The organism is Fulvivirga sp. M361 (genome assembly GCF_007097395.1).
Lineage (GTDB): Bacteria > Bacteroidota > Bacteroidia > Cytophagales > Cyclobacteriaceae > Fulvivirga.
The window spans coordinates 57,672-115,342 of the sequence record NZ_VKDC01000024.1 but is presented as its reverse complement, the minus strand read 5'-3'; the positions used below and the strand labels follow the sequence as shown (position 1 = coordinate 115,342).

The window sequence follows — 57,671 nt, the reverse complement described above, 5'->3', positions numbered from 1 at the left end:
TGGTCAGTTAATAGATGGGTTAATGCATGATGGCCTGTGGGAAACTTATCACAAATTTCCGATGGGTAACTGCGCCGATAATACGGCAAAAGAAATGAACATCTCTCGTGAGGCACAAGACGAATACGCTATACAATCTTACAAAAGATCAGCATCTGCGTGGGAAGCAGGTAAATTTGAGGAAGAAATTATTCCTGTTGAAATCCCTCAACGCAAGGGAGACCCTGTAATTTTCAAAGAAGATGAGGAATATAAAAGTGTCAACTTCGACAAGATACCTTCATTGAGACCCGTTTTTTCAAAAGAAGGAACAGTTACGGCGGCTAACGCTTCTACCATCAATGATGGAGCATCATGCCTGATACTGGTAAGTGAAGAAAAGCTTAAAGCATTAGGATTAAAACCATTAGCCAAGGTCAGGGGTTTTGCTGATGCTGCACAGGAACCTATATGGTTTACCACCTCTCCTTCTTTAGCTATACCAAAGGCCATCAAACATGCAGGTTTAGATGCATCGGATATTGACTATTATGAGATAAATGAGGCATTTTCTGCAGTTGCTCTTGCCAATAATAAAGAACTGGGACTGGACAATGATAAAGTAAATGTAAACGGCGGTGCTGTAGCATTAGGTCATCCGCTAGGTGCTTCAGGCGCCAGAATCGTAACCACCTTGAACAGTGTATTACATCAACAAGATGCTAAAATAGGTGTTGCAGGTATTTGCAATGGCGGTGGTGGCGCATCTGCTATTGTTCTTGAAAAAGTTTAGTGAAGATCAAAACTTCATGTACTACCATTTTATGATTTGCGTTAGTACTCATAAAACCAAAGCCGTTGGGATAAGAAACCAACGGCTTTTTGAATAAAAAACTACCTTTACATCATGAGATACACTCTTTTTCTTTTCTTTTCACTTTTTCATCTACCGCTAATAGGTCAGCAAGAAGTACGTACATATTATGATGAAGGAAGAGAAGTAGTAAAGGAAATCTACTATGTCAGTGAAGCAGACCTCAGTACTATTGAAGGAAAATATATAAAGTATCACCCTAATGCAATAGTGGCTACGGAAGGGGCTTTTCAAAATGGAGTAAAACATGGGCCGTTTAAACAGTATTATGAAACAGGCAGACTTCAAAGAACGATCTCATACCTAAATGGTCTGCGTGAAGGACCGGTAGGCATTTATGATGAACAAGGAAACATTATTCAAAAAGCCATCTTCAAAAACGGTGAGCTCACCGACAGCTTGTTTTTCTATCATAGTAATGGACAGCTAAAAAGTGAAGGTCGTTTTATAGATGGTAAACCTGAAGGTCTATTGATCGATTATTATGAATCAGGTACAAAACGACGAGAGATTACTTACAAAGGTGGTGAACAAACCGGGCGAACCGTTACGTATTACCCAAATGGTAAGAAACATACGGAAGGAGAATATGAAAAAGGTATAGTTAACGGAAATTACAGGACATATTACCCGTCAGGTCAATTAGAGACTATGAGTGAACTGGTAGCAGGAGAAAAGACCGGCATGTTCAAAAACTACAGCGAGACAGGTCAACTGGTATTGGAAGGACATTATAAAAATGGGCAGCTGCATGGACAAAATAAAGCCTACTATTCCGATGGATCACTGAAGCATGAATTCCGTTATGAAGAAGGCAAACTGGTTGGCATTAATAACACATATTTCCCCAACACCCGGCTAAGCTCATCCATAGAAGTAGACAAAGATGGAGTAACTAAAACCATCACACGTTATGACTCATCCGGTTACATGGAGATCATTGAAAAATACAATAATGACAAACGTCATGGCGAGTGGCAGGCATTCTACTCATCAGGGCAGCTTAAATGGACTGAGCCCTATAACCTGGATCGTATGAATGGTAATCGAACGGAATATCATATTAATGGCAATAAAGCCAAAGAAGAACCTTTCAAATTTGGAGCACGTTACGGCCTGGCAAAAACTTATTACGCTTCCGGAAACCTTTTGGAGGAAATCCCTTACCACTCCAATAAGCTACATGGCACCTATATAAAGTACTATGAAAACGGGACAAAAAAAGAATGGGGTAAATATGCAGGAAACCGTAAAGTTGGAGAATGGCAATTCCTGGAAGAGAATGGTTCAATTGAAAGAACTGAAATCTATAAGGTTGGAAAGTTAGTCAGTCAATAGTTATACCTTCTATGAGACCTCTGCAACGTAGTGTTTACCTGTATTACCCTGCTCAATAGACAGAAATAAAAACGGGATTACTTCCAAAAGTTACTTTACTCCCTAAATTTGTGGTCTTTCCATGCAAGCATTAAATCAAACAAACTACAATTTCCCAAAACAGAGCCGGTTCTACTCTGGTAAGGTAAGGGACATCTATTATTTCTCTAATACACTGGCCATGGTGGCTACCGACAGAATATCTGCATTCGATGTAGTACTACCTAAGGCTATACCTTATAAAGGTCAGGTGCTGAATCAAATAGCAGCTGAAAACCTGGAGGCTACAAGGGATATATGCCCAAATTGGCTTATAAATACTCCTGATCCTAATGTAGCCGTTGGCCTTTTATGTGAGCCTTACCCGGTTGAAATGGTCATTAGAGGCTACCTGGCCGGACACGCCTGGAGGGAATACAGCAATGGGAAAAGGCAGGTCTGTGGCGTCGCATTGCCTGAAGGACTAAAAGAAAACGATAAGTTACCCCAGCCGATCATTACCCCCACTACAAAAGCCCATGAGGGGCATGATGAGGATATCTCGCGTGATGAGATCATCCGGCAAAATCTGGTACATGAGGAAGAGTACCAGCTACTGGAAAAATATACCTACGCACTTTTTGAAAGAGGAACAGAAAGGGCTAAGAAACAAGGTCTTATTTTGGTAGACACCAAGTATGAATTTGGCAAATCGGATGCTACCATTTACCTTATAGATGAAATACATACCCCTGACTCTTCGCGCTATTTTTATGCCGAAGGATACGAGAAACGACAGAAAAACGACCAACCCCAAAAACAACTTTCCAAGGAATTCGTTAGACAATGGTTAATATCCAATGGCTTTCAGGGAAAGGATGAGCAGCAGGTACCTGAGATGACGGATGAAATTGTAAAATCTATATCGGACCGGTACCTGGAGCTATACGAAAAAGTTACCGGTAAGTCTTTTATCAAACAGGACTATACCAATATTGAAGAGAGGATAAAAAATAGTATTATTGATACGATCAATTAGATTCAAATGAAATACACAATAGACAAACAGGAAAAATATAGCTTACTAAAATTGCACGAAGAAAAACTGGATTCCAGTATCGCTCCCAGCCTGAAGTCGGAGTTGATTACGATCCATGCCGAAGGAATTCACAATATCATTCTTGACCTTTGTGAAGTAAAATATACGGATTCATCCGGGCTTAGCGCTTTACTGGTGGGGAATAGAGTAGTGCAGGAAGATGGTGGAATATTCGTATTGGCGTGCCTTTCCGATCACACCACCAAATTGATCAAGATCTCACAATTGGATAGTGTTCTTAACATTCTTCCTACAGTAGAAGAAGCTATAGATGCAGTACTTATGCATGAAATTGAAAAGGGTTTGGAAGATGAAGAATAGGCGTATATTGCTCGCTTAACGTTGGCTTGTCAATCAGATTAAAAATATTAGGAGCTAATTCTGCTACTCCGGCTTATGGAAGGCACCATACAGCTCAGCTACTTTCTACACAAAACCAGCATTTTCTGATAGACTGTGGAGAAGGTACACAGGAACGTTTGGCAAAATTTGGCGTAAGCGTACTTAGGGTCAATCATATCTTTATCAGCCATCTGCATGGTGATCACTATCTCGGACTTATGGGAATATTGTTCACTATGCACCTTTTGCGGCGCACAGCAGATCTGTATGTATACGGCCAACGTGGATTAGAAGACATCATTACCACACAACTCAGATATTCCAACAGTGTATTGAACTACAATCTTCACTTTAGAGAGCTGGATCCTGCCACCCCACAAAAAATCTTTGAAAACAAAACCATAGAAGTCACTTCTTTTCCACTGGAACATAGAATACCTTGCTGTGGGTTCCTATTTAAGGAAAAGCTTAAACCAGTTCGACTGAACAAAGAAAAACTACCTGAAAACCTACCTTTAGCATCCATCGGACAATTGTTAAAGGGAGAAGATGTAACGGATGAGGATGGGGCTATTATCTATCAAAATGAAGACCTGACGTTACCTCCAAAAAAATCATGCAGCTATGCCTTTTGTTCTGACACCCGCTATACTGAAAAGATATTACCCTATATTAAAAATGTAGACTTACTTTACCATGAGGCTACATTTTTGGAAGAAAAAAGACCATGGGCAGAGACTACTTTTCATAGTACTACTACCGATGCAGCCACTATAGCACATAAAGCAGAAGTGAATCAATTGGTCATTGGCCATTTTTCAGCTCGTTACCGCGACCTTTCCCCTTTTCTTGAAGAGACAAAAAAGGTTTTTTCCAATACATTATTAGCCTATGAAGGTGAAGAAATCAAAATTGACGATGATTTATAATGCAAATCGATAAGCGAACGAATTTATTTATCATTTTAAGTGGAATATTTCTCACCAACGCTCTTTTAGCCGAACTGGTAGGGATCAAAATATTTTCATTAGAAGCTTCACTGGGATTCGCTCCTGCTCAAATTCCAATGCTGGGCGACTGGGTGTTAGACTTTAACCTTACGGCAGGAGTAGTATTGTGGCCAGCTGTGTTTATTACCACCGATATCATTAATGAATATTTTGGCAAAGAAGGTGTTAAAAAGATCACTTTTCTCACCATCTTTTTCATCATTTTTGCCTTCATCATTATCGCTGCTGTGACCTGGCTTGAACCTGCACAGTTTTGGTTGGACATAAATAAAGAAGATGAGAACGGAAATCCCTTCAATATGGATTATGCGTTCAACAAGGTATTTCTTCAGGGTGCCAAAATCATTATTGGTTCGTTAGCAGCATTCTTAACCGGTCAGTTGCTGGATGTTTTTGTCTTTCACAAATTGAGAAAAATAACAGGAAGCCGGTTGTTGTGGCTTCGCGCTACCGGTTCAACACTGGTATCACAATTGGTGGATAGTTTTGTCGTATTGTCGGTCGCTTTCTACTTTTTACAGCCAGAAGAAACCAGATGGACTATCACACAAGTGATATCTGTCGGTACTATCAATTATATATATAAGTTTTTCATAGCCCTAGCCCTTACTCCTACCTTGTATTTTGCCCATTATCTTATTGATAGATACCTGGGTAAGGAAAAAGCACAAAAAATGATGGAATCTGCGGCTGACAATAGCGAAGGTTTCTTCTAGGCAGTATTGTTATCTTTAAAACTCTCCACACCCTGGTTATTTTCAGATTCATTGTCTGTTGAACACGGGTAATCAAAAAGGCATTTTGCCTTAATGGCAGCTGATACTTTACGAGGCACCATATGCTCCCAGCCCTGCTGCCCTGATTTTATCATTGCCAGTACATTATCAGAAATAATCCGTAAATGGCTGATGTCAGCTCCCTTCACATCCATTAATTTCGAATTATCCAATAAATAATGTAACAAGCCTTTTAAGTTTTCAGGTAGTTCAAAATTCTGCAGTGTGTATAAATCATTTGAATCAGGCTTATAGGAAGGATAAACATAGATAGTAATGTTATTGCCAAACAAAGTACCAAAAGCCTCAAGTACCCCACCTCTCAGGTCTGTATAATAACTTTCATCAAACACACGTTGCAAATTGTAGATACCAAGAATAATCCCAATTTTTTTGCCTCGCGTAATTCCTGACAAGTAATCCACTAACCTGTAATAGCGTTGGTAGTTGGATATCATCACATTCTGGCCCAAAGAGCAAATAATATCTACACGGTTTAAGAAATCCTCTTCGTCTATTTCACCATCGGATCTAAGATCTGCAAGTGTCAATTCCGTAAGTACAACGATTTTATCACGGTCTACATCCGGTTCTTTTTTAAACTGCCTTCTGGCAGTCAAAAGCATATCCACATTTACATGCGTCACCGGCCTGAATCTTCCTCTAAGCATGAGGACATTCTTCTTATATAGTGCTTCTGAAGGTTGTAATACATTGCCGTCAGAACCGAACATCGCTGCACTGGTCATACCATTTTTAACCAACTTCAAAGACATCAATCGGTTATCTGCATGCTCAAAGTCCGGGCCTGAGATCTTAAACATATCTATTTCTATTCTCCCCTGAGCTAACTCGTCTAACAGCGAACCTAGAAATTCGTCCACATCATGAATAAAGAAACATGCAAAGATGAGGTTAACCCCTACCACCCCAAGAGCATGTTGCTGTAAGATGGCATCATTATCATGCATTTTTACATGAATAATACATTCATTATATGCTCCGCCAGGTCGATTTTGAAAACGAACTCCGATCCATCCATGGGGTTGGTTAGTACGTTCATAGTTTAACGCCTCTACTGTGTTGGCAAATGCAAAGAATTTGGTATTCTCTGCTCTATGTGGCAATCGCTCTAACAGCAGTCTATATTCTTTCTGCACCATTTTCATAAGCCTGGGCTCACTAACGTATCTTTCAGAAAATCCGTAGATGGCATCACTAAAGCTCATATCATAGGCCGACATGGTCTTGGCAATCGTTCCTGATGCTCCACCTGCCTTAAAAAAATTAGCTGCTACTTCCTGCCCTGCTCCAATTTCAGCAAAAGAACCATAAATATCCTCAGTCAGGTTTATCTGTAATGCTTTTTCCTTTGTAGACAGCTTTCTTAGCTCGTTCATGATATATTAATTTCAATAGCTCAAACTAATATATAAAGTTACCGGATACTACGCCATCATTCACTAACTTACTATGATTTTGAAAACAATAAATCCATTTTTTTATATTGAAGTGGTTTTATAACTTAAGATGTTCTGATCTGTTAATCAAAGAGATACAAGCTATTTTATGGAAGTTCTTGATTTTATTACCTTATTAATTATAATGGCCGCCTTCTTCACATTGATCAATGTGAAGTTCCTTAAACTTCCCTCTACTATCGGTCTGATGCTATTGGCCCTGGGATTATCATTATTCATTATAGTTGGCGAATGGGTTTTTAAGGTATTGCATGACCTGGCGACCAATCTCATGACAGAATATGATTTTTCCAAAGTACTATTCCAGGTAATGTTGAGTTTTTTACTTTTTGCAGGTGCACTGGAGTTGGACCTGAGAAAATTGGGTGAAGAAAAATGGCCCATATTCGCGTTGGCTACTGTAGGTGTACTCATATCTACACTTATTACAGGTACCGTAATGTATTATGTACTCCCTTTAGTAAGCCTGCCATTAGACTATATCTATTGCTTGCTATTTGGTGCACTAATCGCACCTACAGATCCTATATCCGTGCTGGCGATGATGAAAAAAACTACCGTTTCCAAAAACCTGGAATCGCAAATCGCCGGAGAATCCCTTTTCAATGATGGTGTTGGAGTAGTCGTATTTCTCACTATTTTATCCATAGCATCTAAAGGAGTAGATAATTTTCATGCCTGGGGGGCTCTAGAACTTTTTGGTGTAGAAGTAATAGGCGGTTTGGCTCTTGGCGCATTTATAGGCTATACAGGACTGTATTTATTGAAAATAATAGACAATGAACATACTGAAATTGAGGTCTTAGTCACTTTAAGTATGGTGCTGGGTGGTGCCAGTATAGCTGAAATAATCCATGTTTCAGGGCCCTTAGCCATGGTGGTCATGGGGCTTTTTGTTGGACGTAAAGGAAGGAATAAGGCATTAGAGACTGCCGCCGGTGATTATGTTTATAAATTTTGGCACCTTATGGACGAAGCTATGAATGCAATCTTGTTCATATTAATAGGTCTTCAGGTAATCGTGATCAAGTATGAAATAGACTATTTCTATGCAGCAGGTTTTGCCATACTGGCGGTACTCTTTTCCCGGTTCATTGGAGTGGGTCTACCTATTTCCATAATGAGACTGAGGAGATACTTTCCAACGTATACTATCAGGATACTCACATGGAGTGGTCTGCGTGGTGGTATTTCTGTAGCATTGGCCTTATCACTATATGAGACTACCGACTTCGATCGGAAAATCGTAGATATTATCATTACTATGACGTATTGTGTGGTCCTATTTTCTATTGTTGGTCAAGGGCTTACGGTCAAAAAACTCTTTGATAAATTCAATGAGGTAAACGATACGAAAACATCGGCTAAAGCTGCAAATACTACTAATTAGTAATATTATAGGCCATTGGCCTGCCGTAACCCTCAAAAACCAAGGAAACGTCTTAAAAAAGATGTTTTTTGATTAGTCAAAATTTGTCGATAAATTCGGCGATTTAAAATATAAAACTTTATGGCTAACAGAGGTGGTTTTTCCAGTAAACTAGGATTCATTATGGCAGCGGCAGGTTCGGCTGTTGGCTTAGGTAATATCTGGGGTTTCCCCTATGAAGTAGGCCAGGGAGGTGGAGCAGCTTTTGTTGTAGTTTACTTGATCTTCTGTTTTATACTCTGTTACCCGGTAATGGTTACCGAAATTGCCATAGGCCGTAAAACTCAAAAAAATGCTGTAGGCGCTTTCAACGATCTGGGGTATAAAAAGTGGAACATTGTTGGCAAAATGGGCATTTTAAGTGGTGTGCTCATTCTTTCATTTTATAACGTGATTGCCGGCTGGGCATTTGGGTATATTTTTGAAATGGCAGCTGGCAACTTTGGGATAGCAGAGCAATTTGGTGATTACATTGTAGACATCTTTACCGTAGGAGCCTATGGCCTGGCATTTATGGCCACCACAGCTTTCGTAGTATCCAGAGGTGTATCGGGGGGGATCGAAAAAGCAGCAAAATTACTCATGCCTACGTTGATCATAATGATACTGTCTTTGGTCATTTACTCACTAACACTGGAAAATTCCTTCGCAGGACTCCAGTTTTATCTTGTTCCCGACTTTTCAGAACTCACAGGTTCAGTAATTTATAATGCTATGGGACAAGCCTTCTTCTCATTATCATTAGGCATGGGAGCTTTGATCACTTATGGTAGTTACGTAGGTAAAAATGACAATATTATCAGTTCAGCAGCTTTTATTACACTGGCAGATGTAGGCATAGCCCTGATAGCCGGGCTCATGATATTTCCACTAATAGGTTTCATGACAGACGGGACCATGACGGAAGTAGGCCGTGGCCCGGGCCTTATATTCGTAACTCTACCTCAAATATTCGGAAGTATAGGAGGTACATTGGGAGCAATTGTCGGTACAACTTTCTTTGTTCTTTTGTGTTTTGCTGCATTAACATCAACAGTATCCCTTTTGGAAGTACCTGTAGCTTATGTTGTAGACGAAATGAGCATACGACGAAGCAGGGCTGTATGGTTAGTAGCAACCCTTATTTTCATCACCGGTATTCCATCTTTAGTAGGTAACGGGTATTCTGAATTTTTTACCAACTTCATTGTCTATGTAGGCGCAGACAAAGCCACAGACTTTCTATCTTTCATGAATCACCTGGCCAATGACACGCTACTACCATTGGGCGGATGTTTAATTGTATTTTTTGCTGCACATGTTTGGAAAAAACATAACCTTGACGAAGAATTATCAAACGGAGCACCGGGTTATAAAGGGTCTTTCGTACAGAAGTATCTGAACTTTGCTATCTCTTATTTGGCTCCAACAGTACTGGGCGTACTATTCGTTTTCACTGTACTAAGTACATTTTTCGGAATTAAGATAATCTAAAATAAGGTACCTTGTCCCCGGTTTAAGTAATAGAGTAGTAGCCGTCTACAGACAGTCTCTATGCTTCCTAATGCTAATCGACAAACCTCTCCAGCGCTTCCTTCTTCAAGTCATCCCAGATTTCAGGAGTAGGTGGGTTCCCTTTATCAAAATTATCAATGAGCCAGTGGATGATCTCTTTTTTAAACTGAAACTGAGGCATTAACTCTTCACAAAAAGTAATTTCGCTGTCTTCTACCACGCCATCAGCATATACCATCTGAACCAGATCATACAGCTGATCCATCTTCGGACCATGGTCTTTAGGTATCTTTAATTCCAGAGGTTCATCACTTTGAATAAGTTTTGCTATTTGCCGGTCCTTCAAACCATACTTCTCACCCATTTTGTATAGCATCTTTTCTTCTTCTAAGTGCAAATGCCCATCTGACTTTGCCAGCGCTATCAGGTTTCGAAGGTGAGTCTTTTTAAATGATAAATATTGATGTTCAAAAAAACCGATCATATTGAAAGAATTAAAGTAAAAACATATCTTGTTATTGTTAAAATAACAAAAAACACCTACTGTTTGGTGACAAAACTCTTGAAAATCACTCTTTAAAAAAATAAATATTCAATATGTCTTCAAAAAGTCATACATATCAGTGTTTCTCATCTATCAGCCTGTAAATCAGCGCCACTTTATCACGGTGTCTTCGCGGATTCAGCACTCTCCTGTTTTCCGCGCTGGGTCAGTCAGTTTTGATATTGAACAATTGAAGTAGCTGTTGCTGTTTTTGATCGTCGCAAAAGATGATGTTACGGTTTCTATTGGATTTGGGTAGCTGTATTTTGAGCGAGTAAATAGTTTTCATTAATTCAATGGCCTTTTCAGGGGTAAGGTCAGAATGACGTTCTTTTAATTGTCTTTCCAGCTCCTTGTATACTTTATAGGCACAAAAAGCAATAATGAGGTGGGCTTCTATTCTTTGAGGGAGGCGATGATAGATTGGACGTATTCTCAAGTCTGTTTTGGATATTCTAAAAGCCTTTTCTATTTGCCAAAGCTCATTGTATTGATCAATAATTTGGGGAGTGGGTAACTTTGCATTGGTTAGATAGCCTTTGAGGCCATCCCATTTTTTATCCGCTTTGAATTTTTCATAGTCGATAGAGATGTCAATCTTCCCATCCATTTTCAAATACTTGTTGTAGCCTCGGTTGTTGATGTGTTGTTTGGTAAGCCTGCCCTTGCTTAGTTTCTTTTCTAGTTTGTTTAATCCTTTTTCTCTATTCTTTCGATCTCTTCTTGCTCTCGAAGCTGCATAGCTTACAATTAAGCGATGACCACTTGGGTGGGGTATAGTGGTGCTTTCTCCATCTTTCATAGGTAGCGAGAGAAGTTGTTCTTTGATTTGATCAGCTTCATTTTTGAGCCTGGCTCCAATAATAAATTCGTACCCTCCATCGGACAGATGTTGTAAGTTCTTTTTTGACATCAACCCCGCATCTGCTATCACTACAAGCTTTTCTAATTGATAAGTTGATTTGAAGGATTCTAAAACCGGGATCATAGTATGTCCCTCAAACTGATTGCCTTCAAACATTTCAAAGGCTAGGGGGTATCCATATTTACTTACTAATAAACCTAAAACTATTTGAGGGTGTTGATGCTTACCTTCTTTTGAGAACCCTGTCTTACGTAAGTCATCTTCATCACTGACTTCAAAATATAGTGTAGTCACATCATAAAAAACAACAGATATGCCTCCATTAAAAAGCCCTAGGGTATGCTCATAACTTATTTGCTGTAGCTCTTGCTTCTGACTCTTTTGTAGCTTATCCATATAGCGATAAACCTGGTCAGGGGTTATTTCGATATTTTGGTATCGCAACAAATATTCACAGGTCTTGAGCTTACTGAGAGGAAAAACCAGACGACTAATTACTAAATGGCGTAACAGGTCACTTTTAACATCCTTGAACCCAATCTCATCATAAAGCTTCCCTAATATTAATTCAGGACCTATTAGCAATACTTTCCGCAAACCACTCTGAATATCGGCCAGAAACTGAAGGTCTTCTTCATATTCTAAGGAAATAGTTTGCTGACCCTTGAAGCTCAAGATCCATTCATGTGCTTGGGCAACCATCCTATCAACTTCCCGAGGATCAGAACTAGAACCAATGGTCTTAAGCAGACGATCTGATGGACCTGAGGTGTCTATCACTTGAATGCTTATTCTCCCACTTTGGTTCTTTTTCTTACGAAAATACACTCATGAAAATTACAACGGATCAGTCACTTTTGATAGAAAATCACTCACTATTACACCGAATCAAACATTTTCCCTCCAACCTTCTAATCATGCGGAAAACAGGAAAAAACCGATCATATTGAAAGAATTAAAGTAAAAACATATCTTGTTATTGTTAAAATAACAAAAAACACCTACTGTTTGGTGACAAAACTCTTGAAAATCACTCTTTAAAAAAATAAATATTCAATATGTCTTCAAAAAGTCATACATATCAGTGTTTCTCATCTATCAGCCTGTAAATCAGCGCCACTTTATCACGGTGTCTTCGCGGATTCAGCACTCTCAGTAACTTATCAAATAATGAAGGTTCAATTTCTCTCTCCAGTATCAGCTTTTGTGACGGAAAAAGCTCATTGACCTTTGCCATCCTACCCTCCAGGTTTTCTCTTCCTTTGAAAATAACATAGTTTGGGACTTTATTCACCGATTGCATTTGATCACGTAATTCACTCACCTCCTGGTCAGCTCTCAGTGTGAACACAAATGGAAAACTATCCTTTAAATGTCTTTTATTCACCTTGAAATCATTCATCCCAAGCACATCCCCTTTCTCAAAATCATTGTAGTCCGCTGCCATTCGACCAAGGTAATATACAGGGACCTGCTTCAATTTATTCGTACCGGATTCAACGATCAGCGATGTTAATTCCGGCTTTCCAGATAAATAATGTATCGGTGCCACCCGGTCTTTTTTCGAATAAGTCAGAGCTAAGGCCAGGGCTGCAATAACATTAGCCCACCAAAAGAAATTCCAGCACCCGCGTTCGAGACGTTGTTTACGTTGCCAGAAAGAGGAACTCTCCCTGAAGTAACTCCATCCGGCCACTCCCATAATAATCAAAAAAGGGAACATCGGCAGAATAAACCTCTCCTGTTTATTTGGAAAAGTAGAATGAACGATGAAAAACAGCAGAACTGCCCAAAACAAATGAGGAGCTATTTTCCTGGATTTAATATATCCCATCATGAGCATGAGACTTACCGGAGGGACTAAAAAACCAAATGTTGTCAGGAGAAACTTAAAAGGCGAACTTGTAATGTAGTTATATGCATTAGCCCCGTTATAAGTAAAGTAATAAACGATATATTGAAATGGATATTCGAAATACCAATAATCTGGCAAACCAATAGTAAGTGTTATGCAGAACACAAAACCCAGTATAATAAACAAACTTTCTTTCCAGCGTTTCTCGAACAATAGTACAATGCCCAAAGCTCCTGCAAAGAGCACCACATGCATCCTAAAGGTGAAGCTTATCCCAAATAATACTCCAGCTATTAGGGCATTTTTTAAGCTATTCCTGGTATCAGCACCACTTTTTAGTATGAAGTAAAAACCCGCTAATATAGGGGGTATACATACCATCTCAGCCATAAACCTGACGCTCATAAAGGGCATAAACCATAAAACACATAACACCCAACCCACCTTTATGGCACTTTTTACAGTTGATATCTGCTCGGTTATACGATAAGCATAATATATGGTAAGTAATGAATAGAAGGCATGGATGATGCGCAAGAAGGTAGTTTTATGAATTGGATCATGTAGTCCTAATGCCTGAGCAACCCACATAAAGCCTGCATTAACAGCAGCATAAGGCATACTATGTTTTGGCGGCAGAGGTGATTCCAGCCAATGTGGTAAACCGTAAAGCCAGTTTTGAGCAACTCGTATAACATCAAAATGATCATCATGAAAGCCATAGCCTTTTGAAAAAAAAGCTGCTAACAAGCGGATGGCGAGAGCCATCCATAAAATAGATTGAAGTGGATAACGCTGGTAATACTCCTTTAAATTCTGCACGGTCAACTAGCTAAAAGGGTGTAAAGCTAATTGATCTTGCGACACATTTCAAGAGGTACCGGACTTTGCTTCCTCTTCTTCGCGAAGTTCACGGCGAATAATCTTGCCTACATTAGATTTTGGCAATTCTTCCTTAAATTCAATGTGTTTTGGACGTTTGTAGCCCGTGAGGTTTTCTTTACAATACATACGGATTTCATCTTCTGTCAAACTACTATCACCTTTAATAATGAAGACTTTGACACATTCGTTAGATTTTTCATCCGACACACCTATGGCAGCAACTTCCTGCACTTTGGGATGACTCGCAATGACATTTTCCACCTCGTTAGGGTAAACATTAAAACCTGATACGTTGATCATATCCTTTTTACGGTCTACAATTCTGAAGAATCCCGTTTCATCCATAGTACCCATATCACCGGTTCTAAACCAGCCATCTTCAAAGAATACATTGGTATTGTCTTGATTCCAATAACCTTTCATGATCTGTGGACCCCGGGCACAAATTTCGCCCACCTCACCTATCGGGAGTTTATTGCCCTTTTCATCAAAGATCGCCATCTCTGTACCGGGTACAGGCAATCCAATAGTGCCTAGTCGTTGTGTACCATCTAACGGATTACAAGATAAAACCGGTGAGGTTTCACTTAATCCATATCCCTCTACAATTGCTTTGCCAGTCACAGACTCCCATTTTTTTGATACGGCATCCTGTACGGCCATTCCTCCGCCAATAGTACCGTGCATGCCGGAAAAATCGATCTCCTTGAATTCATCCTGGTTCAGAAGTCCATTAAAAAGGGTATTCACCCCTGTCATTAACGTAAACTTGTGTTTCTTGAGCTCTTTAATGAAGCCTTTCATATCACGAGGATTGGTGATCAGAATATTCTTGGCCCCATTACTTATCATCAAAATACCATTGACCGTCAGAGCGAAAATATGATAAAGCGGTATAGCTGTAATCATAACGTGATCTTTACTTTTATCCAAAAAAGGCTTGAACCAATGGGTAGTCTGTAAAGTATGGGATAGAATATTTTTATGCGATAACTGAGCACCCTTAGATACGCCTGTTGTACCTCCGGTATATTGTAAAAACGCTGTATCCTCAATAGCTACTTCGGGCTTGCGGTAGTCAGCTTTCGCACCTTCAGAAAGTGCCTTTTTAAACCGAACAGCGGTAGGCAGATGATGAGCAGGCACCATTTTTTTGATCTTTTTTACAACAAAATTCACTATAGACCCTTTGAGCCCGCCAAGCAGATCCCCTATTTCAGTAACAATGATCTTATCCACACCACATTCACCAGCTACCTTTTGAAGGTTAGAAGCAAAATTCGCCAGAATTACTACGGCTTTTACACCTGCATCCTGGTATTGATGTTTCATTTCCCTTGGCACATAAAGTGGGTTGGTATTCACCACAATGAGTCCAGCCCTTAGGGCCCCTATTAAAGCAATTGGGTATTGGAGCAAGTTAGGCATCTGCAATGCAATAGCATCTCCTTTCTTGAGTCCAAAGTTGTTTTGAAGAAATGCAGCAAAATAGCGCGATTGTACATCTATCTCAGAATAGGTCATCTGTTTCCCCATATTTTCAAACGCCACTTTACCGGAGTAACGCTCAAAGCAGTCTTCAAATAGTTCCAACAAACTCTGATACTTCAACGGCTCTATCGACTCAGGAATACCCTTAGGATACTTTTTAGTCCAAAGAAAATTACTCATCTGCTAAGGTTTAGATTTGATTATAGCTATCAATATTACAGAAAAATTAGTAATAAATTAAGAGGCATTCCATGATCTAAAGTTCAAAACCAACGCTTTGATATGATTGTCTTTTACGCTGTTCTAATGTCAGGGCTTTAGCTGGGTGGTTGTGAAAATCTCAATTTTGAAAGCAAAAACGATTGAAATTCTCCATTTTGGATAAACAAAATAAGGCTGCCTTTTTCAAGACAACCTTATTAGCTGTAGGGGAAGGACTCGAACCTTCACGGAGTAGTTAGCCTCTTTGCTATCGGATGCGATTAGAAATTTGTCCTATTTTCTCCACCCCCGAGACCGGAGGGCATGTCTGCCAATTTCAACACCCTACATTTTTACTTAATTAACCTAAACTTTGCTGTAGGAGAAGGATTCGAACCTCCACGGAGTAGTTAGCTTCTGTTGCCATTGGATGAGCTAAGAAGTTTATCCTATTTTCTCCACCCCCGAGACCGGAGGGCATGTCTGCCTGTTTCAACATCCTACAGTATCATACTTATTAACCTAAACTTTGCTGTAGGGGAAGGATTCGAACCTCCACGGAGTAGTTAGTTTCTGTTGCTATTGGATGAGCTAAGAAATTTATCCTATTTTCTCCACCCCCGAGACCGGAGGGCATGTCTGCCAGTTTCAACACCCTACATTGTGTTTGTTTGTTGATCCAAAATTAATAAAATGAGTTATTTATTAAAATTTTTACACCAAATAAGCTTAATATTTAGACTATTTTCAATTAATTTAATTTTTGTTTAAAATTATCAAAAAACACCAGTTATAAAATGGCAGCTAATTATGAAATTGACAATGTAGACCTCAAAATACTGGAGGTTCTAATGAAAAACGCTAAAAAACCCTACACTGAAGTAGCTAAACAGGTATATGTTTCCGGTGGCACAGTACACGTGCGTATGAAAAAGCTGGAAGAATTAGGTATTGTAGATGGCACCACTTTAAAAATAAACTATGCCAGGTTAGGCTATGACATCACAGCATTCATAGGCATATTCCTATCCAAGAGTGCACTTTATGACGAGGTAATTGCTCAATTAAAGCAAGTAACTGAAATTGTAAACGTGCATTACACTACAGGTAATTATAGCATGTTCGCAAAAATGTTCTGCAGAGATACCAACCACCTTAAAGATGTACTTTATGATAAAATACAGCGTATCGACGGTATCGTACGAACAGACACCATGATATCACTTGAGGAAAGTATTAGCAGGAATATTCAATTGAATGATGGATAACAAGTTAAAATTGGATTTTAAAGCCTTAACCGTTCGATTCAAGCAGCGTAAAGCAAGTAAATTCTAAAGATTGGTTCTTCGGTACTTTTAAATTGAAGTAAATTAGGCCAAAACAATTTACTTAATTGTTCAAAGGAGTAGTGCGATTTTTCACATTCATAAGTGTATTAAGAACCTCTCAAACATGATTCGATAGTGTTTATGGATATCCTGAAGCAGCACAAGCTTCAATTAGCCTGATATTTACCCGGTAAGAGCGTCATTTCATATAAGGCTGAATAAATGTGCTCAATATGTATTACCTGAGACATTGATTTTTTCTATATTATATTAATGATATATATAAAAAAAGTGCCTTATAATCAGCTATTAATGCTTTTTACACCAATAGGCTTTGCACTGAATTCGCTAATAATCTCAAGCGTTAAAAAAGAAATTAGAGGAACATTCATCACAGTATTTTGTTGTAACTTTGTGCAGTAATTTGAAATTAGTCTAAATAGCAATCATGAGTAACGACAATCAAATTTTAGAAGAATTTACTTCCAAGGAATATGAACATGGCTGGACGGTTGACCTGGAATCTGAACAGGCTCCGAAAGGGTTGAATGAAAGTATCATTCGTTTTATATCAGCTAAAAAGGAAGAACCGGAATGGTTGTTGGACTGGAGATTGAATGCTTTTCGCAGTTGGTCCAAAATGAAAGAACCTCAATGGGCTAATGTTACTTTCCCGCAGATCGACTATCAAGATATTATTTACTATTCAGCCCCTGTACAGAAAGCTGCGCCTAAAAGCCTGGATGAGATAGATCCTGAATTATTAGATACTTTTAAAAAACTGGGCATATCACTTGAAGAGCAAAAAAGATTAACCGGGGTAGCAGTAGATGCAGTAATTGACAGTGTATCTGTAGCCACCACTTTCAAAGATAAGTTGGCGGAACTGGGAATCATATTCTGCTCTTTTAGTGAAGCAGTCAAGGAACATCCTGAACTTGTGAAAAAATATTTGGGTTCAGTAGTTCCGGTAACGGATAACTATTATGCTGCGCTGAATTCGGCGGTATTTTCAGATGGTTCATTCTGTTACATTCCTAAAGGGGTTAGGTGTCCGATGGAGTTATCTACCTATTTTAGAATTAATGCCGCTAACACCGGTCAATTTGAAAGGACGCTAATAGTAGCCGAAGACAATTCTTATGTTAGTTATCTGGAAGGTTGTACCGCGCCAATGCGTGACGAAAATCAGTTGCACGCCGCTGTGGTAGAAATATACGTTAAGGAAAGCGCAGAAGTAAAATATTCTACAGTACAAAACTGGTATCCTGGTAATAAAGAAGGTAAAGGTGGCATTTATAACCTGGTGACAAAGAGAGGAATATGTGCAGGAGATAATGCTAAGTTATCCTGGACACAGGTTGAAACAGGCTCAGCTGTTACTTGGAAATACCCATCGTGTATACTTAAAGGAAATAACTCCAGCGGTGAGTTTTATTCAGTAGCCGTTACCAACAACTACCAACAGGCAGATACAGGAACCAAAATGATCCACATAGGGAAAAATACCAAATCCAGGATCGTTTCCAAGGGTGTTTCAGCAGGTAAATCACAGAACAGTTATCGAGGACAGGTACATATCATGAAACGCGCCGAAGGGTCACGTAACTTCTCACAATGTGATTCACTCCTTATGGGAAATAATTGTGGTGCACATACTTTCCCGTACATAGACATTGAAAATAAGTCGGCACAGGTAGAACATGAAGCTACTACTTCCAAAATAGGAGAAGATCAGATTTTCTATTGTATGCAAAGAGGTATTGATGAGGAAAGTGCTGTGGCTTTAATCGTAAATGGTTATTGTAAAGAAGTACTGAACCAGCTGCCTATGGAATTTGCAGTAGAGGCCCAGAAGCTTCTTGCTTTAACACTGGAAGGGTCAGTCGGTTAATTCTGTTTTATGTTCCCGGCTATCAAATGTTCTTTAAGGCATTAACGCACAGCTAAATAATTCTGATGTGTGAATGGCAATAATAACAAACTCAAGTCACTAGTTGTAAAGAACCTTTGACAAACGAGTTAACAAGCCCGGGGATTAAAGAGACGTCAATAATGAATGGATTAGAAACACTCAAACTCCTTTGATCTCAAAGACTAGAAAACCATGAAGGAGCTTACAGCAATATACAATCAATTTAAAATTAAACCGAAACGTTAATTCAAACTATCGATTTTGAACATTGAACGTTACTAAAAAACTTTAAACATCGAATTTCAAACATGCTAACTATAAAGAATTTACATGCCTCTATTGAAGACAAATCAATATTAAGAGGTATTAACCTTGAGGTAAAGGCTGGTGAAGTACACGCCATCATGGGGCCAAACGGATCAGGCAAAAGCACATTAGCCTCTGTTTTAGCGGGTAGAGAAGATTATGAAGTATCTGAAGGTGAGGCCACTCTTTTAGGAAAAGACCTTTTGGATATGGCACCGGAAGACCGGGCCAGAGAAGGTGTTTTTCTGGCATTCCAATATCCTGTGGAAATACCGGGAGTAAGTACTACTAATTTTATGAAAACGGCCATAAATCAAGTCAGAGAATATCGTGGACAAGAACCCCTGGATGCAGTTTCTTTTCTCACCTTGATGAAAGAGAAAATGAAGTTGGTGGATATCGATCAATCATTGCTAAGCAGGTCATTAAATGAAGGTTTTTCAGGTGGTGAAAAGAAGAGAAATGAGATATTCCAAATGGCCATGTTAGAGCCTAAACTGGCCATCCTGGATGAAACCGATTCAGGTCTGGATATCGATGCGCTGAAAGTTGTAGCAAATGGTGTAAATACTTTAAAAAATAAGGACAACGCAACCATCGTGGTTACACACTATCAGCGTCTACTGGACTATATTGTCCCTGATTATGTGCATGTGCTATATAAAGGACGAATCGTAAAAAGCGGCACTAAGGACCTTGCAATGGAATTAGAGGCAAAAGGGTACGATTGGATAAAAGAAGAAGCTGACGCAGCTACTGCATAACTCGTAACAGACCTATGAGTAATTCAACGATAAAGAATGGCCTGTTGAACCAGGTTCTTGTGAACTTTGAGAAATTCGAAGCACAGCTTAATGGTACTACCGGAAATATCCATGGCACGCGTAAGGAGGCGTTAGAAACACTGAAGACGCAAGGGTTTCCAGATACCAGGAATGAAGAATATAAATATACTAACATCACCAAGGCTCTTGAAAAAAAATTCTCTTTTCAAGAAGAGCCAACAACACTTTCACTTAAAAAAGAAGAAATAGAAGACCGGTTTATCAAAGGTCTTGATGCGCACAGGTTGGTTTTTATTAATGGCGAATTCAGTCGGGACTATTCTGATTTTTCTGAAGATGCAGGCCTGGAAATTATTGATCTGCCAACGGCAATCAGGTCAGGTCATGAAGCTCTAACAGCTCATTTTGGAAAATATGCTGATTATGGTAAAGATGCTTTCATAGCATTGAATACCAGCCTGGCAAAAAATGGCACCTTTATCCAGGTATCAGCCAATAAGGTGATAGATAGGCCGATATGTATCTATTATATTAATGATACTTCATCTAACCAAACCTATAACTACGCAAGGAATCTCATCTTAGGTGGCGAAAACAGTCAGGCTACGATCCTGGAAGTGCATTCGGACCTGGGTGCACATGAAAGTTTTAGTAACGTGGTAAGTGAGATTGTAGTAAAACAACGTGCACGGATATCTCATTTCATTTTACAAAGTGAGCAAGAAAAGGGTTATCATGTAGGTACCACCCAGGTGGTTCAGGAGAAAGACAGTTATTTCGCTAATTATGCTTTTACCACTAGTGGTGAAATGATCAGAAATAACCTAAACATCGATCTTATCGCTGAAAGGTGCGAAACACATATGTATGGTCTCTACCTCTTAAATGGTAAAGCTCATGTTGACAACCACACTACTGTGGACCATCAACAGCCTAATTCATTCAGCAATGAATTATATAAAGGTATCATTGAAGATAGGTCTCGGGGAGTGTTTAATGGTAAAATATACGTTAGGCAAGCCGCACAGAAGACAAACGCCTTTCAGTCCAATAAGAATATCTTATTGTCGGATACGGCCGTGGTAAATACAAAACCACAGTTAGAGATATGGGCTGACGATGTAAAGTGTTCTCACGGTTGTACCACAGGTCAATTAGATGAGGATGCCATGTTCTATTTACGTGCCCGAGGGCTGAGTAAAGACAGCGCCAGGGCCCTGTTACTCTATGCTTTTGCTACAGAAGTGGTAGAAAATGTCACAATTCAGCCCGTTAAGGACTACCTGGAAAGTGTCATTTCCACAAGACTTCATAAAGACTTTTAATATGTCAGAAACCCAGACGACTAAAGGAATACTCGACATCGATAAAATAAGGTCACATTTCCCTGTACTCCATCAGCAGGTGAATGGAAAACCGTTAGTTTATTTCGATAATGCGGCTACCTCACAAAAGCCAAAGGTGGTCATTGAAACCATTAACGATTACTATGAAGGCTACAATGCCAATATCCATCGAGGTATACATACATTGGCGGAAAAAGCTACCAAGGCTTTTGAAGAAAGCAGGAAGACGATAAAATCATTTATCAATGCCAATGAAACAGAGGAAATCATCTTTACAAAGGGAACCACTGAAGGAATTAACCTGGTAGCTTCCAGTTATGGCAGAAAAAACCTCTCTGAAGGAGATGAGATCATCATCTCAGGATTAGAACATCATTCAAACATTGTTCCATGGCAGATTGTTGCTGAGGAAAAAGGCGCTACAATTAAGGTGATACCTGTTTTGGCCGATGGCACTCTGGATATGGAAGCTTACAAAAGTCTGCTAACCGATAAAACCAAAATAGTAGCAGTAAATCATGCTTCCAACAGCCTTGGTACTATTAACCCTGTCAAAGAGATCATAGATGCTGCACATGGGGTCGGAGCTAAGGTTTTGATTGATGGTGCACAGGCCGCCGCCCATTTACCGATAGATGTACAAGCATTGGATTGTGACTTCTATGCCATATCGGCACATAAGGTATACGGTCCCACGGGTACCGGAGCTTTGTACGGGAAAAGAACTCTCCTTGAAGCTATGCCTCCTTACCAAGGTGGTGGCGAGATGATAAAGCATGTCTCCTTTGAAAAAACGACATACAACGACATTCCCTATAAATTTGAAGCAGGTACACCAAACATTGGAGATGTTATTGGCTTTCAAAAAGCGATAGAGTTTGTGAATGAAGTGGGTAAGGCTTCAATGGCTGCTTATGAAAGTGAACTGTTGAATTACGCCACTGAAAAAGTAGCAAAAATACAGGATATGCAATTGATAGGTACTGCTAAGAAAAAAGTAAGCGTGCTCTCTTTCGTCATAGAAGGTATTCATCCGTTTGACATTGGTCAAATGCTTGACGCTCGTGGTGTAGCTGTAAGAACGGGACATCATTGCACTGAACCATTAATGGATCGTTTTGGCATTGAAGGTACTGTAAGGGCGTCTTTTGCAGTATATAATACAAAAGAAGAAATTGATAGCATGGTAGATGGTCTGAATCGTATCGTTCGTTTCATGAAATAATATTCAGATACTCTCTCAACTATGAAAACAGGACATTAGCTCTGTATGACAAGTACCATTCAAGAAATACAAGATAGCATTATTGATGAGTTTGCCATTTTAGATGGTGACCAGGAAATGACAAATTTCTATATCATGGAGTTGGGACAAAAGCTACCCGTGATGGATGAATCAAAAAAGACAGATGAGAATATCGTTAAAGGGTGCCAATCTAAAGTATGGCTTACAGCTACGTTAGAAGATAGTAAAGTACAATTCACAGCAGATAGCAATACAGCTATAACAAAAGGATTGGTCAGTTTATTAGTACGTGTTTTATCGGGTCAAAAACCTGAAGATATTATAAATACAGACCTGTATTTCCCGGAACGAATAGGGATGGATAGATTTATCGGGACACAACGGTCAAATGGTTTTCTTGCCATGATCAAGCAAATGAAGCTATTTGCACTGGCGTTGAAAACAAAATTGGTAAACGACTGATACCTACTTTCTGTATTGGAAGATATAAGTTATAAAAGCATGAGTGAGGAAACGAAATTAACACTGAAAGAACAGGTCGTCGAAGCCCTGAAGACGGTATATGACCCCGAAATTCCTGTAGATATTTACGAGCTGGGATTGATTTATGAAATAAGTGTTTTCCCTTTGAATAACGTTTACATACTTATGACGTTGACATCACCAAACTGTCCTGCGGCGGAGACTATCCCGGCAGAGGTAGAGCAAAATGTTAAAAAGATAGAAGAAATCAATGAAGTAAATGTGGAAATCACATTTGACCCACCCTACTCACAGGATATGATGTCGGAAGCGGCCAAGCTTGAGTTAGGTTTTCTTTAAAACAAAATCCTGTTTTGAATCTTTATAGTAATAAACAGGTTAATTAGTAATAATAAAATCAGCAATAGAAAAAGTTATGTACCCAGAACAATTAGTTGCACCCATGAGGGAAGATTTGACTTCGGTAGGTTTTGCCGAACTCAAAACAGGCGATGAAGTAGATAAGCATATGACTGACCATGAAGGTACTACCTTAATGGTAATAAACTCCGTTTGTGGTTGTGCCGCAGGTGCAGCACGTCCGGGAGTGAAATGGGCTGTACAAAATACGGACAAAAAGCCTGACCGTTTAGCAACAGTATTTGCCGGTGTAGACCAGGATGCGGTAGCAAAAGCAAGAGAGTATACGCTGCCCTACCCTCCTTCATCACCATCCATCGCCTTATTTAAAGATGGAGAACTTGTACACTTCGTAGAACGCCACCATATTGAAGGAAGATCAGCTGAAATGATCGGAAATCATTTGCTGGAAGTGTTTAAAGAGTATTGCTAAAACAATGAATTAATTACGGGGATATTCTATCCCTGTAATTAATGTATTTTACTTCTGCACTGTTGTTAATACAATACCTCAGCAGAAAATGTTATCCCTTTCCAAAAATCTCTTCCAATTTATCCTCTAATTGTCTACCTCTGAGATTTTTTCCTATAATACGCCCATCAGGGTCCAGTAAAAGCGCAAAGGGTATTGCGGTTACATTATACAGTTGCGCAGCTTCGCTTTGCCAGTATTTAAGGTCTGAGACTTGTGTCCAATGTAATTGGTCTTCTTCAATCGCTCGTATCCAATCCTCACGTCGTCTATCCAGTGATACGCCAAAAACTTCAAATCCTTTTTCATTATATTTTTTGTACATCTTTACAACGTTAGGGTTTTCCATTCTGCAAGGTTTGCACCATTTTGCCCAAAAATCTACCAGAACATAGTTTCCTCTAAGTGAAGAAAGACTGACTATTGTACCCTCAGGATTGGGTAATGCAATGTCCGGGGCTACTTGTCCAACTGCCAGGCTTTTCATTTGTTCCACATCCATTACAAACTCCTGGGCAATTTCACTATTAGGCAATTCCGTTTTCAACAATTCGGCATACGTTAAGTAAACATCAAAGTTTTTATCACGGTCCAGGATTTTCCCGCCACGTAATATTTCCAACACACCCAGAGAGGGCCCTTCCTGTTCAATTCGCGCTATAATATCTTTCTTAAACTCGCTCTCCATTTGCAGGTATTTGCCTCTCAGTTCATCCATTTTAGCCATATCACCAGCCTGGTTGGCTTCCATAAAGACTTTATTCAACTCCTGAATTTCATCAGAAGATTGAAAAGCCTGATTCATTCCCTGCACATCTTTGATAAAATCGTATTCTGAGGAACCGGTAATTTGTGCAAAACCGTTTTGAGCATTACCATCTACTTTTATCTCTACATCATCTTTGTGTAAAATCAGATTAATTGCCTGTTTGTTATAAAAGTTAAGTTTATAGTATCCGGGCTTATCAACCAGCACACGCTCAGAAAATTTATAGGTAGCATCATCCAGAAGTAGTGTATCCACTACTGTGGTGATATTCTGAGCTCCCTGATACGCCTCCAACAGTATCAGGCCTTCCTGAGGGTAGCCCACTGTACCAGAAAGTGTAATATAGTTTCCATCCGTCTGATCCTGAGCTGGTTTATCAGAACCAGCACCGGACTGACACGAGGTAGCCAAGACTAAGATAAAATACAACAAACCAATCCTTTTCATATTACTATTTTTATTTAAGCGCTTCAAAATCTTTAGATCTTAAAAAAATGATCTATATCAAAGATACCCTGTAAATGATCAACTGACTAATGAAATTAAAACGATTCCTTAACCCAGACGGTTTAATAAAAGTTCATTGGCTTTTTTAGGATCAGCTTTGCCTTTACTTCTTTTCATCAACTCTCCCATAAACATGCTAATTAGTCCTTTGGCCTTTTTGCTTGATCTATATTCTTCCACCTTTTCAGGAAAATCTTTAATTACAGCATCTACGAGGTCAGCAATCAGGCTGTCGTTATTATCCTGGATAAGATTGAGTTCCCGGGCCAGTATTTCCGGCTTGGCATTCGCATTTTTAGATAAAGCAGGGAAGAGTCGTTGGGATGCTGTAGTGAAACTGAGCTTACCGGCAGAGATCATATTGATCATACCTGCCAGTTGTTTGTAGGAGATTGCCACCGTACCGGATTCATTAAATTGTGCCTTAACAGGCCCCATAATCCAATTAGAAACAGCCTTATATTGATCGGTATGTTGGCAAACCTGTTCGAAGAGATGCACCAGGTTCCTGTCTTCCATCAACACTCCTGCATCATAAGCCGACAGCTTATATTGCTTCATCAGTCTTTCCAGAAGTTGCCAGGGTAACTCGGGTAATGTAGCCTTAATATCATCAAGCCATTCCTCTGAAATATGTAACGGGCTGAGGTCAGGATCCGGAAAATAACGGTAATCATTCATTTCTTCTTTCTCACGCATACCGTAGGTCTTTCCTGTATCAGCGCTAAACAGTCTGGTCTCGGAAATTATTAACCCTTGCTTCTCCAACAGGTTAATTTGCCTCTCTACCTCAAAATCGATAGCTTTTTGTACATTTTTGATGGAGTTAAGGTTCTTTACTTCTACTTTTTTACCCAGTTTTTCAGTTCCCTTCAATCTTACTGAAACGTTAGCATCACACCTCAGAGAACCTTCCTCCATATTACCATCGCATATTTCGAGGTAGCGTACCAGCCTTCTCACTTCGGTCAAAAATGAACCTGCCTCAACGGACGATCTTAGCGCCGGTTCAGTCACAATTTCTATTAAGGCCACTCCTGCACGATTAAGGTCTACTAATGTATCTGATTGACCTTCCGTGTGCACTGATTTGCCTGCATCTTCTTCAATATGGACCCTGTTTAACGGAATAGATCTTTTTGCCCCTTTTCCATCATCTACCTTCAGACTTCCTCCTATACATATAGGAGTCCTGTCCTGGGTAAGTTGATAGCCTTTGGGGAGGTCCGGATAAAAATAGTTTTTACGGTCAAATATTTGTTTCCGAGAGATCTCAGAGCCACAGGCCAGGCCCATTTTAATCGCCATTTCTACTACTTTCTTATTCAAGCGAGGTAATGTTCCCGGATGAGCAAGTGATATCACACTCACATGTGTATTAGGTGTTTCCCCAAAATGTGTAGCGTCAGGCGCATATATCTTCGATGCAGTCATTAGTTGAGCATGGACCTCTAACCCAACTACTACCTCGTATCTTGCCTTTGTGGATGGATCCATTTAAACTAACGTTTTTGCTTTAGCGATCACTTTATCCAACCCTCCCGGATCCTTGCCCCCTGCCGTGGCAAAGAAAGGTTGTCCGCCACCACCGCCTTTTATTTCCTTCGCAAGTTCCCGAACAATATTTCCGGCATGAAGCCCCTTATTCTTTACCAGGTTATCGGCGATAGCAACCGCTATCTGCGGCTTACCGTTTATCTCCGCTGCCAATACCATAAACAGATCTTTTACTTCTTTTTTAAGCTCAAAGGCAATTTGCTTCAACACATCGGCACCTGGCACATTCACTTTTTCAATGATACTGTTCAAATCCTCTCCGGACGAAGCCTTGGCGATCAGGTTCTTTTTAAGATCTTGGGCCTGTACATTGTGCAAGGAGCTAATCTCTTTTTCCAGTTTATTTTTTTGTTCCACCAATGTGCTGACTGCTCCTACCAGGTCTTTAGGGCTCTTCAGTAAGGCTTTTATCTCATTCACTAATTGTAACTGATCATTCATATACTGTTCCGCCGCATCGGCTGTGAGCGCTTCAATTCGTCGTACACCGGCGGCTATTGAAGCCTCGGAAACAATCTTAAAAGAACCTATATTACCTGTAGCAGTCACATGTGTACCACCGCACAGTTCCACTGAATAGTCCCGATCAAAAGTAATTACACGCACGAAATCCCCATATTTCTCACCAAATAGCGCCATAGCGCCCATTTCCTTTGCTTTTTCTATGGGTACATTACGTTGTTCATCAAGTGTTATATTCTGGCGGATCCTCTCATTAACCATTTTTTCTACCTGGGCTATTTCGTCTTCTGTTACTTTTTGGAAATGAGAAAAATCAAACCGTAGTATTTTATCATTGACCAGGGAGCCTCTTTGTTCAACATGGGCGCCCAGTACCTGGCGTAAAGCTGCATGCAAAAGATGTGTTCCCGAATGATTATTCATAGTGGCAGAACGCTTCCTGACATCTACTTTCGCGGTGAAGCTGGCCTCCAGATCGATAGGTAATTTATCCGTAAAATGAACAATAAGGTCATTCTCTTTTTTTGTATCAAGCACCTTAACCCGATCATTGGCAGAGCTCAGTGTACCCGTATCACCTACCTGCCCTCCACTTTCTGCATAAAATGGAGTGGTATCTAATACTAATTGATACACTACTTTCCCTTTCTGCTTTATGCTACGATATTTTGTTATACGTGACACACTTTCAGTTTGATCATAGCCTATAAATTGCGTCGTATCTTCACTCCTGACTTGTATCCAATCTCCGGTTTCTTTCACCGCATCTGCCTTAGATCGGTTTTTTTGCTGTTCCATCTCTGCAAAAAAACCCTTTTCATCTACCTCAAAACCATTCTCCCTAACTATGAGAGAGGTCAGGTCAAATGGAAAGCCATAGGTATCATAGAGCTCAAAAATAGTAGCGCCTGAGATTATATTTTCATTCCTGCTGCTCAATTCTACCTTTAGCTGCTCAATTTTCTTCAACCCTTTTTCCAGTGTTTTCAGGAAAGACGCTTCCTCCTGTTCAATCACCTTCATAATAAAATCTTGTTGCTGCGTTATTTCTTTGAACACACCATTAAACTGACCTGCCAATATGGGCACCATCGAGTACATGAAAGGCTCTTTGATATCCAAAAAAGTAAAGGCATACCGCACTCCCCTCCTTAAGATACGCCTGATGACATAACCTGCTCCCGTATTGGATGGAAGCTGTCCATCTCCAATAGCAAAAGCAATCGCCCGGATATGATCCGATATAACACGCATAGCAACATCCTGCTTTTCCTGCTCCCCGTAGACTATACCAGCTCTTTTTGCAATAAATGAAATAAGTGGTGTAAATATGTCAGTATCATAGTTAGACGTTTTATTCTGAATGGCCATGCACAGTCTTTCGAAGCCCATACCGGTATCCACATGTTTGTCCGGTAGGTTTTGAAGCTCACCGGAAGCCAGCCGGTTAAATTCCATAAATACTAAATTCCATACTTCAACAACCAACGGGTGGTCTTGATTAACCAGCTCTTTACCCGGCAATGCCTTTATCTCATCTTCAGACCTAAGGTCAATGTGTATCTCTGAACAGGGTCCACAGGGACCGGTTTCTCCCATTTCCCAGAAGTTGTCCTTCTTTGATCCATAAATAATACGATCTTCTCCTACAATTTCCTTCCAGTGATCATATGCTTCCTGGTCTACAGGAAGGTTATCTCCTTCATCCCCTCCAAAAATACTGACATACAGACGTTCTTTAGGCAACTTAAACTCATTGACCAGCAGCTCATAGGCCCAGGTTATGGCCTCTTTTTTAAAATAATCGCCAAATGACCAGTTACCAAGCATCTCGAAAAGTGTGTGATGATAGGTATCCAGCCCCACCTCTTCCAGGTCATTGTGTTTTCCAGATACACGCAAGCATTTCTGAGTATCTGTAGCACGTTTGTAAGATGGTGTCTTATTTCCAAGAAAATAATCCTTAAACTGGTTCATTCCGGCATTGGTAAACATCAATGTCGGATCATTTTTATTTACCAGTGGCGCAGAGTCCACTACTTCATGTTGTTTTTGTGCAAAAAAACTAAGGAACTTCTGCCTTATCGACTTGGAATCCATCTAACTCTGAAAAAAATTTAATACTTTTGCGATTTTATGCTTAATACGCTGATTTTTGATATATTGCGTAGGTAGTATATTAAAAAAAACCGCATTTAACTCCTTTTTTTGTTGGCTATTGTTAACAGCGGCACAAAAATAGTAGTTTTTAATTTAGGACATTAATGGCGCGAATAAAATATTACTACGACACGGAGACCTGTAAATATGAGCGTGCGAAAGTAACTAAAGGAGATGTATTTACGAATTTTATGGGTTTTTTGTCGGTTGCCTTGATCATGGCCATAACAATGGTATTGATTTACAATACTTATTTCGAATCTCCCATTGAGGCGCAATTAAGAAAGGAAAATCACGAATTGAGTGATCATTACGCTGTACTTGAAACTGAGATGACAGAGGTACAGGAAGTTATTAATGCACTCGAAGAAAGAGATAACAATATATATAGGAAAATATACGAGGCTGAACCCATCCCTCTTTCTGCTACGATTGAAAAGCAAGGGAGTGCCGAAAAGTACCGCATAATTATGGAAAAAGGCTTGGGTGACAAAGTGTTAGTTTCATCCACTTCCAGACAAATCGATCAATTAAAAGACAAGGCCTCCGCTAAGAATAATTCATTTGAACAGATAATGCAATTGGCAAGGGAGAACAATACAATGCTCTCTTCATTACCTGCCATACAACCTATAGATAATAAGGATCTGACCCAGTTAGTATCCGGTTTCGGTATGCGTATCAACCCATTCCATAAAGCAAGGGTAAAACACGAAGGAATCGATTTTGCCGCGACAAGAAATACACCCGTTTATGCTACCGGGAACGGAAAAGTGGTTACCGTCAAGAAAAATAGTGTTCTTGAGACTGGGTATGGTAATTACGTTGAAATAGATCATGGTTTTGGTTATATAAGCAAATATGCCCATCTTGGAGAGATAAAAGTGAGCGTTGGGGATGATGTCCAAAGGGGTGAGCAAATTGCTTTGGTAGGTAGCAGCGGTGGTTCAGTTGCCCCTCATGTTCATTATGAAGTAATTAAAGACAAGCAAAAAATAGATCCGATAAATTTTTTATTGCAGGGATTGAGTGATTCAGATTATGAAAAGTTGGTAAAACTGGCTTCTCGTGAAAACCAATCATTCGATTGACATTTTTTAAGCTAAAACCAACGTTGATCTAAAATGGCTAAAATAAGATACTACTATAACACGGAAACGTGTAAATACGAAGCTATCAAAGCCACCAAGAAAGCATTGTTTTTCAATGTTTTGGGTTTCATTATTATTTCGTTCGTGATGTCATTGGGCATAATTTATGTGTATCGCACTAATTTTACCCCCTTAAAAGAATCAAGACTCCGAGCTGAAAACGATAAACTTAAATTGGACTGGGGCATACTGAAAGAACAGCTTGGAACAGCCTACCAGCATGTAGACGAACTTCAATTTAAAGATGATCATATTTACCGGGTGATTCTGGACGCCGAACCAATACCCTCTACTATTAGGGAAGGTGGTACCGGAGGGCATATCAGGTACGAAAACTTGATGGATCAGAACCTGGAAGACCCATCACTTATTCTGAATACTTACGAGGGAGTTGATGATCTCAAGAAGAAGCTTTATATCCAAAGTAAGTCTTATGATGAAATATCCAGTATTTTAACGGAAAAGGCAAAAATATGGGCTTCCAGACCTGCTATTCAACCGGTGAACAACAAAGAGTTAAAAAGAATAGCAGGGGGGTTTAACCCAAGACGCTTTCATCCTATACTTAAAAAGATCCATCCCCATGAAGGAATTGATTTTACAGCGAACATTGGCACTCCGGTATACGCTACAGGAGACGGTACTGTAACTGCAGCCTATCGGTCAGCCACCTATGGTAACGTGATTTTCATAAACCATGGATATGGATACCAGACACGCTATGCGCACTTGCATGAGTTTAACATCATGAACGGAGAGTCGGTTAAACGTGGTCAGGTCATTGGTTACGTAGGCAATACCGGCCGCTCGCAGGGGCCACACCTTCACTATGAGGTGTTGTATAAATACAAAGCCATAGACCCTATCAACTTTTTCCAGCGTGATCTGGATAATGAAGAGTATGAGAAAGTGATAGAGCTTTCCAAAAAAGAAACTATTCCGTTGGATTATTGACCTCAGCTTTCTAAAAGAATCATTTACATCACTCAGACTTTAGGGCTCTCTCGAAAATTCCATTTTCAAGGTTTGTTTCTGGGTGCTGGTCACTGGGCCACTGGCAATACAGTGCACAATTTATTGATTATCATCACATTATAAATACACTTGAAAAATGATGTTGCTCAGTCGCTTATTGCAAATCAGACCGTGATAGAAGATAAAAACCTCGAAAATGGCATAATATCAATGATTTTGAGGTTCAAAACACCCAAACCTCCCATAAAAAGGTGCATTTAAACGTCAAAAACACACTTTTTGAGCTAAAACTATTTTTCATGAGTGCCCGACTTTACTGAACCCTTGAAACACATCAGGGTCAAGGTTTAACAGGGGGACTGTCACGCTCGTTAGTTCACTACAGTTCAGCTCGAGGTAACTGCCGTAGTGGATGCTATGGTAGAAGCAAAGATGGCTGCCATTACCGCCACCTGAACTTCTTGTATGGTCTGATCAACCGTACCAGCTATCGGGTTGTTTTTCACTATTTCTTTCAGTTCTTTCTTCAACTTTTTCAGTTCTATCTTATCCGTAGCAAGAACTTTGTGCATCTTACAAGCCTCAACTAAACTTAAAAGAATAGTAATGTCATTTTTTAGCGCTTTCTTTTGTAACACGCTATTCTTTAATTCCTGAATCAAGGAATTACGCGTTCTACTGTCCAATAAGTAGTGATTCATGTATGGAATGAGCCCCAAAAACCTCTTAGACTCTATTCTTATTAATCGCTTATTGGCGAGCGACTGAAGAAATATTTTTTTATACTTTCCCGATTTTCCGGCAATTTTTGAAACCCAATACTTCATCTTTCGGCTTTTGCCAGAGTCATTAATAAGGCTTTCTATCTCAGAAATTACCGGATTAGAAGAACGTTCACCCCTTTGTAGAACCACAAGATCATTATCGATGCTGATTTTGGCTTTTTCGGACATTTCCAGCAACAATGAGCCTGAAAACCCATAGTTTACATGAATATCCGAAACCATGAATTTCGCCTTTGCAGGATGCTGAGCAAGTAAAATAAACTTTTCAGTAATGCTTAAATCCATGGAAAAGCTGCTTTTTGTCAATATAAATAGAATTCAAGTATTATTCTATTTCTTCTATGATCAAATTATGATTAGTGTAGATACAAATATCCGCTGCAATATTCAAACTTTCCTCCACGATTTGTTTAGCTGACAATCCTTTCGCATGCTTCTTCAACGCCAATGCCGCCGATTGTGCATACATAGAGCCGGAGCCTATAGCTGCAATCTGTGCATCTGGCTCCAAAACATCTCCCGTCCCTGAGATAACCAGTAATTCATTCTTATCTGCAGTGATCAGCATCGCTTCAAGTTTTCTGAGGTAACGATCCATCCTCCAGTCTTTGGCCAATTCGATGGCAGCTCGTTTCATGTTGCCTCCGTAACTATTGAGTTTTTCATCAAACCTCTCTAACAGTGTAAATGCATCAGCGGTAGAGCCGGCAAATCCTGTGACGATCTTTCCCTCTTGTAACTTGCGTATTTTCTTTACATTGCTTTTTGCCACATAATTACCCATGGTGGCCTGGCCGTCAGCCCCTATAGCCACTTTACCCTCGTGAATAACGGCAAGTACTGTAGTTGATTTTATTTTTGTCATGTTTTTCTAAACGAAGGCCCTGGCAAAATGATTCTACCAGGGCCATTGTGATTTTTTACTTTCTTTATTACATCTAAAATCCCAGCTGATACGGGGTTTCGTTCAACCTGCTAGATCAATATTCTAACCGGATCTTCCAACAGTCCTTTTAAGGTCTTCAGGAAAGCTGAACCTACCGCTCCATCCACTACACGGTGATCACAACTAAGTGTAACTTTCATTACATTACCCGGTACTATCTCACCATCTTTAACGACCGGAGTCTGCTTGATACCTCCTACTGCCAATATGCAGGAATTTGGGGGGGATATGATAGCTGTAAATTCCTCTATTCCAAACATTCCCAGATTTGAAATGGTGAACGTGCTTCCCTCCCATTCATTAGGTTGGAGTTGTTTGTTATGGGCCTTTTCAGCTAACTGTTTTACTTCAGTTGAAATATGGGACAGCGTTTTACTATCAGCAAACCTCACTACAGGTACCAAAAGTCCCTCGTCAACTGCCACGGCCACACCAATATTCACATGCTTGTTGTATCTTATTTTATCTCCTAACCACGATGAGTTCACTTTTGGATGTTGCCTTAAAGCAGCAGATACGGCTTTGATGACAATATCATTAAAGCTGATCTTTACCGGGGCGATAGCATTCATGGACTTTCTTGCCTCCATAGCCTTATCCATGTCGATTTCCATCGTAAGATAGAAATGCGGAGAGGTGAATTTGCTCTCGGAAAGGCTCCTGGCAATGGCTTTGCGCATTTGAGAAACACTCACTTCTTCATAACTTTCTTCTCCCACTATAGCAGGTAAAGCTATAGGCGCTGCACCAGCTTCCGCAGACGATGTTGTCGAAGGCGCTTGTACGGCTGAAGGACTAAACTGTTCTACATCCCGTTTAATAATACGCCCGTTATCTCCACTGCCCGTTATCTGATTAACATCATACCCAAGATCCTGAGCCATTTTCTTTGCTAATGGAGAAATTTTCACACGACCGTTATTGGAAACCTTTACCTGTTCAGTGGGCGCTTGTTCAGATTCAGGCTTAGGCTGAGGCTCCTTGGTCTCTGCCTGAGAACCTGTAGCATCGGGTGCTATATCCAACTTAGGAGGGCCTGATTTATGTGCTTTTAATAGTTTTTGGTAATCCGCCCCTTTTTCACCAATAATAGCAATAACACCATCTACTTCTACTGAATCGCCGTCTTTCACTCCAATATGCAAGAGTACACCATCTTCATAAGCCTCCAATTCCATGGTAGCTTTATCGGTTTCTACCTCGGCCAAAATATCTCCTGACCGGACCGTATCCCCTTCTTTTTTCAACCATGAGGCTATGGTACCCTCTGTCATGGTATCACTCATTTTGGGCATGGTGATCACCGTAGCATTAATGTCTGAAGTATCTATCTCTTCAATATTTTCGCTTTCTTCAGCCGGAGTAGATTCAGAAGTGGTATCTGCCGGTTCAGCCCCGGCTTTGGCTCCACTATCGGCCTGGAGTAAAGCGCTGATATCTTCACCTTTTTCACCTATGATAGCTATCACTCCATCCACCGGCACAGCATCTTTTTCATTCACTCCTATGTGCAAAAGCACACCATCTTCGTACGACTCGAGCTCCATTGTGGCTTTATCGGTTTCTACTTCTGCAAGTATATCACCTGATTTCACTTCATCTCCTGGTTTCACTAACCACGAAGCGATTACACCTTCTTCCATGGTGTCGCTCATTTTGGGCATACGTATTACTTCGGCCATATCATTATCTTCATTTAGCGTCCAAAAATAGAGGTTAAAATAACTTTATTCAACATAAAAAGGGGATAAAAATTAAAAGTTAACCCCACCTAAAATTAATTCTATTGAAGGGCCTCCGTTGTTCCAGGCATTCGCTTCCCGATTCAAGATCCTTGCCCCCAGTTCTATTTCAGGAATGAATCTCAGTATATTGACGTCAAAGGTAAGTTCCACCCCGTACGAGACATAGTTACTATCTATGTCAGCGGACCCAAAAAAGTCTCCCGGTCTTCGATCTCCAAAAGATTCCGCAAAAAAAGCGTTTTGTATGACATTATCCCATCCCAGATCGTAGAAAACATTCGCTTTGATCCTTTTTATATTAAGTACAGGACCGAAACTCAGATCAGCATGCCATAGGGGTAGGGCATAATTGAATTGAACAGTCGTGAAATTGTTTTCCTCCGGAAAAGAATAGCCCCTGGGTTTAAAAATCGCGTTGCGAAAACTATATATGTCTAATCTTGCATCTGTTTTTTTACTTTGATATCCGCCTCTCAGAAAAAAGGAATGGTTCTTAGATAAACCCGGAAAGAATAAACCTCCTCTAACCGCCGTGATAGCTCCTGTAAAATCACCTCCTATGGTATTGGTTCGCTGGAAGGTAACAAATTGTCCAAACCTGCTATTAATGTCCCTTGTACTTTGCTTCATAAGATTGGAGAAAGTGATACCAAACTGGTTGAATACTAGATTTCCGTTATCCAGATCATTCACATCTAGAAAAAAAACGTCTACCGTAGTAGAATCATTAATTCTTTGCCTGGTTTCGATCCTCCTACCGTCATTCCTGGAACGATCCTGAAAATTGGTCACCTGCCTTAACCCAATTTGATTGCTAAAGGTCAATTCTCTGAAATACTTACTCCTGGTCAAGACCAGGGGCACTCTTACTCCTGCCAGAACAGTGGACTCATCCCATTTATAGCTACTTGTACTTCGATTACCCAACTGATATTCCACATCTGTAATAGGATACCAGGCCTGAAAGCTAACACCGGCTGACGCAAAACCGGACTCCTCCTCAATGTCATACACATAACCAAGAGATACATCGGTGTTACTCAGCACATCCCTGGAAAATATCCCTGCCTGGGCTCTTATAAGATCCGTAGTTGCAAAAGGACCCCAGCTATGGATATTGATCATGTTCCCCAGTTTGCTATACTTTTTTACCGAATATTCTTTATCGGGAATATTTTGTAACAGGTCATCATGCTGCTCCTGCTCTACCAGTGGCTGGTAATACCTCAGGTTTCGATCTTCTACAGTCGCCATTGATTTCCACCGCCCTTCCTGCAAGGCAACCCTTACTATATCTAATCCATTTACTGTATGTTCATTATAATAGATATATTGCCCATCGGGGCTGATAGCCGGATTGTAAGCACCATATTTACTGCTTGTGACCTGATACACTTCATTGGTCTCCAGGTTTTTCACATAAATATTATCAATACCATTGTAGGGAGAATTGTAGAAAAGTAATCCTTTATAAAGTAAAGGATGACCAATATTTTCATGACCAGGAGGAACAAGTTCAGTTTCTTTCCCCGACACAACGTCATATCTTACTACTGCTTTGCCCTGACTGTTCGTTTTTAATACCACAATGGATTTACCATCATTCGCCCATCTCGGCATACCATATTGGGCATTGTCAGAGTTATCAAACCGCTTTTGTTCAGTTCCATTGTTAGCATCTATAATGACCAGGAAATTATTGTTCCTGGCTGTGTTAAGTACGGTCGCGATCTGTGTTTCATCAGGAGAAATGTCAGCAGCAGCGTAACGTGTTTTTTCGGTAATAACTTTTTGCTCCCCGGTTTTGAAATCATACATTTTGATCACTGAATAATTCCTGGCACGCCATCTCGGATCAAAATGAAATTCGTTCCAAACTATTTTACTACCTGCAGAGGACAACATGCCCGCATCATTCATTATACCAGGGATAAGGTCATTCGTCAGGCTGCCATCTGCATTGATCTTCACAAACTGCTGGATATCGGCTATGCCTGACTTCAGCGCGACAACTGTGCCATCGTCCAGTACTCTCGGATAGTGATAATCGGTGAAAATGTTATTGGTTCTCTTGTTGATAACGTCAAAATCTGTCAGTTCCAGGCCTTCAAGCTGTTTCTCCCAATTCATCTTCATGTCAGTCATCATGATCTCATAATTAGGGACTATAAATTCACCGGTATGTTTTTTCAATGAATTTGAGAATGTAAAGGGTATAAATGGCCAGCTCCAGGCACTACGTGTTACCTTATCCATAATTTCTTCCTGTCCTGTTCTTCGACGAATATTAGCCACCATATGATAGCCCAGGACATAATGATCCGGCACAAAATCTTTATAAGACCTCAGGTGTTGTTTATTATAATCATACCTCTTCCCCTCTAATAAATTAGCCCTGAAAATACGGTCGAAAGAAGGGATACGCCCCCTCCCACTAGGAGTAATAACCGTTTCGGTTACTGTGGCATCACCCTCCCAAAACCAGGGTGGGGCTGCGGTAAATGCCATTCCCGCCTGGGTATTCTGGCCAAACAGGTAAAAGAACAGCTTATTCCAACCTGTACGACTTTGGTTGAACTGTACTACATGGCGATACTCATGGACCGCAAGCAATTCCAGCCAGTTATTGGTGCCAAGAAAATTATAGTCTTGAGGAGGAGTGGTTTGGAATTCTGATCTCCTTGGCCCTAATGTTACAAATCCATTAGAGATGGTATTCTGATTTTGAACTACTATAGAAAGTTTTCTTGGCTTTTCCCCTCCCAGGCTTTTACTCACCGGGGCGCTGATATGTTCAAGTGTGTTTGCCATTTTTTGCGCTTCACTCTCAAATCCATCAGGAAAGATCACCCTGAACGAAGGGGTATTGATCTGGTGCCATCTTATATCAGATGGATTATTTTCTAAAACCTGACTTTGGGCATTGGCATGCTCTGAAAAGAGCAAAAATGAGGCTAAAACGACGAAAAAAAATCCCCTCGCTCTTTGTAAATGTATCATGCCCTCTAAAATAAGGCATATGCCATTAAAATAGTTGCGTTTGACGTCTCTCTATTGACAATTCATAGATTAAGCACAGTTCGGGATAAAAATATTGAACGTAGTCCCTTTTCTACCGGTGACAAAATCTATCGTTGCATTCAATTTACTCGCCGCTACACTGGAGAGGTATAGCCCTAAACCTGAACCTTTTGAGGAAGGTGATCCTCTGAAAAACATTTCATACACCTGATCCTGAACTATTTCGTCAATGCCAATGCCGTTATCTTCAATCTTTATCTCCGCACCTTTCTTTTTTGTACTTACGGATACATCGATCTCAGATTTTCTCCCATTTAATCCGGTGAATTGCACTGAATTTTCGATCACAGGTGTCAGCAATTTGGAAATGAGGTAGTAGTCGTTGCAAAAGTATTCGGAAAGCTTGAATTTGAATGACCAGTTTGTTTCCCTTCTTTCAATTTCTTTTGGAATGTTCGAAATTATATCATTAATCAGATCAGGAAAATTAATATCCAGATTTTGGACTGGTGTAGTATGAATAGCAGAGAGATGATGAACATTAGTCATCATAGTATTTTGCTTTTTCAATGTAAGTTCTATCAACCTAAGGTATTCCTGCTGCTCTTCCGTAGATCCTTTTTTGGCCAGGCTCACCAGGCCCATTATCGTAGATATCGGCGACCTAAGATCATGAGAAAGGCGGTATATCAATTTATCATATTCATACACGACCCGTTCCATCCGCTTTGTCTCAGTAGATTCGCTACCGCCCTCTTTGATTATAGCGCAAACGTAAGTATTACTGCCACTTTCTATAAGGTAAGTTTTGACCGCTATAGGCATCAACTTGCCGGACTTAGTAATTAATTTACATTTAAAATTATTGCGTTGTTGCTTTAATAACTTATCGACGTGTAAAAACCAGCCACTCATGCTTAAGCCATCATACAGGTCAAACACATTCAGCAGTATCAACTCCATTTGAGTATATCCCGTTTTCAAAATAGCTGATTTATTAGCTCTAATAATTTTTCCGGAAAGGTCCATCCAAATCACACTTTCATCAATCTGATCCAATACTCCTGCTATGGCACTGTGATCAGCTGTCAAAAAGTAGTCTCCTACACTTAAGTCTGTTCTTTTCACGGGTGATTGTTTGAATACAATACAAATAACCCTAAGAATATTCTTATTACTTTAAGTGTAGTATCGTATTTGTGTGTTTACGTGATTTACTTAGTTGCCCATAACTTTATACCTTAGATAAGGTAAACGAGAACAAAAAAAAGTCATGAAAAAGTTTATTAGTAGCTAAAAACTAAAGGATTATAGAGCGGAACATAGAGCTATGGATGATTTTTTCTACCGTCTGGCTGAGGCGATCGATGAAGTCATCTATGTGTAAGTATTCCGAAGCCCCTTTTTCGACAATCTTATCTATAAGTACTTGTTCCTGATAGTCATCCACTACCAGTACAGGACTACTACCTAACCTGGGATGTCTTTTAATATGTTCGAGCAATTCAAGCTGAAGACTTAAGGTATCTAAAATAATGAGGTCAGGTATTTCTTCAAGGTTAATTTCGATGGTTCCAGGCGCAAGAGTTACCAGATGAAAATTCCATTTCCCGAAGAGTTCGTCACTGATGACATCAAATATCTCACTTGAGGCGCTAAAAAAATATATGGTGAGTTTCTCTTTGTTCACGGCAAATACAAAAAAGCTATGAAACAAAGATATATCAGGCATCAGCCCTAGTAGTAAGCAGTTTTACTTAATTATTAATAAGTGGCAGCACTTAGTTAGATACTTACGCACTGTTATCAGATTTCCTCAAATAGTTCATTTTTTATAGCATACAGCACTAATCCTGTTGTATTTTTTGCGCCTGTTTTCTCCAAAAGGTTTCTTTTGTGCACCTCCACAGTGCGTACACTTATGAAAAGTTTATCTGCTATTTCCTGGTTAGAATATTCCTTAAGTATCAGTTTATATACCTCCTTCTCCCTTGGGGTAAGCGGAGTAGCCAGACCTTCCGACCGGGCTCTGGCTCTTTTTTTGGCTAAATTATTCATTACAGTTTGAGCCACTTCTTTGCTATAGTAAATATCATCATTCATTACAGCCCGGATGGCATTTTTCATTTCAAACTCATCGCAATTTTTCAATAAGTAGCCACTTGCACCGGCATCCATCATAGCTTTTATATGCTGATAATCGTTGTGCATGGTAAGAGCTATCACTTTCAACTGCGGGTGGTCTTGTATTAATCTTCGGGTGGTTTCTACTCCATCCATGCCATCCATATTAATATCTATCAGCGCAAGCGCTACTTCTTGCTGATTCAAGACATTTATTGCTTCATACCCGTTTTGAGCTTCACCACAAACTTCGTATTCATCATCGTTATTCAAGTAAAGTTTTATGCCATCCCTGACGATTTTGTGATCATCTACTATAGCTATTTTAATGCTCATGATATATAAGTTTGATTGGGAGTTCAACAGTAATAATGGTTCCTGAATCCGGAGAACTGTCCAGGTGAAAACTTCCCGAAATAGACGTTACACGATTACGCATATTTCTGAGCCCGAAGTTATCTTCACCTTCCATGGTGGCAGCTACGTCAAAGCCGGTTCCATCATCTTCAATAGTCAATACAAGATCATTTTCATATTTCATAAGTTGAATAGTTACAGTGGTAGCCTTACTATATTTTAAGATATTATTGATCGCTTCTTGTGTAATACGGTATAAATGTACTGCCGTTTTTTCATCTAACCGATCTCCTTTGAGGTTATCATAGAAATCAAACTTTATGTTACTCACCGAGTCAATCTCGGCTATCATACTTTGCACTGCGGGAACATATCCAAAATGCTCGATACTGCGAGGCATAAGGTTATGCGCTATATCACGGCTATCCTTAATAGCAGAATTCAGGCTTGTCAGGCCTGTCAATAGTTTTTTTATCCCCTTACTTTCGTTCGTAAGATCATTTTTAAGTGAATTCAGGTTAAGGGACGCGGTGGTAAGCTTCTGCCCCAAACTGTCGTGCAATTCTTTAGCGATACGTTTTCTCTCTTTGTCTTCCGTTTCTATTACTGTGGATACCAATTTTTCCTGTGCCTCTATCCTATCTGTAATATCCGCAATAAAACCCTCCAGCAGATCAGTGCCTTTTATAGGGCTACCCTGCTCCCAAACCCATCTATTTTCATGATGCTTTGTTTTGATCCGATATATCAGGGTATAGGATACATGTTCATTAACGGCCTTTTGCACCTCTTTCCATACCTTTTCCCTGTCCGAAGGAATGATAATATCTCCATAGCTAACTGCATCAGTTTCCAGCTCTTTGGATGAATAACCTGTCAATTCCAACGCACCCTGACTCACAAAGGTCATAGACCACTTTTTATTATTGTGACATTGGTATACCATACCCGGCAGATTAGACATAAGGTTACTCAACATTCTTTCATTTTCAGCCAAAGCGAGTTCAGTCTTTTTCCTGGTATCTATATCAATATGGATGCCTATTGCACGCTGCGCTTTCCCCTGCTTATCCCGCTTCACCACTTTTCCACGTGTCATGATCCATTTGTACTTCCCTGATTTCATTTTAAGCCTGTATTCCTGCTCAAAAAACTCAGTCTCACGCTTCAGATGACTCATCAGTTTTTCTAATGAAACCTTCTGATCTTCCGGGTGTAAAAGGTTGTAAAAAAAGACTGTAGTATTTATCATCTCATTCTTCTGATAACCTAACATTTCCGCCATATAGTCGTTAAATTCAAGCGTGTCCAGTTCTGCGTTCCAATCCCAGGTACCCTGCCTGGCCCCTTCAATAGCCAATTGTAGCCGTTGTTCATTGTCTTTTAATGCCAATTCTACTCGTTTCCTCGCATCTATATCTATATGGGTTCCCATCATTCTTAATGGCTCTCCCTTAACATTTCGCTGTACCACCCTTCCCCGGGTTTGGATCCACCTCCAGTCTCCGTTGGTGGTTTTAAGCCTGTACTCATTTTCATAGTAATCCACTTCTCCATGCATGTGATCATTCAATGCTTTCTGTGTGGATGCAATATCATCCGGGTGTAACCGGTCAAAAAAGTTTTTCTTAGCGTCTTTAATACTACTATTATTTGTATTAAGCATATCCATAGCATATTGATTGAGGTCCAGAATATTCTCTTTAATATTCCAGTCCCACATCCCCTGTCTGGCGCCTTCTATGGCCAACTGTAGCCGTTGTTCGCTTTCGAGTTTATCAGAAATATCTATCAGCAATCCATCCAGAACAACCTGTCCATTCTCCAGTTGAACAGGCCTGAACCGGTCAAGCACCCATTTTATTTTCCCGTTTACATTCAGAGGAATGACGAGCTCAGAGCTTTTCCGTTCTTCAAGACACTTCAATGTTTCATCCCTTACCAACTTCTGGTATTCTTTCAAAATGAAGTCTCTGGGTTTATATCCTTTGTCCAGGAATTCCTCCGGGGAGATTTCCAGCAACTCACGACTTCCTTCACTGACAAAGATCACAGTAAAATCTTTATCTACCTTTAACCTCCAAGCCATGCCAGGCAGATTGTCCATAACGCTACTTAACTGTTGCTGACTTCTTATCAGCGCCTGTTCGGCCTCTTTCTTTTCCGTGATATCAATACCAATACCCCAATCAGCCCAACCAGGGATAGGATAATTATTGGCACGATGTATCCAGGATATGATGCGTTTACTACCATCTTTACAGGTAATCTCTACTTCATCTTCATAGTTATCACGAGGTGCCTTCCAACTCTCCATCAATCTTTCACGATAATTTTTATCCGGATAGAGAATTTCATAAGCTTTTGTATTGCCTATCATTTCTTCCGCCCTGTATCCGGTTACTTCTTCACATTTGCTATTCCATACTACCAATTTACCTTCCTCGTCGAAAGCATCTAACATTACCGGTACATTTTGAACTGCCAACCGCATACGCTCTTCATTTTCAACAATAGCAGCTTGCAGTGCACGTTGACGTGTAATATCCTGAGATACATACAAAATATGGCTTACACCAGCTTTATTGATAATGGGTATCATGACTGATTCTGCAATACCTTCCCTTATCACCGAACTCATAGTTTCTTCAAAGTAGACTGGTTTTCTCGTGCTAATTACTTGTTTTATCTGGTCATAACGCCGATTAATTTCTGTCTCATCAATATTTAATATTTTGCCGTAAAAGGCTGACAACTCCATATCCAATAGTTGGAAGCTATGATACTCAGGAAATTTTTCCAGAACATTTCCGATCAGCCAGTCAGGTAGTTTTTTAATCGTGTAAGAATTTTCTCCCCGCACTTCCATAAGACCAATGAAATCTTTGGTATTATTATATATCAGTGATAATAGCTTTTCCCTTTCGTGTATCTCATCCAGCGCTTCCCGAAGTCCTTTAGTACGTTTATTCACCTCTCGCCTTAAAAGGGACACATACAATGATAGCTGTATGATGCTGATAACAAAGATGGACAAAACTACCCATGCCCAAAGTGGCAACGCTTCACTATCCGTGGTATCAAGGTAGTTATCCAAGGTTTGGTGATAGATTGAATTGTTATCTTCTTCCAACACTCTAAGATCCTTATCCAACACAGATCTGACAGAAAGGACCTGGTTAAAATTGGGAGAAAAATCCATTAGTACACGATAAGGAGAGAAAACCACCGGTGTCGCTACTACATTATAATGCCGTTTGTTTATATCGCCATAAATACGATCAACCACACCTACTTCCACATCTCCCTGCTCCACCATATCTAAAACTTTTTGCTGGTCTCCGACCAATACAACCTTACATGATATACCTAACTCTTCCAGCATATCATAAAGGCCCATTCTGGGATTTGAGACAAAAAAGCTGTTAGAATCAATCGCCACGTGCTTTCCTTCCAGGTCTAAAAATGTGGTAAAGTCTATATTGTTTCCAGCATATATCGTAGCCCAGGTTGATATAAGTGCTTCATCATTAAGTAGAAATCGCTTCCGGTCCACCTGATTATTGTAGCATTCAGGCATCAGGTCTATTTCGCCATCGGAAAGCCACTGACGACATTGAATAAATGAACCGTAATTGTACCGGACCTGCCACTGATTTTTTTTTGCAATATGATTGAAAATTTCAGGGATAATCCCCGAAACATTGTCTGATTTATCAGTGTACATCAGAGGATAATTGTCAAAAACCCCAACAGTTATTGGTTGGGCCTTCATAACAACAACCGTTGAAAAAAATAAATAAAGTAGGAAAATGTACCTGTTCATGAGGGAATGACGCTTTATTAAGTAAAAGGTACTAATAAATGCGCCCCGATAAAACTAAGTGGTACTCGTATTTTTAAAAGTAAGGGCTATCTCTTAAATAGAATAGGCCGACTTAATGGACCTTTGTAATGTCCTAAAGAAAGAAGAAAAATAATAGTTAATAGATAGAGTATTTTTTTAGTAGTTGAGTGTTTGGGTTAGATGGGTGAAAAGGCTTCGGAAAGGGGCCTTTTCTTTTTTTCAATCCTTTATAACCAACCTTTATACTCTTACTCTTTTAAACTGATTTAAATCGCTGCTCCTGCTTCGGTGTCTCTTTGGAATAAGTAGGGCAACTGTAGGTAGCACATGACGAAAAAATAGCCCCTAGTATCACTGCGATCAATACACTTTTTAATGATTTCATCTCTCTCACTTTTATGCATCCGAATTTTACTCTCAGGCCCCATAGTATATATTGGCCTCCGACAAAAAATATCAATGAAATAATCTTCAACACCTTCATAGCTTTCTCTTTTGATATACCCAAAGATCGCTATTATGTCAATATTATAACATAGCATAAGAAGCGTAAATGAGTATAGGTAAAACTACGGATAGCGAATAATGTAAATAACAAATAGGTTGTAACATGTTGGTGTTCAACTCATGAAATTTTTTCTAAAATCCTGCAATACTTCTCCATTTCCAATTACAGCAATTACATCACCCGGTAATAAGTGAGTGTCACCATGGGGGGTAAGAATATCTTTTTGTTTCTTCTCAGAACAACCAATGCCCCGGAAGGGTAAAAGGCAAGAATGAATCTTGGATATATCCGTTTCCAATGCACTTAGGAAAATCCGGAATAAAGGCCAATAATTCAGGGACTCTTCCCTAGTTAGTCATTTGCTATGTCACTTCTAAGTAAGGAATTTATTCAAATGATATTAAATAAGATTATCTCTGGTAGTTAGGAATATCTGACCGATTTAAAATGATTATTTTCCCTTAAAGACTGAACGTTATCCTACCTCTATTCCACCAGGCGTCTACCTCTGCCTGACACAGCAGACATACAGAAGTACCCAATGGCCCGGTTAGTCGAATTTTCATCTAAATTCAATATATTACTAGGCACATTTTCCAGGGGTTCTGCAAAGATTTCATCAAACCCACCATCTCGCTGTGTTTGTATTTGCACTTCCTGTAAAAAAAAGAAAGCGTCATTAGTGATCGATAGAATTTCCACAAAAAGTGAATCTCCAGGTGCATAAGGCACTATTTCATCCCTATCCTCATTGAGTGGGTTTACAGAATCCTGAAGAGGCTGTATAAATACCACTCCATCCACAGCTCCCCCTTGACTAAACCCGGCATCAAAAGCAATGGTAAGATCAAAAGGGCTATTTTGATAAACGCCATTTTTATACGTTCTTATCCAATAGGAATCCCCAACACCTACGGGATCCGTGCTTACGAACTCACCATAAAAACCTTCCGGCTGAAAAGGAGAACGCTCTTCTTCAAAGGTAAATTTGATAGAATCGATCTCCGGAACCCGATTTATACTTGATACAGCCTGGTAGGTTTCATCATTAACATTTATAGTAAGTTGGTAATCCACACCTATTTCATTGATCGGATTACCATTAGCATTTGGGTTCCAGCGGTATTCTCCAGGCACCTCCTCTTCTACAAAAGAAAACACCTCCCCCCGGGAACTGCTTAGAGTAACTGTAGCGCCTGTTATTGCGGGTGGGATCTCTGCTTCAAAAAAGGGTTGTGTTTGAGACAAGAACACCTTCTGAACTTCTGCTTTATCGTTGATCCAGGCGTCTACAACTAATACCGGCGGAGCATCTTTAAGGTTTACAGATACCGGGTCTTCACATGATAACATCAGTGTTATTAATAAAATGAATATGCTGATCTTTTTCATGATGTTAAAATTTGAAATTGTAAGAGATAGAAGGAACAGGAGCACCAACAATTGAAAATCGGGAGGCCTGTGTTTCTACAGGCGCTCCAGGCATCGGTGTCCCATCCGCCTGGGAGAAAAATATAGAAAATGGATTTCTTCGTCCATATACATTGTAAAGCGAAATCACCAACTCATCTTTATTTTTACGCTCTTTCCCTCTCTTCTCCCTCTTCATTTGGATGGTAAGAGACAAGTCCAAGCGATGTGTAGCCGGCACCCTGAAGTCATTGCGCGAATCGTAAAAGTCAAATGGTACCACCAATCCCTGTTGGGTAAAACGTGATGTAGGAGCTGTTACGGGTGCACCTGAAATGTAGGTGAAGTTACCGGAAAAGGAAGTTCGGGCTGATAGATTATAACTACCAAATATTTTCAGGTTGTGCGTTTGGTCAAAACGTGTGGGATACCACTCTCCCCGGTTTATCCCCTCTACTTGTAATTCAGAACGCCCTAAAGTGTAACTCACCCATCCATTCAGTTTACCACTGTTCTTTTTAACGCTGAACTCTAAACCATAAGCACGACCATCACCACTGATAAGGTCACCTTCCAGGAATTCGTTCAGAAACAGATCCGCACCTTTGACAAACTCAACCTGGTTTTTATTATCCCTGTAATAGGCCTCCACAGAAGCCTCGATCGCATTTCCTTTACCGAAGTTTTTAAAATATCCAATCCCAAACTGATCGCTGATCTGCGGCTCTATGTTATTTGAACTGGGGGTCCACAGGTCAATAGGTGTGGAAGCTGAAGTATTAGAAACAAGATGGATATATTGGGAAGTACGTGTGTAACTCGCCTTTACCGATCCTTTACCCACTTGCTGCCGTATGGAAAACCTGGGTTCAAGATTATAATAGCTTTCAACTACTTCCCATTGGTCAGCCTGAAATGTGGACTCTTCAACCAATTCCTGCCGTCGGCCTGGTTCTACCGGTCGATATTCATAAATATTACCCGGCCCCATAAACTGAAATCCGGACAAACGCAGTCCGTACTTAAGAGTAGTTCTACTACTTAACTTTTGAGTGTTTGCAACATATATTGCAGTTTCAAGCGAATACTTCTCATCCAGGCTAATGTCCGTTACTACCCCATCAGAAACGCCTTGCGCCTCAGCCGGTTTGAAATCGTATAGAATGGCCTCACCCCCTATCAAAAGCTCATTATTATTATTGATGAAATAGTTGAAAGAAGGTTTGAATGTGTAGGTAAGAATACGAGATGACCAGTCGAATTTGTCCAAGTCATTTTCTCCAAAACTAAACCCGTAATCATAAGTGGAAACAAAAAATGCGAAGTTTGAGAACAACCGGTCGTTGAACAGGTGGTTCCACCTTAGCGTACCAGTAATACTTCCCCAGTCAAACCCCTGCTCTTCATCAAATCTAAACACATCCCTTCCAAAATATCCCGACAAAAAGAGCTTGTTCTTATCATTCAGGTCATAATTGACTTTGGTGGTAAGGTCATAAAAATAGAGTGTAGCATCATCAATAAACGGCCTGGCTAATATGTCTACATAAGATCTTCTCCCTGCCACCAAAAAGCTGGCCTTGTCCTTTTTTATAGGCCCTTGAACAGCTAAACGACTAAAGACAGTACCTACACCCCCAGACACTTCCAGGTCTTTTGAATTTCCTTCTTTCATTCTCACATCAAGAATAGAAGATAATCTCCCACCATAATTTGCAGGCATACCACCTTTTATCAATTTGATATCCTTAACTGCATCCGGATTAAATACGGAAAAAAAACCGAACAAGTGAGAAGAGTTATACACAGGAGCATCATCCAACAGTACCAGGTTTTGCCCGACACTTCCTCCTCTAACATTAAAACCGGATGACCCCTCTCCTACGGAACTCACTCCCGGTAGCAGTTGAATGCTTCGAAGAACATCAACCTCTCCTAAAAAAGCCGGAATTTTCTGAATGGTCTTAACATCCAGTTTATTCGTACTCATGTCTACACTTGTAACATTTTCGTCCTCAGCTTCTGCAGTAATTACAACTTCTTGTAATTCAGTACCTCCAGCAGTTAATTCAATATCCAACCGCTGATTACTCTCTACACTTACTGATCTCGATTCTACATCAAACCCCAGGTAGCTATACTCCAAGGTATAGACACCTGGCCCAAGGGTGATGGAATAGAAACCATAAACATTGGTGGCCGTACCCGTTCCAAGCTCTTTTACTAAAACTGTAGCGCCAATAAGAGCTTCTCCATTCGCTTCATCTTTCACATAGCCGTTAAGTGTGAATTTTTGTTGGCCAAGGCTGAAATGATTTAATGAAAGAAGGCAAAAAACAAAGACTATCAGAGATTTCCACAGGGGAAAAACACGTTCCATACATTATAATTTGAAAAAGACTACAAACATCCTCTAAACAAATTAACCTTACCAATTTGTTTTCAGTTTATTTGATAAAAACCTATGAATAAGCGTTATTCTAACGTGAACCGTGCAAAAAGCAGAATGAAATGAAGACGGTCTTATAAGAATAGGAAATCATACAAAAAGTATCGATTTCCTATTCTTCTAGAAAGGTTAAATTTTCACAATAATTGTGTCAGATTCGACAGAACTCGCCTGAAAGAAACCGAGTGCGCCGTTGTTTAAATTTGTCCTGGGGTTTACTGGCGGAGAACCAAACAAACCTCCGTCATTTTGCAGGAGGTTAGAGAGATCATTATAATATAAGAAACCCTGTCTCGAGATACTGTACATCTCCACCACGGAAGTATCCTGCAAGTTAAAAAACCCGGCAGTAGGTACCCCATTAATATCTTCTGCCAGCAGATCGTCATCAGAGAAATAAATATCATTATCATCATCTCTGAGTGGCTTGTTGTTTTTATAGAATTTAAATAAGTAAAAATCTTTTGTTTTCTGCGGTTCTTTCATGTAAAACAGCACCTCGTAAAACTGTCCTTCTTCCTCAGGATCTTCGAATTCATCATCATTAATGATTACAGTAAGTGAATCGATGGTAGGCACCGGAAATAGTTCATCTGTCGCTGTGTAGTTAACATCTCTGGCGCTTACGTTAAGCGTATACGTCACGCCTACTTCTCCTGCAAATGGGATATTAGACAAATAAAGCCCGTTTAACTCTTCACTTTGAGTGGGGTTATGAACATAATTATAAATATTTCCCCGATCATCGCTTACTGAAACTACCGCATCAGTTATAGGTTGAGAAGCTACCTGGTCATAAAAGTCAACAGTTGTTGAAACACGTACATAATGGTTCCGTTCCACATTAGTCACCAGGCCTTCTATGATCATGACAGGTTCAATAATCTGGCTATCGATGGTAATGGGTTCATCACACGAACTGACTATACCTATAAATAAAAAGAGTATTAGTGAATTTTTCATTTTGTATTCTTTTAGAATTTAACGTTATAAGTAACGGAGGGTAGAATAGGAAAAAGATAGATCAGACGGGCTTCTTTTTCATTTCGAATAGGGTTCTCGTCTGCATCTTCTTTGTTTTGAGTATAAATCGTGAAGGCATTTTTTCTACTATACGCATTGTAAATAGAGAAGACCCAGCTTCCTTGCAACTTTTTGCCTTTGTTTTTCCTGGGTGTAAGTGTTGCTGACAGGTCTAAACGATGATAATCCGGCAATTGAAAACCATTTCTTTCGCTAATCAGGTCCACCTGATAGCCTTCAAACTCGTATTTCCCACTTGGTAAGGTGATAGGGCGTCCGGTAGTATAAGTGAAATTAGCTCCAAAAACCCATTTATCATTATACTCATAGGTACCTACGATATTGAAATTATGTCTGCGATCATAATTGGCCAAAAAAGGCTGGTCTATGTTTACACCAGGTATTTTTCGTTCGGTCCTAGACCATGTATAACTTGTAAAACCGGTAAACTTTCCTTCATTTTTCTTCAACATAAGCTCCAGGCCATAAGACCAGGAGTCACCCTGCCGGTATTCTGTGGATAGATCTTGATTGAAAAATATCCTGGCATTATCTGCAAAGTCTGTTACATTATCAATGTCTTTGTAGTAAACTTCAGCAGAAAGCTCATACGCATTGTCTTTTAAGTTCCTGAAATATCCGGCAGCCACCTGATCAGCTAACTGTGGGTCGAGGTAATAAGAAGTCGGCGCCCAGGTATTGAATGGAATAGGAACCGTACCTGCTGAAATAAGGTGCGTATTCTGGACCATACGGTTGTACGATACCTTTACAGAACTTCGCGGATTAACAATGTATCGGGCCGAGAAACGTGGTTCGAAATTGACAAACGTTTTGATGTTCTCAAACCGATCATAAGATAGTGTATCTGTGCGCACCACATCAATGTTATCTGTTGGGTTTTCATATAGATAAACATCTGATTTACCAATGCTTTGAAAAATGGATAACCGGGCTCCGTAAAGGAAAGTAAGCTTGTTACTCACTTTTAATTGGTGGTCGGCATAAAAAGCATGATCCAGTGCAAATTCCTCCTGAAGCTCCGTCCTGGTGAATAGTGATTTATCAGACGAAGGTTTAATCACACCAGGGTCAAAAGAACGATAAGAAATATGATAGCCGAAATTGAATTCATTGCTAGGGTTCAGAAAATAGTTTAAATCCTCTTTAAACGTCAACTCACGTATATTGGAGGTCCATTCAAATCCTTGTGCATCATCATCCAACTCCATTTTATAATCAAAATTACTGGCAATGAGAGTGGTATTTGAAAAAAGCTTACTATTGAACAAATGATTCCAGCGGAATGTAGCAGTGGCATTGCCCCAATCAAATCCAAAGGTATCGTCAAAGTCAAATACATCACGTCCGAGGTATAAAGCGGCAAAGAAACGGTTGTTATTGTTATGCTTCCAGTTCACCTTAGCGTTGACATCATAAAAGTGCACTGAATTTTCTTCTCCCGCCGCCTTCAAAAAAACGTCAACATAAGAACGTCGTGCAGAAAGTATAAATGAACTCTTATCTTTTTTGATAGGGCCTTCCAACATCACCCGGCTGGCCAGTGAACCAATGCCTCCGTTACCTGTAAATTTTTTATTGTTCCCATCTTTGGTTCTTACTTCTAATATAGATGACAGCCTCCCTCCAAACCGGGACGGAATACCCCCTTTGTACAATTCCGACTCTTTAATAACATCAGCATTGAAGACCGAAAAAAGACCGAACAGGTGAGACGGATCGTAGATTGGCGCCTCATCAATTAATATCAGGTTCTGATCCGCACTACCTCCACGTACAAAGAAACTGGAAGTCCCTTCACCTGCCGATGCCACACCGGGTAGCATTTGAATCGTTTTAATGATGTCGGGTTCACCAAACAGGGCAGGCAGTCGCTTGACCTGCTTTACATTAATTTCATTGCGACTCATTTTAATGTCGGTTACATTGGCATCTATGGCTTTATCCGTCACCACAATCTCATCCATTTGCGTGATTAATACAGGTAATTCCACATTCATTTCCAGATCAGCATTCAGCAAAACGGTTTGGACTACCGGTTGGTATCCAATGGAACTGTAGGTTATGTTATATTCTCCAACCGGCAAACTCAATGCATAAAAGCCATAGACGTTAGTAGCACTTCCTGTTTTGAGCTCTTTAACATATACTGTTACACCAATTAGCTCTTCTCCATTTTCCGCATCTTTTACATAACCATTCAAGGTGAACTTCTGCTGACTTAAAGCCAGTTGAGTTGCTAAAAAAAATAATAGTAATCCCAGCGCGTGCTTTTTGGGGTATCTAAAATGTTTAGGATTGAGTTTTTGTTTCATAAAAATCTTTAATTTGAAGTAAAGACGACCGGTCAAACCAATGGTTGACGTTTTGAGAAAAAAAATGTTGAATGGTCATTAATCCAATTAAATACAGTGTTTTAACCATTGATTTACAGACAACGGTTTTATTGATGTATGCATTATAAGCCTCCACTTTTTTATTTCCACCCGCATCTGGAAACGATCGTTCCGGCGCTTTTTAGAAAAATTCGCGACTTCGATTATACGCTCAGAGAGCGAATTAATACTCCGGATGATGATTTCCTGGATATTGACATGCATCAATCCGATAGCAAAGAGGTGGTCATTCTATCTCATGGTCTGGAAGGGAACTCAACAAGGCCATATATATTAGGTATGGCCCGGGCATTCAGTAAGAAAGGGTATGATGTGATGGCATGGAATTATCGTGGATGTAGTGAAGAAATGAATAAACGGCTACGTTTTTACCACAGCGGTGCAACAGATGATCTGGGCTTGATCATTGACCATGCGTTAAACAAAGGTTATGCAAAAATCCACTTAGTAGGTTTTAGCCTGGGGGGAAATCTCACTTTAAAATATTTAGGAGAACAAGGTGAGCAGTTTCACCGGAAGATAGCTTCGGCGGTGGTATTCTCTGTTCCTTTAGATCTCCATAAAAGCTGTCTGCAAATATCTAAGCGAAACAATTTCATGTATGCGCAACGGTTTTTGAAGAATCTGAAAAACAAAGTAAAAATCAAAGCACTACTGATGCCGGATAGTTTAAATACTGATGCGCTAAAAAACATCAAAACATTGATAGATTTTGACGATCACTACACAGCCCCGCTACATGGCTTTGAAAACGCCATCCATTACTATCAAAGCTGTAGTTCCATATACTATCTGGATAATATTCAACTTCCTACGCTGATTGTTAATGCTGTTAATGATCCGTTTTTATCGGAAGAATGCTATCCTAAGGAGCAATTAAAGTCTCATGCTTATGTTACCCTCGAAACACCTGACTACGGCGGTCATGTAGGATTCACGAATATCAATAAAAACGGACTTTACTGGTCAGAGCAAAGGGCACTGGACTTTGTAGGTTCTTTAAAGGATTAATTATTCTGGCTTCAACAATCTTTTAAAATTAAAAAAGCGGGAGAACCTTAAGGCCCTCCCGCTTAGTAACATCCAGATAATTAGTTTTAAGCACGCTCTGGCGCCAATCCCCATTTCTTTGGAGACCTCCACAAACTTGAGAGCATCAATTCCCTCATAAAGAAAAATTCTTTAGGAAGCTTATCATACATTCGCTCAAAAAGCTCTTCATGCATTAACACTTCTCTCTTCCATGATTCCCGGTCTATGGTCATAATCTCTTCGAATTCTTCCTGCGTGAAGTCAAGACCTTTCCAGTCAATATCTTCATAGCGAGGCATCCATCCAATAGGGCTTTCTACCGCCCCGCTCTCTCCGTGCACTCTGTTAATCACCCACTTCAGTACTCTCATATTTTCTCCGAACCCCGGCCACAAGAACTTGCCATTTTCATCTTTTCTGAACCAGTTCACAACAAATATACGAGGTGGATTAGGGAGTTTTCTTCCAAACTGAAGCCAGTGGTTAAAGTAATCCGCCATATGATATCCACAGAAAGGTAACATAGCAAAAGGATCACGCCGTACTTTTCCTACCTCACCAAAGGCAGCTGCAGTCATTTCCGAACCTATGGTAGAAGCGGCATACACACCAAAATTCCAGTTAACTGCCTGATATACGAGTGGAACAGCTGTACTTCTTCTTCCTCCTACTATGAATGCACTGATAGGTACTCCGCCGGGGCTTTCCCATTGCTCGTCTATACTGGGGCAATTTCCCGCAGGCGCAGTAAAACGGGCATTAGGGTGAGCAGCAGGTTTATCGTTGGCAGGATCGTATAGCTGACCGTGCCAATCTGTTAACCCGTCCGGCACTTCATCCGTCATTCCCTCCCACCATACATCGCCATCAGGAGTAATAGCTACGTTAGTAAAAATAGAATCCCTTTCTATGGTTTTCATCGCATTTGGATTCGTCTTATCATTGGTACCCGGAGCCACACCAAAGTATCCGGCTTCAGGATTGATAGCGTAAAGTTGACCATCTTCACCGGGTTTGATCCAGGCAATATCATCTCCCACTGTGGTAATTTCCCAATCCCCCATTTCTTTAGGAGGAATAAGCATGGCAAAATTTGTTTTTCCACAAGCACTTGGGAAAGCCGCCGCCACATAAGTTTTTTCACCTTCGGGATTTTTTGCTCCCAGTATAAGCATATGTTCTGCCAGCCAACCTTCTTCTTTGGCCATTACTGAAGCTATCCGTAAAGCAAAACATTTTTTACCTAACAGAGCGTTACCTCCATATCCTGATCCATAGGACATGATAGACCTTTCCTCAGGAAAGTGAACAATATATTTTGTATCCGGGTTACATGGCCATTTGGCATCCTCCTGTCCGGGAGTTAAAGGTGCGCCTACAGTATGTAAACATTTTACAAAATCACCTTCGGAACCTAGTTGATCTATCACTTTCTTGCCCATTCGGGTCATGATCTTCATATTCACCGCAACATACTCTGAATCTGATATTTCCACGCCTATTTGTGAAATATCCGAACCCAGAGGCCCCATACAAAATGGGATAACATACATAGTACGGCCTTTCATACACCCCTTAAAAAGGCCACCTAGTGTACTTTTCATTTCTTTTGGATCCATCCAATTGTTGGTAGGACCTGCATCTTCCTTTAACCTGCTACAGATAAAGGTCTTATCTTCCACACGAGCAACATCACTTGGATCAGAGAAACATGCAAAACTATTGGGTCTTTTCTCTTCGTTCAGTTTTATAAAAGTTCCTTTATCGACCAGCATGCCACATAAGGTCTGATACTCATCTTCCGATCCATCACACCAGTAGACATTGTCCGGTTGACAAAGCTGGACAGCTTCTTTTACCCAGGCTTTAAGTGCTTCATGAGTCACGCTTTCTGAGTAGTCTTTCTTTAAATCCATCGTTGCTTCATTCATGGTATTTATTCTTTTAGTTAGACATATTTTCTATATAGCATTTCTTGATCTACTTCTTTGGGCGTACTCCAGAAATTATGGTATAAAGGGCAGGTCTGGAGGTTATGTCTCTCCTTATCGGTGTATTGTAAAAATATCGAAAAGTTACAGCCATCGACGTGACATTTATCAGGATTTATCATGACATAGGTGGATGGAATCGTTTGTGGAAAAGAAGGTTTATAAATGGGAGCATCAACTTTTATTTCGTGGGATTGGCCTGGAATACTATGAAACATCTATTTTAGCATTATGGGTGATCGCTATACAATAACTGCAGCTAAAAACACGCTGGCGGAACGTTTTTCAATTGATGTTCCTGAGCGATATGTTCCTCGTTTTAATGCCGCACCTACACAAATATTACCTGTTATTACAGCAGGCAGTAATGGCATCTCTTTCTTCTATTGGGGCCAGCTTCCCGAGCGTGCTAAAAATCGATCTATCAGCAGTAAACTCTTATATATTGGAACAGAATCCATATTGGAGAAGCCTGCCACCTTTAGAGCTCTCATGGAAAGAAGATGCCTTATACCCGCCGATGGGTTTTATGACTGGAAAAGGATAAGTAAAAAAGGCAGAGTGGCACATCGTTTCGTCTTTGAGCAGGAGGAGCTCGTTTCCTTTGGTGGCCTATGGGAAGAATTTGAAAATGAGTCAGGAGAAGTAATGCATACTTTTAAAATACTTACCGCTGCCGCAGATGTAGAGTCATCAACTACACTTAGTTCGCGAATACCTTTCGTATTAGATAAAGGAAAAGAAAAGACATGGCTGAGCCAAAATAGTTCGGAACCAGAGTTAAAAGATGTATTAACTTCTGGTATCACCAGTCAAATGAGAAGCTATTCAGTATCGCCAAAGATTGACGATGTTGCAAACGACAGTCCTGCATTAATAAAACCTTTTGCTCCTACAGATCAATTTGGCAATTATTCTCTTTTTGACTGAGTGTTGATTGACCCTTAATTACCACGTCCTATGTATCTACCAATCAAGGGAAAAATAGTTTATATCACCTTTCTGTTATTGTTATCAGCTATAGGCCCCACTCGATCACAGGATCGTCTGTCTATGATATTGGAATCTGAAAAGCTGATCAACAAAGGAGACACTGCACAAAGCATTACCAACTATAAAAAAATATTAGAACACTACCCTCAAAGCTTTTCCGCCACTAAACGCCTGGCTGAGATCTATTATTATCAGAAAGACTATTACCATGCTATTCTCTATACAAATATTGCCCTTGATATCACAGATAATTTTCTAGCCCGGCAGGATGAACTATTGGCTAAAAACAAGCAAACGATGACGTCGTCTGAAAGGGTGGAGTCCCATCAAAAAACAGATCAATACTTGAAGGACAAAGCAGATGCACACCACTTGAAAGGGCTAATACGGCTAAAACAATTCCGACATGCAGATGCCATCGAAGAATTGGATATGGCCATAAAAGTTGATTCCGGCAATCATAGCTTGTATTTAGACAAAGCGACAATACTCATAGAAAAGGGGGTAATGACACAAGCGCGGCAATACCTGCACCTTGCCACCAAAGACCCTCTTTTAAGAGGCAAGGCTTTATTTAGTTTCGCCAACTCATTCTACAAAGAAAAACGACTGGACAGTGCTTTGTTTTACTATAACGAGGTAATCAAGTCAAACCCTTTGTATAAACTGGCTTATCAATACAAAGGGCTTGTACTTACTGAAATGCAGCGGTATCAGCAGGCACAACATGCTTTCACCCAATTCATTCAATTAGACAGTACTTCAGAAGAGATCTTTTTCAGACGTGCCGTACTTTATAATGAACTGGGAGAAATGACTAAAGCGCTCAATGATTGGGATAAAGTACTGACATTGAATCCTGAAAACCAGGAAGCTCTGCGAAACCGTGGGCTCACTTACTTTCAGTTAGGGGAATATATGGAAGCCATAGCCGATTTCGACAAAGCGTTGGAGCAGGCTCCCGGCCAATCTTTTACCAGGATCAATAGAGGCTATTCTTATTACTTGTTAAACCAACCTGATAAGGCCCTTACCGACTTAAACAAGGGCATTGAACAAATGCCCAGGTACTACCTGGGAAGGTACTTCCGGGCGTTGGTATATTTACAAAAGCGTAAAAAGAAAGAAGCTTGTCGGGACTTAAAAAGAGCAATAGAATTAGGTATGAAGGAAGCAGATATAGATCGAATATTAATAAAGAAGTGCCTTTGATTTTCTAATTAGCAGTGGCTTTAGAACTGTGGCGTCCAACAGTTAAAAATCATCCTCTCCATCCCCATCTTCTTCCGGCTTAGGCTCGGTTACTTCAGGTGGCGGTTCATCACTCTTATTTTTCTTCTCTTTTTTTACTTTAGGCTTTTTCTCTTTCTTTTTCTTTGGAGGCTTGTCACCTTTTTTCAGGAATGAGAAAGGACCTTTTTTCTTGGGTTCGGCTTCTTCTTCCAATTCGGTGGCAGATGTTTCGAGGTCGCCTTCCTCTC

Annotated in this window: 45 protein-coding genes (2 of these 45 cut by a window edge); 21 read left to right on the top strand and 24 right to left on the bottom strand. The window is 40.0% G+C overall.

The genetic code is table 11. The features are described 5' to 3' along the window. The 6 genes from FNH22_RS22300 to FNH22_RS22275 form a co-directional block, all read left to right on the top strand. Positions 1 to 772: the 3' portion of an acetyl-CoA C-acyltransferase gene (locus FNH22_RS22300; protein WP_143400662.1), read on the top strand. The gene continues 407 nt to the left of window position 1, outside the view; 772 of the gene's 1,179 nt are visible here — the last part of the coding sequence; its start codon lies off the left edge, out of view; the stop codon is at positions 770 to 772. 114 nt (positions 773 to 886) lie between these two features. Beyond that, positions 887 to 2,191, top strand: a complete 1,305-nt coding sequence (locus FNH22_RS22295) for a toxin-antitoxin system YwqK family antitoxin (protein WP_143400661.1) — start codon at positions 887 to 889, stop codon at positions 2,189 to 2,191. 121 nt (positions 2,192 to 2,312) lie between these two features. Further along, positions 2,313 to 3,248, top strand: a complete 936-nt coding sequence (locus FNH22_RS22290) for a phosphoribosylaminoimidazolesuccinocarboxamide synthase (RefSeq protein ID WP_143400660.1) — start codon at positions 2,313 to 2,315, stop codon at positions 3,246 to 3,248. Positions 3,249 to 3,254: 6 nt separating this feature from the next. Next, positions 3,255 to 3,629: an STAS domain-containing protein gene (locus tag FNH22_RS22285; protein ID WP_143400659.1), complete on the top strand. Its 375-nt coding sequence runs from the start codon at positions 3,255 to 3,257 to the stop codon at positions 3,627 to 3,629. Positions 3,630 to 3,655: 26 nt separating this feature from the next. Continuing rightward, positions 3,656 to 4,579, top strand: coding sequence for a ribonuclease Z (locus FNH22_RS22280; RefSeq protein ID WP_143400658.1), 924 nt, complete (start codon positions 3,656 to 3,658; stop codon positions 4,577 to 4,579). After that, positions 4,579 to 5,376: a queuosine precursor transporter gene (locus FNH22_RS22275; protein ID WP_143400657.1), complete on the top strand. Its 798-nt coding sequence runs from the start codon at positions 4,579 to 4,581 to the stop codon at positions 5,374 to 5,376. The genes FNH22_RS22280 and FNH22_RS22275 overlap by 1 nt, the downstream gene beginning before the upstream one ends. Here FNH22_RS22275 and FNH22_RS22270 read toward each other — a convergent pair. After that, the gene (locus tag FNH22_RS22270) at positions 5,373 to 6,836 is read right to left on the bottom strand and encodes a TonB-dependent receptor (protein ID WP_255518134.1); all 1,464 of its coding nucleotides are present in this window, start codon (positions 6,834 to 6,836) and stop codon (positions 5,373 to 5,375) included. The two genes, FNH22_RS22275 and FNH22_RS22270, sit on opposite strands and share 4 nt — an antisense overlap. A 169-nt stretch (positions 6,837 to 7,005) precedes the next feature. On the opposite strand from FNH22_RS22270, the gene FNH22_RS22265 reads away from it, so the two are divergent. Beyond that, complete coding sequence (locus tag FNH22_RS22265; protein ID WP_143400656.1) at positions 7,006 to 8,307, top strand: sodium:proton antiporter; 1,302 nt, start codon at positions 7,006 to 7,008, stop codon at positions 8,305 to 8,307. 120 nt (positions 8,308 to 8,427) lie between these two features. Continuing rightward, positions 8,428 to 9,819 (top strand): sodium-dependent transporter, encoded by a 1,392-nt coding sequence (locus FNH22_RS22260; RefSeq protein WP_143400655.1) that lies wholly within the window; start codon positions 8,428 to 8,430, stop codon positions 9,817 to 9,819. A 73-nt stretch (positions 9,820 to 9,892) separates the two neighbouring features. On the opposite strand, the gene FNH22_RS22255 is transcribed toward FNH22_RS22260, so the two are convergent. The 4 genes from FNH22_RS22255 to FNH22_RS22240 form a co-directional block, all read right to left on the bottom strand. After that, entirely contained in the window at positions 9,893 to 10,324 is a 432-nt protein-coding gene (locus FNH22_RS22255; protein WP_143400654.1) for a TerB family tellurite resistance protein, read from the bottom strand. Positions 10,325 to 10,550: 226 nt separating this feature from the next. Then, a complete protein-coding gene (locus tag FNH22_RS22250; protein WP_255518133.1) occupies positions 10,551 to 11,924 on the bottom strand; it encodes an IS1634 family transposase in 1,374 nt (457 codons plus the stop codon). Between the two features lie 406 nt (positions 11,925 to 12,330). Beyond that, entirely contained in the window at positions 12,331 to 13,926 is a 1,596-nt protein-coding gene (locus FNH22_RS22245) for a glycosyltransferase family 39 protein (protein ID WP_143400652.1), read from the bottom strand. 48 nt (positions 13,927 to 13,974) lie between these two features. Beyond that, positions 13,975 to 15,660 (bottom strand): AMP-binding protein, encoded by a 1,686-nt coding sequence (locus FNH22_RS22240; RefSeq protein ID WP_143400651.1) that lies wholly within the window; start codon positions 15,658 to 15,660, stop codon positions 13,975 to 13,977. A gap of 818 nt (positions 15,661 to 16,478) precedes the next feature. Here FNH22_RS22240 and FNH22_RS22235 point away from each other — a divergent pair. The 8 genes from FNH22_RS22235 to FNH22_RS22200 all read left to right on the top strand — a co-directional run bounded on the left by FNH22_RS22235 (position 16,479) and on the right by FNH22_RS22200 (position 23,922). Then, the gene (locus FNH22_RS22235; protein ID WP_143400650.1) at positions 16,479 to 16,949 is read left to right on the top strand and encodes an Lrp/AsnC ligand binding domain-containing protein; all 471 of its coding nucleotides are present in this window, start codon (positions 16,479 to 16,481) and stop codon (positions 16,947 to 16,949) included. A gap of 508 nt (positions 16,950 to 17,457) precedes the next feature. After that, entirely contained in the window at positions 17,458 to 18,903 is a 1,446-nt protein-coding gene (gene sufB, locus FNH22_RS22230; protein ID WP_143400649.1) for a Fe-S cluster assembly protein SufB, read from the top strand. Between the two features lie 329 nt (positions 18,904 to 19,232). Further along, complete coding sequence (gene sufC, locus FNH22_RS22225) at positions 19,233 to 19,994, top strand: Fe-S cluster assembly ATPase SufC (protein ID WP_143400648.1); 762 nt, start codon at positions 19,233 to 19,235, stop codon at positions 19,992 to 19,994. A gap of 14 nt (positions 19,995 to 20,008) precedes the next feature. Continuing rightward, a complete protein-coding gene (gene sufD, locus FNH22_RS22220; RefSeq protein WP_143400647.1) occupies positions 20,009 to 21,340 on the top strand; it encodes a Fe-S cluster assembly protein SufD in 1,332 nt (443 codons plus the stop codon). A 1-nt stretch (position 21,341) separates the two neighbouring features. Next, positions 21,342 to 22,586, top strand: coding sequence for an aminotransferase class V-fold PLP-dependent enzyme (locus tag FNH22_RS22215; protein ID WP_143400646.1), 1,245 nt, complete (start codon positions 21,342 to 21,344; stop codon positions 22,584 to 22,586). Between the two features lie 45 nt (positions 22,587 to 22,631). Then, positions 22,632 to 23,069: a SufE family protein gene (locus FNH22_RS22210; RefSeq protein WP_143400645.1), complete on the top strand. Its 438-nt coding sequence runs from the start codon at positions 22,632 to 22,634 to the stop codon at positions 23,067 to 23,069. 39 nt (positions 23,070 to 23,108) lie between these two features. Then, positions 23,109 to 23,429: an SUF system Fe-S cluster assembly protein gene (locus FNH22_RS22205; RefSeq protein ID WP_143400644.1), complete on the top strand. Its 321-nt coding sequence runs from the start codon at positions 23,109 to 23,111 to the stop codon at positions 23,427 to 23,429. Between the two features lie 76 nt (positions 23,430 to 23,505). Then, positions 23,506 to 23,922: a BrxA/BrxB family bacilliredoxin gene (locus tag FNH22_RS22200; RefSeq protein ID WP_143400643.1), complete on the top strand. Its 417-nt coding sequence runs from the start codon at positions 23,506 to 23,508 to the stop codon at positions 23,920 to 23,922. Positions 23,923 to 24,013: 91 nt separating this feature from the next. Here the strand turns inward: FNH22_RS22200 and FNH22_RS32445 are convergent, their stop codons facing one another. From FNH22_RS32445 to alaS, 3 genes are all read right to left on the bottom strand, one after another. Then, positions 24,014 to 25,177, bottom strand: coding sequence for a TlpA disulfide reductase family protein (locus FNH22_RS32445; protein WP_143400642.1), 1,164 nt, complete (start codon positions 25,175 to 25,177; stop codon positions 24,014 to 24,016). Positions 25,178 to 25,285: 108 nt separating this feature from the next. Beyond that, positions 25,286 to 26,734, bottom strand: a complete 1,449-nt coding sequence (gene gatB, locus FNH22_RS22190) for an Asp-tRNA(Asn)/Glu-tRNA(Gln) amidotransferase subunit GatB (protein ID WP_143400641.1) — start codon at positions 26,732 to 26,734, stop codon at positions 25,286 to 25,288. Next, complete coding sequence (alaS, locus tag FNH22_RS22185) at positions 26,735 to 29,356, bottom strand: alanine--tRNA ligase (protein ID WP_143400640.1); 2,622 nt, start codon at positions 29,354 to 29,356, stop codon at positions 26,735 to 26,737. A 164-nt stretch (positions 29,357 to 29,520) separates the two neighbouring features. On the opposite strand from alaS, the gene FNH22_RS22180 reads away from it, so the two are divergent. Next, positions 29,521 to 30,507, top strand: a complete 987-nt coding sequence (locus tag FNH22_RS22180) for a M23 family metallopeptidase (RefSeq protein WP_143400639.1) — start codon at positions 29,521 to 29,523, stop codon at positions 30,505 to 30,507. Positions 30,508 to 30,540: 33 nt separating this feature from the next. After that, positions 30,541 to 31,521 carry a M23 family metallopeptidase gene (locus FNH22_RS22175; protein ID WP_143400638.1) on the top strand — a complete coding sequence of 327 codons (981 nt, stop codon included), beginning with the start codon at positions 30,541 to 30,543 and terminating at the stop codon, positions 31,519 to 31,521. A gap of 407 nt (positions 31,522 to 31,928) precedes the next feature. On the opposite strand, the gene FNH22_RS22170 is transcribed toward FNH22_RS22175, so the two are convergent. The 14 genes from FNH22_RS22170 to FNH22_RS22105 all read right to left on the bottom strand — a co-directional run bounded on the left by FNH22_RS22170 (position 31,929) and on the right by FNH22_RS22105 (position 52,093). Further along, on the bottom strand, positions 31,929 to 32,612 hold the full coding sequence (locus FNH22_RS22170) for a GPP34 family phosphoprotein (RefSeq protein ID WP_143400637.1): 684 nt from the start codon (positions 32,610 to 32,612) through the stop codon (positions 31,929 to 31,931). 40 nt (positions 32,613 to 32,652) lie between these two features. Then, positions 32,653 to 33,192 carry an ATP-dependent protease subunit HslV gene (hslV, locus tag FNH22_RS22165; RefSeq protein ID WP_143400636.1) on the bottom strand — a complete coding sequence of 180 codons (540 nt, stop codon included), beginning with the start codon at positions 33,190 to 33,192 and terminating at the stop codon, positions 32,653 to 32,655. 110 nt (positions 33,193 to 33,302) lie between these two features. Beyond that, on the bottom strand, positions 33,303 to 34,955 hold the full coding sequence (locus tag FNH22_RS22160) for a pyruvate dehydrogenase complex dihydrolipoamide acetyltransferase (RefSeq protein WP_143400635.1): 1,653 nt from the start codon (positions 34,953 to 34,955) through the stop codon (positions 33,303 to 33,305). A gap of 72 nt (positions 34,956 to 35,027) precedes the next feature. After that, on the bottom strand, positions 35,028 to 38,018 hold the full coding sequence (locus FNH22_RS22155) for a PD40 domain-containing protein (RefSeq protein ID WP_143400634.1): 2,991 nt from the start codon (positions 38,016 to 38,018) through the stop codon (positions 35,028 to 35,030). 69 nt (positions 38,019 to 38,087) lie between these two features. Next, entirely contained in the window at positions 38,088 to 39,167 is a 1,080-nt protein-coding gene (locus tag FNH22_RS22150; protein ID WP_143400633.1) for a PAS domain-containing sensor histidine kinase, read from the bottom strand. Positions 39,168 to 39,339: 172 nt separating this feature from the next. Further along, positions 39,340 to 39,771, bottom strand: coding sequence for a hypothetical protein (locus FNH22_RS22145; protein ID WP_143400632.1), 432 nt, complete (start codon positions 39,769 to 39,771; stop codon positions 39,340 to 39,342). A 74-nt stretch (positions 39,772 to 39,845) separates the two neighbouring features. Further along, positions 39,846 to 40,499 carry a response regulator transcription factor gene (locus tag FNH22_RS22140; protein ID WP_221420326.1) on the bottom strand — a complete coding sequence of 218 codons (654 nt, stop codon included), beginning with the start codon at positions 40,497 to 40,499 and terminating at the stop codon, positions 39,846 to 39,848. Then, positions 40,489 to 44,295: a PAS domain-containing protein gene (locus FNH22_RS22135; protein ID WP_185154350.1), complete on the bottom strand. Its 3,807-nt coding sequence runs from the start codon at positions 44,293 to 44,295 to the stop codon at positions 40,489 to 40,491. Before FNH22_RS22135 ends, FNH22_RS22140 begins: the two co-directional genes overlap by 11 nt. A 328-nt stretch (positions 44,296 to 44,623) precedes the next feature. Beyond that, entirely contained in the window at positions 44,624 to 44,851 is a 228-nt protein-coding gene (locus tag FNH22_RS22130; protein WP_143400630.1) for a hypothetical protein, read from the bottom strand. 136 nt (positions 44,852 to 44,987) lie between these two features. Continuing rightward, positions 44,988 to 45,173, bottom strand: coding sequence for a TrkA C-terminal domain-containing protein (locus FNH22_RS32970; protein ID WP_185154349.1), 186 nt, complete (start codon positions 45,171 to 45,173; stop codon positions 44,988 to 44,990). A 188-nt stretch (positions 45,174 to 45,361) separates the two neighbouring features. Further along, positions 45,362 to 46,267, bottom strand: a complete 906-nt coding sequence (locus FNH22_RS22120; protein ID WP_143400629.1) for a DUF4249 domain-containing protein — start codon at positions 46,265 to 46,267, stop codon at positions 45,362 to 45,364. A 4-nt stretch (positions 46,268 to 46,271) separates the two neighbouring features. Further along, a complete protein-coding gene (locus tag FNH22_RS22115; protein ID WP_143400628.1) occupies positions 46,272 to 48,665 on the bottom strand; it encodes a TonB-dependent receptor in 2,394 nt (797 codons plus the stop codon). 198 nt (positions 48,666 to 48,863) lie between these two features. Continuing rightward, on the bottom strand, positions 48,864 to 49,697 hold the full coding sequence (locus FNH22_RS22110) for a DUF4249 domain-containing protein (protein WP_143400627.1): 834 nt from the start codon (positions 49,695 to 49,697) through the stop codon (positions 48,864 to 48,866). Between the two features lie 11 nt (positions 49,698 to 49,708). Next, positions 49,709 to 52,093: a TonB-dependent receptor gene (locus FNH22_RS22105; RefSeq protein WP_143400626.1), complete on the bottom strand. Its 2,385-nt coding sequence runs from the start codon at positions 52,091 to 52,093 to the stop codon at positions 49,709 to 49,711. A 138-nt stretch (positions 52,094 to 52,231) separates the two neighbouring features. On the opposite strand from FNH22_RS22105, the gene FNH22_RS22100 reads away from it, so the two are divergent. After that, a complete protein-coding gene (locus tag FNH22_RS22100) occupies positions 52,232 to 53,185 on the top strand; it encodes a YheT family hydrolase (protein WP_143400625.1) in 954 nt (317 codons plus the stop codon). Between the two features lie 86 nt (positions 53,186 to 53,271). On the opposite strand, the gene FNH22_RS22095 is transcribed toward FNH22_RS22100, so the two are convergent. Continuing rightward, entirely contained in the window at positions 53,272 to 55,137 is a 1,866-nt protein-coding gene (locus FNH22_RS22095) for a phosphoenolpyruvate carboxykinase (GTP) (RefSeq protein ID WP_255518132.1), read from the bottom strand. Positions 55,138 to 55,428: 291 nt separating this feature from the next. Between FNH22_RS22095 and FNH22_RS22090 the strand changes: the two genes are divergently transcribed. Next, positions 55,429 to 56,127, top strand: a complete 699-nt coding sequence (locus FNH22_RS22090; protein WP_143400624.1) for an SOS response-associated peptidase — start codon at positions 55,429 to 55,431, stop codon at positions 56,125 to 56,127. Positions 56,128 to 56,157: 30 nt separating this feature from the next. After that, entirely contained in the window at positions 56,158 to 57,402 is a 1,245-nt protein-coding gene (locus tag FNH22_RS22085; protein ID WP_143400623.1) for a tetratricopeptide repeat protein, read from the top strand. A gap of 42 nt (positions 57,403 to 57,444) precedes the next feature. Here the strand turns inward: FNH22_RS22085 and FNH22_RS22080 are convergent, their stop codons facing one another. Beyond that, positions 57,445 to 57,671: the 3' portion of a hypothetical protein gene (locus FNH22_RS22080; protein ID WP_143400622.1), read on the bottom strand. The gene runs 667 nt beyond the window's last position; the window shows 227 of its 894 coding nt (coding positions 668-894); its start codon lies beyond the right edge, outside the window; it ends in the stop codon at positions 57,445 to 57,447.

Bases quoted from the DNA above. Each gene is read 5' to 3' on its own strand.
- FNH22_RS22295 (WP_143400661.1), top strand. From the start codon at position 887: ATGAGATACACTCTTTTTCTTTTCTTTTCACTTTTTCATCTACCGCTA.
- FNH22_RS22290 (WP_143400660.1), top strand. From the start codon at position 2,313: ATGCAAGCATTAAATCAAACAAACTACAATTTCCCAAAACAGAGCCGG.
- FNH22_RS22285 (WP_143400659.1), top strand. From the start codon at position 3,255: ATGAAATACACAATAGACAAACAGGAAAAATATAGCTTACTAAAATTG.
- FNH22_RS22275 (WP_143400657.1), top strand. From the start codon at position 4,579: ATGCAAATCGATAAGCGAACGAATTTATTTATCATTTTAAGTGGAATA.
- FNH22_RS22270 (WP_255518134.1), bottom strand. From the start codon at position 6,836: ATGAACGAGCTAAGAAAGCTGTCTACAAAGGAAAAAGCATTACAGATA.
- FNH22_RS22265 (WP_143400656.1), top strand. From the start codon at position 7,006: ATGGAAGTTCTTGATTTTATTACCTTATTAATTATAATGGCCGCCTTC.
- FNH22_RS22260 (WP_143400655.1), top strand. From the start codon at position 8,428: ATGGCTAACAGAGGTGGTTTTTCCAGTAAACTAGGATTCATTATGGCA.
- FNH22_RS22255 (WP_143400654.1), bottom strand. From the start codon at position 10,324: ATGATCGGTTTTTTTGAACATCAATATTTATCATTTAAAAAGACTCAC.
- FNH22_RS22240 (WP_143400651.1), bottom strand. From the start codon at position 15,660: ATGAGTAATTTTCTTTGGACTAAAAAGTATCCTAAGGGTATTCCTGAG.
- FNH22_RS22235 (WP_143400650.1), top strand. From the start codon at position 16,479: ATGGCAGCTAATTATGAAATTGACAATGTAGACCTCAAAATACTGGAG.
- sufB (WP_143400649.1), top strand. From the start codon at position 17,458: ATGAGTAACGACAATCAAATTTTAGAAGAATTTACTTCCAAGGAATAT.
- sufC (WP_143400648.1), top strand. From the start codon at position 19,233: ATGCTAACTATAAAGAATTTACATGCCTCTATTGAAGACAAATCAATA.
- sufD (WP_143400647.1), top strand. From the start codon at position 20,009: ATGAGTAATTCAACGATAAAGAATGGCCTGTTGAACCAGGTTCTTGTG.
- FNH22_RS22215 (WP_143400646.1), top strand. From the start codon at position 21,342: ATGTCAGAAACCCAGACGACTAAAGGAATACTCGACATCGATAAAATA.
- FNH22_RS22210 (WP_143400645.1), top strand. From the start codon at position 22,632: ATGACAAGTACCATTCAAGAAATACAAGATAGCATTATTGATGAGTTT.
- FNH22_RS22205 (WP_143400644.1), top strand. From the start codon at position 23,109: ATGAGTGAGGAAACGAAATTAACACTGAAAGAACAGGTCGTCGAAGCC.
- FNH22_RS22200 (WP_143400643.1), top strand. From the start codon at position 23,506: ATGTACCCAGAACAATTAGTTGCACCCATGAGGGAAGATTTGACTTCG.
- FNH22_RS32445 (WP_143400642.1), bottom strand. From the start codon at position 25,177: ATGAAAAGGATTGGTTTGTTGTATTTTATCTTAGTCTTGGCTACCTCG.
- gatB (WP_143400641.1), bottom strand. From the start codon at position 26,734: ATGGATCCATCCACAAAGGCAAGATACGAGGTAGTAGTTGGGTTAGAG.
- alaS (WP_143400640.1), bottom strand. From the start codon at position 29,356: ATGGATTCCAAGTCGATAAGGCAGAAGTTCCTTAGTTTTTTTGCACAA.
- FNH22_RS22180 (WP_143400639.1), top strand. From the start codon at position 29,521: ATGGCGCGAATAAAATATTACTACGACACGGAGACCTGTAAATATGAG.
- FNH22_RS22175 (WP_143400638.1), top strand. From the start codon at position 30,541: ATGGCTAAAATAAGATACTACTATAACACGGAAACGTGTAAATACGAA.
- FNH22_RS22170 (WP_143400637.1), bottom strand. From the start codon at position 32,612: ATGGATTTAAGCATTACTGAAAAGTTTATTTTACTTGCTCAGCATCCT.
- hslV (WP_143400636.1), bottom strand. From the start codon at position 33,192: ATGACAAAAATAAAATCAACTACAGTACTTGCCGTTATTCACGAGGGT.
- FNH22_RS22160 (WP_143400635.1), bottom strand. From the start codon at position 34,955: ATGGCCGAAGTAATACGTATGCCCAAAATGAGCGACACCATGGAAGAA.
- FNH22_RS22155 (WP_143400634.1), bottom strand. From the start codon at position 38,018: ATGATACATTTACAAAGAGCGAGGGGATTTTTTTTCGTCGTTTTAGCC.
- FNH22_RS22145 (WP_143400632.1), bottom strand. From the start codon at position 39,771: ATGCCTGATATATCTTTGTTTCATAGCTTTTTTGTATTTGCCGTGAAC.
- FNH22_RS22140 (WP_221420326.1), bottom strand. From the start codon at position 40,499: ATGAGCATTAAAATAGCTATAGTAGATGATCACAAAATCGTCAGGGAT.
- FNH22_RS22135 (WP_185154350.1), bottom strand. From the start codon at position 44,295: ATGAAGGCCCAACCAATAACTGTTGGGGTTTTTGACAATTATCCTCTG.
- FNH22_RS22130 (WP_143400630.1), bottom strand. From the start codon at position 44,851: ATGAAGGTGTTGAAGATTATTTCATTGATATTTTTTGTCGGAGGCCAA.
- FNH22_RS22120 (WP_143400629.1), bottom strand. From the start codon at position 46,267: ATGAAAAAGATCAGCATATTCATTTTATTAATAACACTGATGTTATCA.
- FNH22_RS22115 (WP_143400628.1), bottom strand. From the start codon at position 48,665: ATGGAACGTGTTTTTCCCCTGTGGAAATCTCTGATAGTCTTTGTTTTT.
- FNH22_RS22110 (WP_143400627.1), bottom strand. From the start codon at position 49,697: ATGAAAAATTCACTAATACTCTTTTTATTTATAGGTATAGTCAGTTCG.
- FNH22_RS22105 (WP_143400626.1), bottom strand. From the start codon at position 52,093: ATGAAACAAAAACTCAATCCTAAACATTTTAGATACCCCAAAAAGCAC.
- FNH22_RS22100 (WP_143400625.1), top strand. From the start codon at position 52,232: ATGCATTATAAGCCTCCACTTTTTTATTTCCACCCGCATCTGGAAACG.
- FNH22_RS22095 (WP_255518132.1), bottom strand. From the start codon at position 55,137: ATGAATGAAGCAACGATGGATTTAAAGAAAGACTACTCAGAAAGCGTG.
- FNH22_RS22090 (WP_143400624.1), top strand. From the start codon at position 55,429: ATGGGTGATCGCTATACAATAACTGCAGCTAAAAACACGCTGGCGGAA.
- FNH22_RS22085 (WP_143400623.1), top strand. From the start codon at position 56,158: ATGTATCTACCAATCAAGGGAAAAATAGTTTATATCACCTTTCTGTTA.